This is a genomic window from Acinetobacter minutum (assembly GCF_035916735.1).
GTDB lineage: Bacteria > Pseudomonadota > Gammaproteobacteria > Pseudomonadales > Moraxellaceae > Acinetobacter.
This window is the reverse complement of the sequence record NZ_JAQIHG010000003.1, coordinates 115,343-168,300: the sequence shown is the minus strand read 5'-3', so window position 1 is coordinate 168,300 and position 52,958 is coordinate 115,343. Positions and strand designations below refer to the sequence as shown.

Below are 52,958 nucleotides of genomic sequence, written 5' to 3'. Positions count from 1 at the left end.
ACCACTTACCCAAGTTACGCCTTAAATTTGGCTCAATTAGGGGCGCTTTGCCTTTCAAATCTTTGTGCAACAAAGCCGTTAAACGTAGAAATAAAAAATATATTTTTAAAATAAATTTGAAAACGATTTGCTTTACCTCCGTAAAGGGCGTATAACGCTATCTCACCATTGCGGGGTGGAGCAGTCTGGTAGCTCGTCGGGCTCATAACCCGAAGGTCGTTGGTTCAAATCCAACCCCCGCATCCAAATTCCTGCTTACTGTGATTCCTCAATATTTCTTCATGATCTATGTATTTCATGAAAACAATACGCTTGATAATAATCCTAAGCTCAGTAAAAATATTATTTAAATTTATTGATTTTAATACCTTTGTTAAGTCACATAAGCTCATTGATTGAGTCTATATATTGAAAATTTTAAATGAATGGCATCTTGCTACGGCTCGTAATGGCAATCAAATTAATGTGAAAATCATACCCTTAAAAAGACAACAAAATTCTATGACCGGAACCTTATGGGTTGAGGTCGGAAAATTAATTGAACTTGAATCCGGTGAAACCATTCATTTTAATCTAGATGGTAAGAGCTTTTATGCTGAATTTAATCAGCTCTACCGGGTTAATTGAAAAATTTATATTGCTTATACAGAAGAAACCTGTATAGTGAATTCTAACTAAAAAAATAATACGCTTGTTATCGCCAATCTTTTCATTTCGTAGTTTTTTCAATCCTTCGTTTTATCAGATTCTTCGTTGCAAAAAGTATTGTTTTAGGTTCATGGTTGGAACAATCCAACGAAAAATTTTTTAAAAATAGGATAAATACTATGTCAAATACAGTAACCGGTACCGTTAAATGGTTTAATGAAACTAAAGGTTTTGGTTTTATTCAAGCTGACTCAGGCGAAGACGTTTTTGCACACTATAGCGAAATCGCCAGCAATGGTTTCAAAGTTCTTTATGAAGGTCAACGTGTCCAATTTGCCATTGTAAATGGTAAAAAAGGTGCGCAAGCTAGCGCAATTTCAGTACTTTAATCTGATATCAGCCAAGCGGCTCTAAACGTTTAAAATACGTTTGATAAAAAAACCCTCTTACAAGAGGGTTTTTTGTCGCTTGAGAATTGTGAATCTTTTGCAGCTTCTTGGCTGATCTTATGCATGCAATAGTAAAAGTGTAATCATCCATACATAGCATAATCCTGTGTTTTTATACAGAAATGAGATTAAATTTCAAATAAAATAAAAGGCTTAATACTCATGAGAATAGATTATAAAATGTGATTTTATTTGATAATATTATGTATTTTTGTTAAATTCATCACAAAATATTTTCAGCTATCAACAAGATAAGATTGAGGCTGGAAGCCATTCTCTCTTTTGCAATAAAGCTTGGGTAACAATGAATAAATCCACCAACCTTTTTTTGATCACTAGCTTATTTGGTATTGCCATTTTGGTCGGGGTAGGCGTGTATCTTTACCAGGTACGGCAAAGTTTTCAGGAATTTGAAAGCCACTTTCAGCATAGTGTGAGTTTATTCAAGAAGCAGGCAGTAAATCCCAGCACCATTATTGATTTGCAGATCAAAGAGGTGGAGTTAAGCGGCGATTATGAGCGTATCGAACACCTTATGACAAAATACTTTAAGCGTAGTCTCAGCTTTGAAAACCGTTATCGTGAGAAAAAGAACCAATTAAAGTTAAATGAATTGTTTACCGTGGCTTATCTCCAGCAAGATCCAACTTTGATACAAGCCGAAGTTACTTTGAATCAAGTTGATTTGCTATTTGTGGAAATGTATCGCGAAAAATCTGAAATGTTTGATCAGTTATTAATTGATGCGAACCAGATTGAATTATCCACGCATAACAAGACGAATCATTTTCATCAGAACTTTGATCAATTTTTTACCCAATATGTAAAAACTCAAGAACAGATTCTGAATCTGGAAAAGAAAAATCTTGCGGTAAGACGAGAGATGCTGCGTTTATTGAAAGAAAATGCTTGGACTATTGAAAATGGCCAACTGCAATTTGAAGATCCAGCAAAGTTAAGCCAATTCCAAGCAATGCAAAAAGGAATTCAACAGACCCACGCTCAAAAAATTACCATGCAGGAAAGAGCCTTAGCACTATTTTTGACGCTTTATTCATAATTATTTGAGTTGCTCAGCTGAATACATTCAACCATTTTGAAATTGCCTCCTTGGAGGCTTTTTTATTGCATTTTTCCAACTTGAATTAACCTAAAGTTAAAAACTCATAACAAAATAATCACACTGGTATAGTGATGTATAGGTATGGTTGCCGCTATTAAAATCAATATGTTGAATTGCATATAGAATTTTAAGTCATTTAAAATAATTGAAATTCATCATGAAAAAATTTAGTTTACCAAAAGATAAAATAATGTATTTAGATCTTTGCTATGGAAAGGGAGGAAAGACAATGAGAACAAAAATCTTATTGATCTTTTTTGTAGCCACATTGGTTTTAGTGGCTCATGTCGCTTGGCAAGAAGCACAGCATCGACAGCAACAAGAATTTATTCGTATGCTTGCAGAAGCTGAGCAGGTTCATGAAAATGAAAAGCTGCATAGAAATATTATACCGGCAGGTTTTAAACAGCAGCATTAGCACCTCGGCCTCAATAAAAAATGAATCCCCTTATTTTTTAATAAAATTTTGCAAATAAGGCTGGATCTATTTAGACAGAATAACAATACGCGAGTAAAACAATGCTATAACCATTGCAAAGAAGCGCTTTACTACGAGCTCAAATATGAACGATAGAAATAAACATATAAAAAAAATCCTATTACTTGCAGCTGTCGGTGGTGTATTGTTGATTGGGCATGCAACTTATTCAAAAATACAACGTGACAAACGACAAAGAATGATGCAGGTGATCCAAGAAGCGAAACAGTCTTTAAAGCGAGTGCAGACGAATCCTCATCATTTGCAAAAGCTAAATTCTGATTTAAACAAGCCGATTCTTGTGCAGGATAAACCCTTATAAAATTTACTTTATGTTATAAAAAATTACCTATTAATTTCAATTAAATATTTTTAATTTATTTAAAACAATTTCTTATTTTTAATTTTTAGTAAAAATCACCTTTTAAATTTTATGATTGCTCATGTTATACTATTGGCCTATTCATTCAGTTGACATTTGGCTGCCTGCAACACAACTGAACCTATAAGAAAAAAGCTGCATTATGGAATGCGGCTTTTTTGTTTATGAAGCTAAGGGCTTTGAGTGTAAATAGGATCATGCATGAGTCTAACGAGAATGATGAAATTCTCATCAATATGTCTAGCACACTGATGAGATGACCGCATCCAAATGAATGACATTTGGAAGATAATCCACAGCTCAAATTGCATAGACAGGGGCTATACAGATGACGACACCGAATCCTTCGGCCAGTGTTTTCGAACGTTTATTCAAGTTAAGTGAGAATAAAACCACTTTTAGAACCGAAGTTCTGGCCGGTGTAACGACATTCTTAACCATGTGTTACATCATTATTGTTAATCCAATTATCCTGTCAGAAACAGGGATGGATTATGGCGCTGTCTTTGTAGCGACTTGTCTTGCTGCGGCAATAGGCTGTTTTGTAATGGGGCTGGTGGCCAACTATCCGATCGCCCTTGCACCGGGTATGGGATTGAATGCTTATTTTACCTACTCTGTCTGTCTGGGAATGGGTATTCCTTGGCAAACAGCACTTGCAGCTGTGTTTATGTCGGGTTTGGTCTTTATTGCGATTAGTCTATTCAAAATTCGTGAAGCAATCGTCAATGCCATTCCAATGTCGCTGAAACTGGCGATTGGGGGGGGGATTGGGCTGTTTTTAGCCTTGGTTGCCCTCAGAAATGCAGGAATTATCGTAGATAACTCAGCAACCTTGGTTGGCTTGGGGCATATGCAGCAACCGACCGTATTGCTTTCTCTGCTCGGTTTTTTACTGATTATTATTCTGCATTATTACCGTATTCGTGGCGCCATTATTATCAGCATTCTGGTTATTACAGCTCTGGCTACGTTCCTGGGATTGAATGAGTTTAAAGGTGTGGTCGGACAGATTCCTTCCATCGCGCCCACCTTTCTGCAAATGAATTTTGAAGGACTCTTTACCGCCAGTCTGGTTGGCGTGATTTTTGTCTTCTTTCTGGTTGATCTGTTTGACTCAACCGGAACTTTGGTTGGGGTAGCACATCGTGCGGGATTGCTGCAAGATGGTAAATTGCCACGTTTGAAGAAAGCACTGTTTGCAGATTCAACGGCCATTGTCGCTGGTGCAGCTTTAGGAACTTCATCGACCACGCCTTATATTGAATCGGCTTCCGGTGTTGCCGCAGGTGGCCGTACCGGCTTAACAGCCGTTGTGGTCGCTCTGTTGTTCTTAACTTGTTTGTTTCTGGCACCACTTGCTCAATCTGTACCAAGTTTTGCGACAGCACCTGCTCTGCTTTTTGTCGGGGTACTCATGATTCAGGGTATCACTCATATTGATTGGGAAGATATTACTGAAGCAGTGCCAGCTTTTTTGACCATCGTGTTTATGCCATTTACCTATTCAATTGCCGACGGTATTGCAATGGGCTTTATTAGCTACGCCTTAGTGAAACTTTTCACTGGTCAGGCTAAACAGGTACCTTACATGGTATGGATTATTGCGCTATTGTGGACGGTTAAATTTGCTGTGTTTGGTGGTTAATTCCAAACAGAAATAAGAGGGTGCGAGTCGCCCTTCATGAAGATAAAGAGGATGCATCATGGACCATCATGCTTTAATCCGTGCCTTACCGAAGGCTGAACTGCATGTGCATATTGAGGGGACATTTGAACCTGAATTGATGTTTGCAATTGCACAACGTAATCAGATTGCGATTCCGTATAAGACGGTAGAGGAAGTGAAGCAGGCCTACAATTTTCATAATCTGCAATCTTTTCTCGATATTTATTATGCGGGGGCAAATGTCCTGATCCATGAACAGGATTTTTATGACTTGGCCTGGGCATATTTTGAAAAATGTCATGCAGATCATGTGGTTCATACGGAAATTTTCTTTGATCCACAGACACACACCGCGCGTGGTGTCGCATTCAGTACGGTATTGAGCGGACTGAAAAGAGCCTGTCAGGATGCCCAGCAAAAATTTGGTATCAGTAGTTTTCTGATCATGTGTTTCTTGCGGCATCTGAGCGAAGAAGAGGCGCTGCAAACATTAGAGCAGGCTTTGCCTTATCAGCAGGAGATTATTGCAGTTGGGCTGGATTCTAGTGAAGTCGGCCATCCGCCTTCTAAGTTTGAACGGGTTTTTACCAAGGCACGTGAAGCCGGATTTCTCACTGTTGCCCATGCCGGAGAAGAAGGGCCAGCGGATTACGTTTGGCAGGCACTTGATCTGCTTAAAGTGCAGCGGGTTGACCATGGCGTACGTTCAGAAGAAGATTCTGCTCTCATGCAACGCCTGATTGCTGAAAAGATGCCTTTAACGGTGTGTCCATTAAGCAACTTGAAACTCTGCGTGGTCAAAGACCTGCATGAGCATAATTTGCGCCGTATGCTTCAGCAAGGGGTATGTGTCACCATTAACTCGGATGATCCTGCTTATTTTGGGGGATATATGAATGACAATTTTATTGCTACTGCTGATGCTTTGGAGTTGAGTAACGCCGAGTTGAAACAGCTTGCGATTAATTCATTTAATGCTTCATTCTTGAGCGAGGCTGAAAAACAGCATTGGATTGCTCAGATTAGTCAGCTGTAAAGTTAAAAACCGCATCTCAGGATGCGGTTTTTTATCCTTTACTTAGCTTGATGTGTCATGCTGCGTAAGACGTTATCTTTATCAATAAAATGGTGTTTCAGAGCAGCAAGAACATGGCCAACAATTATCACAGCCGCAAACCAGGATAGATAGATATGTAAAGGCTTGATGATGGCTAACAGTTCCGGGTTCTTCTCGACCAAGCGTGGCAGTTCAAATAAATAAAGCACAGGCACAGGTTTTCCCACACTCCAGCTAAACAGACAGCCAGTGACAGGAATCGCAATCAGCATAAAATAAAGCCCCAGATGTCCTAAATGGGCGAACAGTTTCATTGTTGGAGACATTGTAGCGGGAAGTTTGGGAGCAGGGTGTGTATAACGCCAAAAGAGACGGATTACCAATAGGAACATAATCATCGTGGCAATATTTTTATGTAAGGTAATGACATCGCCTTTAAAGTGTCCATCAACGTCATAACTTAAGAAATTTCCACTGTAAAAACCAATGAGCCAAGCCACAATAAAAATCAGTGCCATAATCCAGTGCAAGAATTGTGCGGTGCGAGTGTAATAAGATGAATGTTGCGATGACATAGGTTTCTTGAGTGATGATGAATGTGTGGGAATAATAGAAGGCTGCAGTGAGGGAAAAAACGCAGTACCTATGACGATGCGTTGCGCAATTGGAACGCTCATCTGTTATCTAATGTCTCTAAGGGAAATTACAGATGATTTTCACAAATCATGCAATTTAGTTATTTCATCTGTAGAAGGCTTTAGGCAAAATACTGCCGAAGCATTTTTATCATGAATTAGGAATTCGCTTTGAAAAAATTAGTATTATTATTCGCCCCTTTAACATTTATATTGAGCGCATGTGTTGCACCGATGTCAGGTACAACTACGGGGACAACGACGACTACAAACTCTACCGCGCAGCAATTGGGAATTACGGCCATTAAAATTGCAGCAAATGCCAAATGTAATACGGAGCTGAATAAACTGCCTGCATGGCAAACCGCAACACGTTTGATGACTGCTCAGCAGAAACAGAGTGTACAAACCAATATTTGTGGCTGTGTGAGCGAAAAAGCACCGACGAGTGTGACTGCCGTAGACTTGGCTGCAGCTGCAATTGATCCGGCTGCTCGTACCATTATTGTGAATAATGCCGTGAACCGCACAATTAATGCATGTATCAATGAAGCATTGCAATAATTCTGGAATTGAATCGAACAGGCTGACGGTGTTCAGCCTGTTTTTTATGGGGAGATAGGAACCTAACATGCGAATAGCGGGTGTCGATGAAGCAGGGCGAGGACCCTTGGTGGGTGCCGTTGTCGCTGCTGCGGTGATTTTGGATCCGAACAATCCCATTGAGGGATTGAACGATTCAAAAAAACTCACTGAAAAAAAACGTGAGAAATTATTTGTTGAAATTCAGCAAAAAGCCATCGCCTGGAGTATTGCGGAAGCTTCAGCACAAGAAATTGACGAGTTGAATATCTTGCAAGCTTCATTACTTGCGATGCGCCGTGCTGTGGAAGGATTGGCCGTGCAACCTGAAAAGGTACTGGTGGATGGTAATAAAGAGCCACAGGGGCTCATGATGGCTTGTGAGGCGATTATCGGTGGAGATGCACTGCATGCGGAAATCTCCGCAGCCAGTATTTTGGCCAAAGTCACCCGTGATCGTCAGATGCTGGTGCTGGATCAGCAGTATCCGCATTATGGATTCGCCAAGCATAAAGGATATCCGACCAAAGCCCATTTTGCTGCGATTGCTGAGCATGGGGTGGTGGATCAGCATCGTCGAAGTTTTGGCCCGGTCAAAAAAGTGTTAGGCCTTTAACTGAGTATTTTTCTGCACATAAATTTAAAGCGGCCGGTTGGCCGCTTTAGAAGAAATTAAACCTTAACGGTTATAATCCTTGGGAGCAAATTGGTCTTCTTCATAAAAAGAAGGTTGGTAATCTTGATCTATATGTTGCAGGTGTTCATGCATAGCGCGCTCATGCTGAATACGTTGATAGATCTCTTCACGATGCACGGACACTTCTTTCGGAGCATTAACACCAATACGAACCTGGTTTCCTTTGACACCAAGTACAGTCACGCTGACTTGATCCCCAATCATTAATGTTTCTCCGACGCGTCGAGTCAGAATCAGCATGTTTATCTCCTTGCTAAAACGCTAAACCTGCGATAGTTCTTGCATAAATAAAAAAATGACAAGCAGGGTCATCAGAGAAAATTTGAACAGAATGCCAAAAATTGCTGATATAACAATCCTGTTGAAATTTTCCTACAGCCTCAGCCTAAATATAACAGAGCCGCGATAGAAAAGACTATAGCGGCTCTATATTTTTTATCACGCTTTAGTTGAATATTAATTCAAAAATCTACAGTTAAGCGCGTGCACTGCTTTCGCCGTGTTCACGGTCTAAGCCAAAAGCAGTATGTAATGTACGTACTGCAAGTTCGAGGTAATTTTCTTCAATAATCACTGAAATTTTAATTTCAGAAGTCGAGATCATGAGGATGTTGATACCTTCATCAGCCAAAGCTGTAAACATTTTGCTTGCTACGCCCGCGTGAGAACGCATACCGACGCCTACAATCGATACCTTCACGATATCGTCACGGGTAGCTACTTCACGTGCACCAATGTTTTTCGCGGTTGCTTCAAGGATGGCAGTTGCTTTGGCAAGTTCACCACGGTTCACTGTGAATGTGAAGTCAGTTGTACCATCTTCTTCAACATTTTGGATAATCATATCCACTTCGATGTTGGCAGCACCAATTGGCGACAAGATTTTGGAAGCAATACCTGGTTCATCAGGCACGCCCAGGATGGTTAATTTAGCTTCATCACGGTTAAACGCGATACCCGAAATAATTGGTTGTTCCATGTTGTCTTCCGCTTCTGTGGTGATTAGTGTACCGACGTTCTTTTTGAACTCTTCGTCGAATGCGCCATCATCGTCATTATCAAAGCTTGATAATACGCGTAAAGGCACTTGGTATTTACCCGCAAATTCAACTGAACGAATTTGTAGGACTTTAGAACCAAGAGATGCCATTTCCAGCATTTCTTCAAAAGAAATGCGATCAACTTTTTTCGCTTTTGGTGCAACGCGTGGGTCGGTGGTGTAGACACCATCCACGTCTGTATAAATCTGGCACTCATCAGCCTTTAATGCGGCAGCAAGTGCAACACCTGAGGTGTCTGAACCACCACGACCCAAGGTAGTCGTGTTGCCATCAGCATCGAAGCCTTGGAAACCTGCAACGACAATCACACGACCTGCATCCAGATTTTCAGTCAAGGCATCTGTATCGATCGATTCAATACGAGCTTTAGTGAAGGCGCTGTCTGTTTGAATGCCAACTTGGCGACCAGTCAAAGATTTAGCTGCTACGCCAATAGAATTGAGCGCCATAGCTAACATGGAAATCGTTACCTGTTCACCCGTTGAAACCATTTGGTCCAACTCACGTGGATCAGGACTGTCGGTAATGGCTTTCGCGAGAGCTAACAAGCGGTTTGTTTCACCACTCATTGCAGATACAACCACTACAACCTTGTGGCCGTGATCATGCCAGCGCTTCACACGACGAGCAACATTTAAAATGCGCTCGGGGGTACCCATAGAAGTACCGCCATATTTTTGAACGATTAATGCCATAGTTGTTCCATATAAGCCATGACCCTGAAGTTGCTTTTCAGGGTCAGTTACACAAAAAGTGAAGTTTTATTGTTGTTCCAGCCAAGCCGGTACAGCAGCCATGACTGCTGCAAACTTCTCGTTAAGTGGCGCGCCACCTTGTGCCAAGTCAGGTTTACCACCGCCTTTACCGCCAAGTTCGCCGGCAAGGTGTTTGATGATGTCGCCTGCTTTTACAGTCGCATTGTATTGTTTTGCAACAGAAGCGATGAGGCTGACTTTGTCTGCATCAACGCCAGCAAGAACAATCACTGCCTCTTCGAGTTTGGATTTTACGCTGTCGTGTAAGTTGCGTAATGCTTTTGCATCCATTCCGTGTACGGTCGTAATTAGAGTCGCACGTCCAGCAATGTTCTGAACCTGATTCAGCAATTCTGTCGCTTGGAAATTGGCCAGTTTCTGGTTTAATTGCTCGAGCTGTTTTTGCAGTGAAGCTGCATTTTCAACAGTCGCCTGTACGCGCTCAAAAGTTTGGTCTTTCTGTGCCTTAAGCAACGCATCGATATTGCGAATGGTTCGATCGGCTTTTTGTACAGTTTCGAGCGCCTTGCTACCAGTCACCGCTTCAATGCGGCGTACACCTGCGGCGATCCCGCCTTCAGATATGATCTTGAACAGACCAATGTCACCCGTGCGTTTTACATGGATGCCGCCACACAATTCAATCGAGAAGTTTTTCTCTTCAATGATTGAACCCATAGAAAGTACGCGGACTTCTTCACCATATTTTTCACCAAACAGCATCATCGCGCCTTTGGCTTTGGCAGATTCAATATCGAGCAATTCGGTAGAAACAACGGTATTGGCAATCACTTCACGGTTCACCAACTGTTCAACTTGTTGCAGTTGTTCAAAAGTCACTGCCTGGTCATTGGCAAAGTCAAAACGCAAGATGTCAGAGGCAACCAATGAGCCTTTTTGTTGTACGTGTTCGCCCAAAACTTGACGAAGCGCGGCGTGTAACAAGTGGGTTGCAGAGTGATTACGTGCAGTGGCTTCGCGGATGTCGGCTTTGACGATGGCCTCAACAGTTTGAGCTGCTTTTAAGCTGCCCATGGTCACGATACCTTGATGTACAAATGCGCCACCAGATTTTTTCGTGTCTTGCACTTCAAAAATACCGGTATCGTTTTTGAAGATCCCTGTATCGCCAATCTGACCGCCACTTTCTGCATAGAATGGGGTTTGGTTCAGTACGATCAGCGCTTCATCACCCTCAGTCACTTCATCAACTTGCTCGCCATCTTTGTAAATGGCAACGATTTGACCTTGACCTTGGGTTGCGTCATAGCCATCAAATTGGGTTTCGCCTTCTACTTTGACAATGCTGTTATAGTCGACGTTGAATTTGCCAGCATCACGCGCACGTTGGCGCTGTGCAGCCATCTCAACTTCAAAACCGGCTTCGTCAATGGTTAAGTCACGTTCACGAGCAATATCAGCGGTTAAGTCTGTCGGGAAGCCGTAAGTATCATACAGTTTGAATACGGTTTCGCCCGGGATGACGGTACCTTGAAGATTGGCCAATTCGCCTTCAAGCAGTTTCAAGCCTTGCTCAAGGGTTTTGGCAAACTGTTCTTCTTCACGCAATAAAGTGGCTTCAATACGTTCTTTGTTGGCTGCGAGTTCAGGATAAGCTTCACCCATCACTTCAATCAGCGGTTGCAACATTTTATGGAAGAAGCTACCGGTTGCTCCGAGTTTGTTACCGTGGCGCACTGCACGACGAATAATACGGCGTAACACGTAACCACGACCTTCATTCGACGGGTTTACGCCATCTGCAATCAAGAAGCAGCAAGAACGCGTGTGGTCCGCCAATACGCGTAAAGATGGTTGACCTTGGTCTTCAATGCCAATGATGTTGGCAGCAGCTTTCAATAAATGCTGGAACAGGTCGATTTCGTAGTTGGAATTGACGTGCTGCATGACTGCAGAAATACGTTCCAAGCCCATGCCTGTATCGACAGATGGCGCTGGAAGAGGGTGTAATACACCATCCGCAGTACGGTTAAACTGCATGAATACGTTGTTCCAGATCTCGATGAAACGGTCGCCATCTTCTTCTGGTGTGCCAGGTAAACCGCCCCAGATATGATCACCGTGATCATAGAAAATTTCTGAACATGGACCGCAAGGACCGGTATCACCCATAGCCCAGAAGTTGTCTGATGCGTACTGGCCACCTTTATTGTCACCAATGCGGATAATGCGGCTGGCATCTAGGCCAATTTCTTTGTTCCAGATGTCATACGCTTCGTCGTCAGTATGATAAACCGTGGCATACAAACGATCTTTTGGTAGTGCCAGCCATTCATCGCTGGTCAAGAATTCCCAGGCAAATTTGATCGCATCACGTTTGAAGTAATCACCAAACGAGAAGTTGCCCAGCATTTCAAAGAAAGTATGGTGACGTGCGGTATAACCGACGTTGTCTAAATCGTTATGTTTACCACCGGCACGGACACATTTTTGTGAACTGGTTGCACGCACATAATCGCGTTTTTCCAGACCCAAGAAACAGTCTTTAAACTGGTTCATCCCGGCATTGGTAAATAGCAGGGTTGGGTCGTTGGCCGGAACTAGAGAACTCGATGCGACACGTGTATGCCCTTGCGATTCAAAATAGCGCAAAAATGCTTCACGAATTTCAGCGGATGTCATAAAACGAGTACTCACAACCAAGTCACTCCATAAATTCCAAAAAGGGGCTAAAAGCACTCTTGCGATGATGATTTGATCATGAGGGATCGAAAGAGGCTGGCTAATAATTTTAAAAACGCCAAATTATAACGGAAAATCCGAACGCGACCAATGATTTTAGTGGGAATATCAGACAAATCTGTGTTTATTCGAAATAGCTGTGTCCATTCACTCGCAGCTTGTTTTAACATAGGACAGTAAAACGATTTTTTCGATAGAAAGGACAACTGATGCAACGAGTGGCCATAAACGGTTTTGGGCGAATCGGACGTAATGTTTTGCGCGCCTGGTTTGAAAATCCCAAGGACTTTCAATTTGAGATTGTGGCCATAAATGATATTGCGGATGTAGAAACACTAGTTCATCTGTTTAAGTATGACTCGACGCACGGCCGTTTTGCCGGAACGGTTCAGGTGATGGTGGAACATGAACAGATCTATTTACAGATTCATTCCGGTTCTGCCAGTTTAAAGGTTCAGGTGCTCTGTCAGGCACAACCGCAGCTGTTGCCATGGCAACAGTTAGACATTGATGTGGTGTTGGAGTGTACCGGGTTGTTCCGATCGCGTGCCGCGGCAACCCAGCATATTCAGGCGGGTGCCAGACGTGTGATTATTGGTGCGGCACCCTTTGATACAGTCGATGCTGCGATTGTTTATGGTGTTAATCATCACGAAGTCAAAGCCACTGACCAGATTATTTCCAGTGTGTCGTGTACCACTCAGGCGTTGGTGCCATTGGTTAAAATTATTGATGATGCCTTTGGTATAGATACCGCACTAATGACGGAAATTCATGCAGTAACGGCCGATCAGTCGGTACTGGATCAGGCCCATCGTGATTTACGTCGTGCACGCGCTGCAGGACAAAATATTATTCCAACAACGTCTTCGGCCTTGGGCGCATTAAAACGTGTAATGCCAAAAATGGCGGAACGTATAGATGGTTATTCCATTCGTGTGCCGACCATTAATGTGGCGGCAATTGATTTAACTTTTATTTCACAAACCCCCGTTACCGTACATCATATTAATGAAATTTTAATCAAGGCTGCACAATCAGATTATGCGTCGATTATGTCGGTCACCGATGAACCTTTAGTGTCGAGTGACTTTAATCACTCGCCTTATTCATTAATTGTGGATTTAACCCAAACTATGGTGGTGGGACATCAGGCCAAGGTCTTTGCCTGGTATGATAACGAATGGGGTTATGCAAATCGTTTGCTCGATTTGTGTGAGTCTTTTCAATAATATAAAGTCGAGGGTGGTTGGGATGATCACCCCATAATTTTACATTGGGGAGTAACATGATGTTGCTAATGTGGGGATTTATCCTGTTATTGGCTATCGCAGTCATTTTTTTAATTGCGCTTCATTTTAAGAATGAAGCCAAAATGGCTGATGAGACCGAGCAACAGCATTTAGAAGAAAAAATAGCACTGCTTGAAGGGAATCTGAAAAAGACGCTCGAAATCATGCAGGAACTCGTCAAGAGTGTGCATCATGAACGGGAAACACTGAGTCAGGCTGTGCAGAAGGTCAACCATTTGGAGACTCAACAGACCGAACTTATGGCTTTGTTGGCCAAGTATGTGGGTCATGCGGAAGACTTAAAGAAAACTCAGCCTCAGCAGGCGGGAGTTTCTGTACAGGGAGCACCAGAAAGCTGAGAAATCTTGATCTTTTGTTCAAAAAAGAAGATTTTCTACTAAGGCTAGAGCCTTATAGTAGAGAAAAAAACATCACAAGATCTTTTAAAAATTGCGAGATTAGTGAACTTTCTTTACATTTAATGCACAACAAAAGTTTGCGGCATGATTTCTTAAAATTGTCAGGTGCATGCTGCAAACTATCGTGCTAAAATACGAGAAATCGGGTGTGTTCCCGATTTTTTTATGCGGATAGATTCCGCGCTGACAAGAATTTAGGTTTGCAACATGCCCATTTCAGAGACATGGTTATTACCTGACGGTGTAGCTGACGTATTACCAGAACAAGCACAGGTGATTGAATCGCTTCGTTGCCGTGCACTCGACTATCTTGCAGTTCGCGGATATGAATTGGTTTATACGCCTTTTATTGAATATATTGAGTCACTTTCTTCTCTTTCTGAATCTAACCAAGATTTAGACCTTGCGACCTTTAAAATCATCGATCAAATTTCTGGCCGTTTGCTGGGTGTCCGTGCGGATATGACCCCTCAAGTGGCACGTATCGATGCGCATGTCCGTCCGATTGATGGCGTGGCACGTTACTGTTATGCCGGCACTATCTTACATACAAAACCACAAGGCTTTTCTGCATCACGTGCGCCGTTGCAATTGGGTGCAGAGTTGTATGGTCACCAAAGTATTGCTGCAGATGTAGAAATGATCGATGTAATGCTCGGTATTGTGACCCTGGCGGATCATCAACAGGGACTGCATCTGGATTTGGCGCATGTCGGGTTGTTCCGCAGTTTGGTGAAACTGGCCGGTTTAAGCAAAGTTCAAGAGCGTCATTTGTCTGATTTGTATCAGCGTAAGGCATTGCCAGAATTGGCTGAGTACAGCGCAAGTCTAAATTTAGGTCAGGATTTTTATAATCTGGGCCGCTATTCAAGTGATTTAACAGCCTTAAAAGCTAACTTAACTTCAACGGTATTGGCAGATAGTGCCTTCCAAAGTGCCTTGAATGATTTAATTTCAACCAAGCAGCAAATTGAAAGCCGTTGGTCGAATATTCATGTCGGTGTAGATGTCGTTGAATTGCGTAGTTATCATTACCATACCGGTTTGATGTTCGCAGTATATGCACCAAACCGTGCAGCGCCACTGGCACAAGGCGGACGTTACGATGGTATTGGTGAACATTTCGGTCGTAGCCGCCCAGCAACCGGTTTTAGCTGTGACTTATACGCGCTTACTGATGGTCAGTTTGAGCAGCTAGAAGTCGTTGTGGCACCAAATGGTCATCAAACAGATTTGCTTCAGGCGATTGCTGGGGCGCGTCAGCAAGGTCTGCGTGTCATTCAGTTGCTTGGCGAGGATGATTTAAGCTCGGTACCGTATGCGACCCATCAAATGGTGCAGGTTGCAGGTGAGTGGACAGTCGAAAAGATTTAATCGCGTGGTTGTGCAAAGTCTTGCACAGTCAGGTTTTCAATTTTAACAGCATGATGTAATGAGGCTATTATGGGCAAAAATGTTGTGGTACTCGGTACCCAATGGGGCGACGAAGGTAAAGGAAAAATCGTCGACCTGCTCACAGATCAAGCGGCTGCGGTAGTTCGTTATCAAGGTGGACACAACGCAGGTCACACTCTTGTGGTTGGTGGTAAGAAAACTGTATTACACCTCATTCCATCAGGCATTTTGCGTGAAAACGTACTGTGCTTAATCGGTAACGGTGTGGTGCTTTCACCAGAAGCGCTCATCAAAGAAATGACCATTCTTGAAGAGCAGGGCGTACCGGTTAAAGAGCGTTTGCGTATTTCTCCGAACTGTCCTTTGATTCTTCCAAACCATATTGCACTGGATCAGGCACGTGAGAAAAAGCGTGGCAATGCAAAAATTGGTACTACAGGTCGTGGTATTGGCCCTGCTTATGAAGACAAAGTGGCACGTCGTGCAGTTCGTGTGGCGGACTTGGTACGTGGCGGCGAAGCATTAAAAGCTCAGTTGGCTGAATTGCTCGACTACCATAACTTCCAGTTGACTCAATACTACGGGGTTGAAGCAGTAAAACTGGAAGATGTATTGGCACTCTGCGACCAATGGCGTGAAGTCGTTGCTCCACTCGTGGTTGATGTCACCACTGAATTACATAATTACCGTAAAAACGGTGACAATATTATGTTTGAAGGTGCACAAGGTTCATTGCTCGATGTGGATCACGGTACTTATCCGTATGTCACTTCTTCGAATACCACTGCTGGTGGCGTAAGTTCTGGTTCTGGTTTGGGTCCATTACACCTTGACTATGTATTAGGTATTACCAAAGCTTACACAACTCGTGTAGGTGCGGGTCCATTCCCAACAGAATTGCATTACGATGCAGCGACGGATACGGGCGATGCAATTGGTCGTCATTTGGGTACGGTAGGTCACGAGTTCGGCGCATCGACTGGCCGTCAGCGTCGTTGTGGCTGGTTTGATGCAGAAATCTTACGCCGTTCCGTAGATGTGAACTCGCTTTCAGGTATCTGCTTGACCAAACTGGACGTATTGGATGGTTTGGAAGAAGTGAAAATCTGTATCGGTTATGAAAACACCGATTCAGGTTGTGTAGGTTCGTCTGATGCTTTAGCGTATGAAAACTTAAAACCAATTTACGAAACCATGCCAGGTTGGTCTGAGTCGACGGTAGGTGCTACAAGCGTTGAACAGCTTCCACAAAATGCAATTAACTATATCAAGCGTATTGAGCAGTTAATCGAGTGTCCAATCGACATCATCTCGACCGGTCCGGACCGTGCAGAAACGATTGTACTTCGTCATCCATTTGACGCTTAATCCGCGAATGATGTGACAGAAAAGCCCCATATATGCTGGGGCTTTTCTATATCTTGATATTTATTTGATAAAAATGACAACGACTAAAGTCGAGCATCCAAAAAGGAGAGATGGCTTTAGGCTAGAGATGATTTTAACGCTGTATTTCAGGGAAGTAGATGCAAAGTAACGTTTCCAAAACCATGTTTTATTCACTGTTGTTTGCAATTGGTGGTGCACCGACCATTGCCATGTGGATTATACGAAGTCAGACTGCAGACGTCGGACGTTATTTTGATGTATTGGTGGGGCTGTCTTTTGTCTTGGCTGCGATTATTGCGCCGATTATCTTGTTGCAAAATATCTATCTGCTATGGAAACGTAAAAAGGTCAATCTAGAAGACAAGATCGAACCACTATGCCATTTCTATTTTGTGATTGACCTCGCTTGTTTGGCTTCTTGGGTATTCTTTAGCTTTTCGTAAATCACTCTAATATTTTAAGTAAAAGTAGATCGATTACATCATTGCAAAGTGAAGCTTTAAAGTACTGAGAGTTTATTGAGTACAGTGCATTGATATTGTGAATATTTTATGGATAAGTGATTACACAAATCCAAAGATTATGGCGAGCTCAAGCACTTAAAACGCTTTTGTGCTTTGTCTATAATACGCTAAAGTTCACTTTTCAATAAATATACTGCTTTTAGCAAATACAGTAGAGTCGAAGCCTATGCAAATGCAAAACAAATTGCTTCTTAGTCTATGTGCAGCAGGTATCATCACCTTGTCGGGCTGTACAACCATGGCCGATATGGCGGGTGCAGATAGTGCTACGCTCAATGCGACATCGACGCAAAGCTATAATAAGATGGTTCAAGAAGCACAGAGCAAAAACCAATTGGATACCAGCTCTGCAACTTACCGTCGTGTTTATTCAGTCTTTAACCGTTTAAGACCATATGCTGATCAACAAAACCAAACCGGTACAGCATTTGCATGGCAACTAGCTGTGTTGAAGTCGAGTGATGTCAATGCCTATGTCGCACCGGGCGGCAAAGTGGTGTTTTACACTGGTATTGTGGAAAAGCTAAACCTGACAGATGCCGAGATTGCAGCTGTCATGGGGCATGAAATGGTGCATGCCTTGGAAGAACATGCGAAAAGCAAAATCGGTGCACAGGCATTGACCAATCTCGCGATTGGAATTGGCAAAAGCTATGCAGGGAACAGTATTGGTCAATTGGGTTCAGCAGCGATTGATCTAGGGGCACAGGTAGGCGTAGGCTTACCCTATTCGCGTAGTTTGGAAACACGTGCCGATCAGGGCGGTTTGATGCTCATGGCGCGTGCGGGCTATAATCCGCAAGCTGCGATCACGCTCTGGGAAAAGATGAATAAACTGGAAGGAGCAGGCGGTGCCTCATTCTTGTCGACACACCCATCAAATGTACAACGCATAGAATTAATGCGTCAGAATTTGCCGGCAGCACAAGCAATTTATAACAACCGTCGCTAAGCATAGCCGGATGTAAAAAGGATGCCTTTGAGCATCCTTTTTCTGTTCTTAGGGAGCCGGATTGGGCTGCTGTATGTGAATAGCCTCAATCCCCTGTAAGACTTCTGGATTCAATTCGATTTCAAAGGCAGCGATGTTTTCTTTTAACTGATCCAGGCTGGTTGCACCAATGATCGTCGATGTTACGAAGAACTGTTGCTTGATAAAGGCTAAGGCCAGTTGGGTTAATGTTAATCCATGCTTTTCTGCTAATTGTGCATATTGTTCGGTAGCCCATTCACTTTGTGGGTTGCTGTAACGGCTGAAGCGTGAAAATAATGTTACCCGTGCATTGGCCGGTCGTGCACCATGACGGAATTTACCGGTTAAATAACCAAAAGCGAGGGGAGAATAAGCGAGTAAACCGACCCCTTCATAATGGGCAATCTCTGACATTCCGACTTCATAAGTACGGTTGAGCAGGTTATAAGGATTTTGTACACTGACAAATTTGCTTAAACCGAGTTTTTCGGCTAATTGTAAAAATTTCAGTGTTCCCCACGGTGTTTCATTAGACAGGCCAATGTAGCGTATACGGCCTTTTTTAATTTCCTGATGTAGGGCGGTGAGCGTTTCCTCTAAAGGTGTAACCTCTAGGTTGCTCGTGGCATGATGGTTTGTATAACCCAGTTGACCAAAGAAGTTAGTTGGGCGTTGCGGCCAGTGTAACTGATAGAGATCAATATAATCCGTGCGCAAACGTTGCAGTGAGCCGGTAATTGCACTGTCAATTTCGGTAGCGGTAAAGCGGGTGTGTCCATCACGGATATGGCTGCCACCTTGTGATGGGCCGGCAATTTTAGAGGCGATAAACAGCTGGTCACGTCCGCCATTTTGTGCAATCCAGTTGCCCAGAATTTCTTCGGTACGGCCTTGTGTTTCCGGTTTTGGTGGAACTGGATACATTTCTGCCGTGTCCCAGAAATACAGACCCTGATCGAGCGCATAACGAAGCTGTGCAAAGGCTTCTGCTTGCGTGTTTTGCTCACCAAAAGTCATGGTACCTAAACAGATTTCAGGTAGCTGGATGCCGGTATGGGCAAGTGGATTATATTTCATTCTGATCCCTTATTTTGTTGTTGCTCTAGGATAAAGTATTCACGGCGTATTGATAAATCATCAATATCGCAAAGCTTGTACAAAATTGTCAAAGTTACGGGGTGTTTTGGTTCATCGTGCTTGGGTTGGGTTTAGCCATAAAAAAAGCAAATCCGGAGATTTGCTTTTTTTTGAGTTTTGAAGATCTTATTCTTCAAACTCATATTCTTCTTCCGCTACGGCTTCATTTTCTTCAAGCGAACTATCGAAGATCAAAATGGCTTTACCATCCGTCTGAATCATACCCTGCTCTTCGAGGGTCTTCAGAACGCGGCCCACCATTTCACGTGAACAGCCAACAATACGGCCAATTTCTTGGCGGGTAATGCGAATCTGACGGCCATTTGGCAGAATCATCGCTTCTGGTTGTGAGGACAGCTCAATCAGGCAGCGTGCGATACGTCCAGAAACATCGATAAAGGCCAAGTCAGTGACTTTACGTGTCGTATTTTTTAAACGACGCACCAGCTGTGCAAACACCGCATAGCTCAAATCCGGATATTGTTTGCTGAGCTCATGGAAGTTGTCATAGCTGACTTCGGCAATCTCACACACATCACGTGTACGCACTTCAGCAGTACGTTGTGGATTGGCCTCAAATAATCCCATTTCCCCAAAAAAATCCCCAGGATTCAAATATGCCACTACGATTTCGCGGTCATCATCTTCCCGCAAAATGATGGAAACAGAACCTTTTAAAATTAGATATAAAGATTTTGACTCTGTTCCTGCATCAACAATAGTGGTACGTTTTGGATAGCGGTTAATATACGCGCGTTTTAATAATGCCTTGACTGATTCTGGTAATTGGCCGGGAGACAAAGCATCGGTACTAAGTTGTGAAAAGTTTGCAGTCATGCTTAAAAATTCCGAGTTGGATAAAAGTTAGATCGCACAAGACCTAAAGTGAACTTGACACACCGAAGAAGAGGTGAAATTCCTTATCAACTCATTTTATGTTAGTGTACAGGTACGCCCGTAAATTTATAGCTTTTTTTAGGTAGTTGCAATGCAAACAAGTGTTCATTGGCTAGAGAATGTTGCTTTTGAAGCAAAATCAGAAAGTGGTCATAGTGTGATCATGGATGGCTCTCCGGAGTATGGTGGTGAAAACCGTGGACCACGTCCTATGGAGTTGATCCTAATGGGACTTGGTGGGTGTGCTTCGTTTGATATTGTGACAATTTTAAAGAAATCTCGCCAAGATGTGACGAATGTGGTATGTCAGTTAAGTGCTGAGCGTGCGGATAGTATCCCAGCGGTGTTTACCAAGATTCATCTGCATTTCGTAGTGACTGGTAAAGGCGTGAAAGAGAAACAGGTAGCTAAAGCCGTTGAGCTTTCTGCTGAGAAATACTGTTCAGCAAGCAAAATGCTCTCTGATGGCGGTGTTGAAATTACCCATGATTTCGAAATTATCGAAGCTGAATAAATCAGCGCTGCGCTTGCAAAGAAGCTGATCTTGAGGATTGGCTTTTTTTATGGCGTGAAAATCTTAATTAATCGCGCTTGCTGGGCTTGAAAATTTTAAAGATAACCTACATATTATAACTAAAGAATACCTGAATTTTTATTCTAAGATTTTGAAAAATATTTAAAAATTTATTTGAAAAATAACAATACATTCCCATGTATTACACAAGTACAGAATCTCTTATGAGGAATAATAACAATGCGATTTGAAAAGTTCACAAACCGCCTGCAACAAGCTTTATCAGATGCTCAGTCACTCGCTGTAGGGAAAGATCACACTGTGATTGAAGGAATTCACATACTCAGCACGCTTCTTGAAGAGCCTTCAAACGTGAGTTTATTGCAGCAGGCGGGTGCCAACTTGCGTGAACTACAACAGAAACTTGAGCAGGCTTTAAACGATGCTGCGACATTGGCGAACCCAACCGGTGATGTCAATCTCAATCCTGAAGCGGTCAAAATCCTGAATCTTGCAGATCGTTATGCACAAAAAGCAGGAGATGAGTTTCTTTCGACTGATTGGGTGATTTTGGCGCTTGCTGAAACCGGAAAAACCCAAACTATTTTGAGCAGTGTCGGTGTTACACCGCAGAGTCTGCGTCAAGTTATTGAAAAAATCCGAGGCGATGAAAAAGTTATGAGCAATACCCATGAAGAACAACGCGACTCACTGAATAAATACACGATTGATTTAACCGAGCGTGCGTTGTCGGGCAAGCTCGATCCAGTGATCGGTCGTGATGATGAAATTCGTCGAACCATTCAGGTCTTGTCACGCCGTACCAAAAACAATCCGGTATTGATTGGTGAACCGGGCGTGGGTAAAACCGCGATTGTCGAAGGTCTAGCACAGCGCATCGTGGATGGAGAAGTACCTGAGAGTCTGAAGAACAAGCGTGTCTTGTCACTGGATTTGGGTTCTTTGCTTGCAGGTGCCAAATATCGTGGTGAGTTTGAAGAACGTCTGAAAGCTGTTCTAAAAGACTTGGCCAAGCATGAAGGTGAAATCATCCTGTTTATTGATGAGTTACATACTTTGGTGGGTGCAGGTAAGGCTGATGGTGCCATGGATGCCGGCAACATGCTGAAACCGGCTCTGGCACGTGGTGAGTTGCGTTGTGTCGGTGCAACCACACTCGATGAATATCGTCAGTATATTGAAAAAGATGCTGCGCTTGAGCGACGTTTCCAGAAAGTACTGGTGGATGAACCAAGTGTTGAAGACACCATTGCCATTTTGCGTGGTTTGAAAGAGCGCTATGAGGTGCATCACGGGGTGAAAATTCTGGACTCTGCCATCATTGCTGCTGCGAAAATGTCACATCGTTATATCACAGACCGTCAGTTGCCTGACAAGGCGATTGACCTGATTGATGAAGCCGCTTCTCGGATCAAGATGGAGTTAGATTCTAAGCCTGAAGCTTTGGATAAACTGGATCGTCGATTGATCCAGCTCAAGATGCAGCTTGCAGCAGTACAAAAAGATGAAGATGTCGGCAGCAAGGCAGAAGTTGCTCACCTCGAGAAACAGATCGTTGAAGTTCAGAAAGAATACAATGACTTGGAAGAGGTGTGGAAAGCTGAAAAAACGCTGGTAGAAGGTGATAAGCAGATTCAGGCTCAGTTGGATCAGGCTCGCGTGGCTTTGCAAAAAGCCCAGCGTGAGAATGATCTGGCGGAAATGGCACGATTGCAATATGGCGTGATTCCTGAGCTGGAAAAGCAGCTTGAGCTGGATGAAAATGCCGAAGAAGTGGAAGAATTCAAGCTATTGCGCCACAAAGTGACAGACAATGAAATTGCTGAAGTCGTCAGTGCTGCAACCGGTATTCCTGTGGCAAAAATGCTGCAAGGTGAACGCGAGAAGCTGTTGCATATGGAAGAGTTCTTGCACAACCGTGTGGTTGGTCAGGATGAAGCTGTGGTCGCGGTTGCGAATGCGGTACGCCGTTCACGTGCAGGCTTGTCGGATCCAAACCGTCCGAGCGGCTCATTCCTGTTCCTCGGCCCGACAGGTGTGGGTAAAACCGAGTTGACCAAAGCTTTGGCGAACTTCCTGTTTGACAGTGATGATGCCATGATCCGTATCGACATGAGTGAATTCATGGAGAAACATAGTGTCAGCCGTTTGGTCGGTGCTCCTCCAGGTTATGTGGGTTATGAAGAAGGCGGTGTCTTGACCGAAGCCGTCCGCCGCAAACCTTACAGTGTCGTGTTATTTGATGAAGTTGAGAAAGCCCATCCTGATGTGTTCAATATCTTGCTTCAAGTGCTGGATGATGGCCGACTTACTGATTCGCAAGGTCGTGTTGTGGATTTTAAAAACACGGTGATTGTCATGACTTCGAATCTAGGTTCACATGATGTACGTGAACTTGGTGATGGTGCGACTGAAGATGAAGTACGTACCGTGGTGATGAGTGCGGTGAGTCAGCATTTCCGTCCAGAATTTATCAACCGTATTGATGAGTTGGTGATCTTCCATTCGCTGAAAAAAGTGCAAATTCGTGGTATTGCCGATATTCAGTTGGGCCGTTTGCGTGCGCGTCTCAGTGAGCGTGATCTGAAACTTGAAGTGGATGATAGTGCATTTGATCTGTTGATTGATGCAGGTTTCGATCCTGTCTATGGTGCACGTCCATTGAAACGTGCCATCCAGCAACAGCTTGAAAACACGCTAGCGCAAAAAATCCTGGCTGGAGAGTTTGTGGCTGGAGATACCATCGTGGTGAAATCCGACGCGCATGGCTTGGTCTTTGACAAATTAAAAGTGCACTAAACTGCAGCAATAAAAAACCTGGCTCCTGCCAGGTTTTTTATTGTGGCTTTTAAAAATCGATCATTTAGTTAGGAAGACCATTTAAAAAGCAAGATAAGTTGTTTATTTATAAAACAATTGTGATTTGTACTTTTTAATTTATACTTACGCTGAACAATAAATAAACAATCAGAGTTCAATATGTCTAAATTAAAATGGGGTGTGGGGGCAATCATTGCACTAAGTGCAACAGCGGTTGGTGGACATTTATATACCGCCCAAAGTTTGAAATCCTTTTATCAGCAGGACGTCATTCCTCAATCGGAAAAATTTTCAGTACAGTATCAGAATTTTGAAATGGGACTTTTACGTGGGCAGGCGGATTGGCATGCACAATTACGCCTCGATCCCTGTAAGCCGAATGAAGTCATCCGATTTCAGGGGCAGGATCAGATTCACCGGAGCTGGGATGGTTATCGCATTCACTCCCAAATTAAGCTGATTCAGGCAGAGCCATCGGTACAAAAATTATTTGAAGTACCCCTACAGGCAGATACACGTATCACTTGGACCGGCCAGACCCAGACTACGCTCACCACGCCGGCTATCAGCCAGAAACTCAATAATCTTCAAATCACTCTGGATCCGATGCGGTTAACGATACAAGGTAAGCCAAAAGAGCAAGAGTTTAAATTGCTTAAACTGCAATTGGAAATGCCAAATTTGACTGTAACTGACCAGGCGTCTTATTTGCAATTGTCTGGACTTAAGTTTGCAACCGATCAAGGTTTAAACCAGCAGCTTTTAGAGGCTGGTAAGACGGAGATGCGTCTGGAACGCATGAAAGTCATGGGAACAGGACTACGGAAATCCAGACAGGCTGAATTGCGCAATCTGCATTTTGAAACACAAACTGAGCTGACTGAACGGGTCGTTAATACACAGATGACTTTCGGCTTAGAAGAAATGAGTTTCCCAGGCACATCGGGTCTACGTGATGTGAAATTTAATTTTGATCTGAATGAGGTGCATCAAGGAAAGTTGTTTGAGGTTCTGCAAGTGCTGAAAAATGCAGAACAAAACTGTGTGCCTGTGAATGCATTACTGAAACAACTTGAACCTGCTCTGGTTGGAATGATGAATGAAGGCTTTGCTTTTGCCTCGAAAGACAACCAGATGAAAGTTGAACAAGGCTTTGCGAAAGCAACGATCAATGGACGGGTCATGCCTAGTCATCAGGCGAATTTTGAGAACCTTTGGAAGATGATGCCGCGTTTGCTGGAGTATAACGCGGAACTACAATTTGATAAAAATCTGGTTGCGGCATTGATGAAAGGCGTGCTCGGCCAAGGCAAGGGGAGTTCGGATCAGGAAATTGAAAATATGCTGACAAAAATGCAGGAGTCTGGCCAGCTCAAACGTGAAGGTGATGTCATGAAAATGGCAGTTGAATACAAGTATGGCGAGAAGAAATTTTTAACTGAATAATAAAGAAAAAGGCCGCATCAGCGGCCTTTTTACCAGCATTTCTAAACGATGCATTACACTTGGTAATGACGAATTCTCCAGGCACGGTGAATTTTCTGGTTTCGTTTAAAATCAGGTCCGATGGTGTCTTGCGTGATTTCTTCCACATCAAACAAGGCTGGAATTTCCTCATCCATCTCAAAACCACGGTAGTTGTTAGAGAAGTACAGGGTACCGTCACTGGTTAAGCGGTTCATGGCACGCTTAAGCAATGATACATGATCGCGTTGTACATCAAACGTTCCATAGAACTTTTTCGAGTTGGAAAAGGTCGGCGGATCAATAAAGATCAGGTCATATTGCTCATGGCCGTCTTTGAGCCATTCAAAACAATCACTTGCGAAGAATTGATGCTGTTGATCGGCATGATCGACGGTTAAACCATTGAGAACGAAGTTCTCTTTTGACCAATTTAAATAGGTGTTCGACAAATCGACACTCGTCGTACTCGCAGCACCACCCAAAGCCGCATGTAAGCTCGCGGTTGAGGTGTAACTGTACAAGTTGAGGAAGTGTTTGCCACGAGCTTCATTGGCGATACGCAAACGGATCTGACGGTGATCCAAGAACAAACCGGTATCCAAATAATCGGTTAAGTTCACTAGAATCTTGGCTTTGCCTTCCTGCACAATAAAACGTTTAGAAGCGGTACTTTGTTTGGTGTACTGACTTTTACCTTCCTGACGTGCACGGGTTTTAATAAATACTGCATCACGTGGTAAACCGGTCACCGCACGAATGGCAGCCAAAGCCAGATTAAAGCGTTTTTTAGCTTTCTCTGGGTCGATCTTTTTGGGTGGTGCATATTCTTGCACATGCAGGCGATCACCATACAAGTCGACCGCTAAGTTAAAGTCTGGCAAATCTGCATCATAGAGACGTAAGCAGTAAATATTTTCTTTGACTGCCCATTTTTTCAGGGTTTGCATGTTCTTTTGCAAACGGTTACTGAAATCTTCAGCCCCTTCAATTGGTTCAAACTGCTGAGGTTGCCAGTTGGCCAAGAAAGGTTGAGTGACTGTTGCAGGTTTGATGGTGCCAAAACGGATATAGATCGGCAGTTTCCCGTTCATCAAACGTAAAGTTTGAGGCTCATAAAAAGCCAGCACATCAGCCTGTTCAATCTGGGCAGCAATAATCGCAGCATGCTGGTTCGGGAAATGCTGTTGTAACAACGCAGATAAGCCCAGATATAAGGCACGGTTAGAGGCTTTGTCACCGAGACGTTCGCCATAAGGCGGGTTAGTCACAATCAGCGCTTTTTTACCTTCAGCGTTGAAATCCGGCCAGTCTGCCAGCGTGCGTTCTTCAATCTGAATACGATCGAGCAGCTTTTCAAAACCTGCAGCCATGATGTTTTGGCGAGTGGCTTTAATCGCTTCCCAATCTGCATCAAAGGCATAAAATTGAGGTAAGGGCTGAGCCAATGCTTGTTCATGACGTTCAGCAGCTTCAGATTTGAGTTTTAACCACAATTCACGGTCATGTCCATGCCAGCCATTAAAACCAAAGCGGCGAACCAGACCCGGTGCACGGTCGGTCAGAATCAGTAAGGCTTCGATAATAAAAGTACCTGAACCACACATTGGATCCAGAATGATGTCAGGGTTGAGTTCTTTTAACTTGGCTTTTTGCAAAATGGCTGCAGCCAGGTTTTCTTTGATTGGCGCATCGGTCATATAACGGCGATAGCCACGTTTGTGCAACGAATCACCCGAAAGATCCAGGCAGTAGGTATGTTCAGTTTTACCCGCAAGGACATACAGTGTGATTTCAGGTTGTTTGGTGTCAATGCTCGGACGACGGCCAACCGCTTCCATAAAGGCATCAACAACACCATCTTTGACCCGTAAAGTCGCGAATTGGGAATTGACCTTGATTTCGCGTTCAACATGCAAACGGATGGCAAAGGTACTTTGTGGTGCAAAAATCAGTGACCAGTCAAAACTGATTGCACCTTCGTAGAGTTCTTCTGCGACATCACGGGCATCGTGGGTACGTTCTAACTCATAGGTATGGATAGGTAACAGCACACGCGATGCCAGACGTGACCACATACAAATGCGATAAGCTGTTTCTAGGGTTCCTTCAATGATTAAACGTCCGGCTTTACGTTCGGTCACTTTGCTCCCGAGTTGTTCGATTTCTTCCTCGAGCAGCTGTTCCAGACCATCGGCACAAGTAACCCAATAGGTGTTTAAACGTGAAGACGTATTCATAAATGAGGTAAACCAAAGCTTATAACTATTAACTTGGCAAAGTTTAACGTATTTCGCTGTGTAAAGCTTTGGAAATTATTGAGCTGCATATTTGTTTTGTCACTCATCTAAATGAATGAAATTACAGTGGAATTTGCTATTAATCTGAATATAATTGATTTCGCCAGTGGGGAACGTTGCATAAACTGGCACAGTTGAACGACTTTTTAATAATTTTAATTGTATAGGAACGAAAGAATCATGGAATCTAGCATGAGCAATGGAATGTTGGCACATACGGAATCTTTTTCAATTGCCACACAGATTTATGTGCGATTACGTCGTGTCAGTGGGCGTGTGATTGATGCCATGTACCTGGCTGAAAATACGGAATATGCGCGTTATGTGACGGATTTAGCCTTGGCTACGGGTGATCCTGAACTCGCGCAACAAGTGACGCGACTAGGTGTGGTGATGGGTTTAAACTCACAACCTACTGCTAAAACTGAAGTGAAAAACTCTCAATTGACTGAAGCAGAAGTAGTGAAAAGTTTTAGTATGTTTTAAAAACTGTTTATCGGACAGGATAATCTGCTGACAGGACATCCAGATCGTGATTCTGATCAAAAAATATTAAATTGGTATGTATTTTGCTAAATAAAAACTGACATCTAATGGGGATTCAAGCCCCCAATGATGGCCATTGTTTTTAACCATTTTGATTATTTTTATTTCATGGGGAACGGTCGAATGAAACAAGCAATCAGTCATGGATTTGTGGCAAACAGCGAATCTTTTTCAATTGCTACGCAGATTTATGTTCGGCTCAGACGTGTCACAGGCCGTGTGGTGGATGCCATCTATCTGGCTGAAAATCCAAGCTACGCCCGCCATGTGATACAACTGGCACTTGCCACACAAGATGAAGAATTGGCACGTTATGTCGATCGTTTAACGGCGGTGATGCAATCATCATCGGATCATGCATTTTCTGAGCAAACAGCTGCAGCACCAAGCGCTGCATATGATACTGAGCCTAGTCCAGAAGAAATCTATCAGGCACAGGTATCGCATCACTATATTGGTGCATTGCGCTAGCACCCAAGGCCTTAAATAACCTAGGTGGTTTAAGGCCTAATCAAATTCTTTGGTATTGCTCAGTTGCTACTTTTCCTGATGAATATCAACTATAAATCCTATCGGGCCTATTCAACGATTGTCTTATCGTTTGCTGTCAAAGCACGCAAAGTTCTTCTGCGAAAAAGATAGATTTGGGCTACACTATGCACGTTTTCGCGATTCGACCTATAGGAATCCATTATGCATATTGCGGCCTTGCATCAACCTAGCCAGATTCAGCTCAACCAGCATGGCAATCTCAAGCATTTCTTGACGATTGAGGGCTTGTCTAAAGAGAATCTCACAAAAATTCTAGATACGGCTCAAAGTTTTCTTGATGATAATAATAATCTGATCAATCGTCCGCTGCTTGAAGGCCGGACAGTGATGAACCTGTTTTTTGAAAACTCAACTCGTACCCGTACGACTTTTGAAGCTGCGGCCAAACGCCTGTCAGCCAATGTGTTGAATATTGATATTGCACGTTCAAGTACCTCAAAAGGGGAAACACTGCGCGATACGCTATGGAATCTTGAAGCCATGGCAGCTGATATATTTGTGGTGCGTCATTCTTCTTCTGGCGCTGCGCATTTTATTGCCAACACGGTTTGTCCGAATGTCGCGATCATTAACGCGGGTGATGGCCGCCATGCACACCCAACCCAAGCCATGTTGGATATGTTGACCATTCGCCGTGAAACGAAAAAGCCCTTTGAAGCCTTGAGTGTGGCCATTATTGGCGATATTAAACACTCACGTGTGGCGCGTTCGGATGTGGCCGCTTTACAGACTCTAGGGTGTAAAGATATTCGCGTGATTGCGCCAAATACCTTGTTGCCTGTTGGCTTTGATGAATATGGTGAACATGTTCGTTTATTCAACAACATGGATGAAGGTGTGCGTGATTGTGATGTGATTATTGCTTTACGCATCCAGAATGAGCGTATCGACTCACCCGCACTCGCGTCTCAATCCGAATTCTACAAAATGTATGGACTCAATAAAGAGCGTCTTGCCTTGGCGAAACCTGACTGTATCGTAATGCATCCGGGACCGATGAACCGTGGTGTTGAAATCGATTCAAGCATCGCAGATGGACCACAGTCGGTGATTCTAAAACAAGTGACCAATGGTATTGCGGTGCGTATGGCAGTGTTGGCTTTGTCGATGCAGGGCCAATTACAAGCACAAGGTTTAATTGAAGCAATTGCGGTTTGAGGATGTTCACATGAGTATTGTAAAAATTGAAAATGTCCGTGTGTTAGATCCGATCCAGAACACCGACACAGTACAAACCGTTTATTTGCAAAATGGTCAACAGGTTGCCGCTACTGCACAGGTTGATGAAACCATTGATGGTCAGGGCAAATGGTTGATGCCGACTATGGTGGATTTGTGTGCCCGTTTGCGTGAGCCAGGTCAACAGCAGCATGGTACGCTGAAATCTGAAGGTCGTGCTGCACGTGAGAATGGCATTCTGCATGTGATTGCACCACCTGATTCTAAGCCAATTGTGCAGGACAATGGCGCACTGATTCATGGCTTGCAGGAAAAAGCCATGCTCGATGGTGGTATTTATCTGGACATTATTGGTGCGCAAACTCAGGGCCTGAATGGTAAACAACCAGCCAATATGGCAGGATTGAAAAAAGGGGGTTGTAGTGCAGTTTCCAATGCCAATGCAGCATTTGCGGATGATGATGTGGTGATCCGTACCCTCGAATACGCAGCAGGTTTGGGCTTGACGGTCGTGTTTTACGCAGAAGAGCCTCAGATTGCCAAAGATGGCTGTGTACACGAGGGCTTTATCGCTTCACGTCAGGGCTTACCGATGATTCCAGCGATCGCTGAAACTATCGCGATTGCGAAATATTTGTTGATGATTGAAGCGACAGGTGTCCGTGCTCACTTTGGTTTGCTGTCTTGCGGTGCATCAGTTGAACTGATTAAGGCTGCCAAAGCAAAAGGCTTACTCGTGACAGCGGATGTCGCGATGCATCAACTGCATTTAACTGAACAATTAATTGATGGTTTTAATGCACTGGCGCATGTGCGTCCACCTTTACGCTCAGAGCAGGACAAAAACCTGTTGCGTCAAGCGCTTAAAGACGGTGTGATTGATGCAATCTGTACGCATCATGAGCCATTGTCAAGTTCAGCAAAAATGGCACCTTTTGCCGAGACTCAACCAGGCATCAGTGCTTTTGATACCTATGTAGCATTGGGTGTGCAACTGGTGCGTGAAGGCTTGTTCACGCCATTGGAATGGGTGGAAAAAGTGACTCTGGCACCAGCAAAAGTAGCCAATATGTTTGAGCGTTGGCAGCAGCAAGCAGGTTGGGTGCTGGTCGATCCAGAACTGCACTGGGTGGTGAATAAAGAGAGCATCTTGTCACAGGGTAAAAATACACCGCTGTTGCAGCAGACCTTGACAGGTAAAGTGTTACAGACTTTTATTCCAGCATAATTCGATATCTTCGCTTGAAAGGTCAGCTTCGGCTGGCTTTTTTTATGTGCAGTAGTTTTGTTGGGGTCTTAGCGAAGTTTTGTTACTACTGAACACTTTTATTGGTATTCGTTGCATTTTGTCAAATAGAATAAAAAACAATCAAATTCAGCATAATAAAAATAGACCAGTGCGAGGAGATACGCATGAGTTTGAACTTTATTGATTTTTTAAAACAACACGTGTCTGCCATGGTGTTGGAAGGTGACAGTCAGAATTTACTCGTCAAGAGTCAGGCCTTATCTGCGTTTTATCCCGTTTTTTTGAGTATTCTACACGCTTATCCTGAGCGGATTGAAACTTTACAGAACCATTTAAAACCGACACTTTCCGACGTGTTTCAGGGACATCCCGTCATTCAGCAACAGTTTTTACAACAGGTGAGTGCTACAGCACCTCAGGCAGAAATTGCAGCCGTATTAAATCAGTCTATCGCGCCCACGCTTACGCTTTTGGCTGAGCAAGCGGGTAATCGTGATGCAATCGCGATTGAACATTTCCTCCAGCAGCACGCTGCAGAGATTCAGCAAGCTTTACCGGAGTGGGCGACTATACTGCTCAGTGTGCTTGGAGCACAGACCGAAACCATTGAAACTGTTGATGGATTGCCTAGCCAAGCTATTGTTACTGAAACCCAGCAGGAAAAGGCACGTTCTGGATGGCTGTTTGCCGTGCTGGGATTACTGATTTTTGCATTTCTTCTGGCATTTTTGTTGCGTACATGTGACCAACGGCGGGAAGTTGAATCCACCACTGCAACCTCGGTGGTTGGTACGCAGCCTGCGATGTTCCAGATTTCTATGGGGCATCAGGGAGAATTGGTCACCTGCCGAATTTACTCGGGTGACTTAAACTATATCGAAATTTTACAGGGGCAGGTAAAACAGATTTTTAATCATGCCAATGGGTGTGGTGCAGATCATCAAAGTAAATACCATCAAACCTTTACCAATCAGGATGCCTTGCCGAGCGTATTGAAATTATTGAAAGATGTGCCCAATATTATGCTGACGTGGCAAGGAACAGAGATTCTGATTCAATCTTCAAACAATGCCCGCGCGCAGGCAATTGCTCGTGAAATTCAGAAACTGACCCCAAATATGCAGGTACGTGTAGTTCCACCCCAACTCGATGCTGCGGAAACGATGAAACAGGATCAGCAACAAAATGCTGCAATTTATAGTAGTGTGGAGCGTGCAGAACAGGCGTTGGCTCAGCTTGATGTCAATCAGCTCAGCCCCTTGGATATTGCCACAGCACTGAATATGCAGATTATCAATTTTGATAGTGGGTCGGCCAAGATTCCTGAACTGAACAAATCTGTATTAACCCAGGCCGCGGTGCTGATCCAGCGTGTACCGAATGTTCATGTCACTATTATGGGCCATACTGATGCTGAAGGTGATGCCCAACAGAATAAAGTACTCTCTCAGCAACGTGCACGTGCCGTAGCGGAATATTTTGTCCATCAGGGTGTAGAGGCCAATAAAATCAGTGTGCTGGGTTATGGTGAAGAACAACCTGTGGCTGACAATGCAACGGATGAAGGGCGATTTAAAAATCGTCGTATTGAATTCAAGGTCGAGAATACCGAAACCGGCAAGGTCAGTGAAGTAACAGAGGCCGCGGTGAAACCCATCAAAGTATCATAAAATGAACGCCCTGTTGGTACAGGGCTTTTTTTTTGAGCCAGACCTGCTAAGTTATTTGAAACTGGAGAATAACCATGAAAATTTCCATTATTGGAACAGGTCGGGTTGCACATCATTTGGCGCAAAAATTAAACCTTGTGGGACAGACGATCGTTCAAATTTATGGCCGTGATCTGGTTAAAGCACAGGCCCTAGCCGATAGAGTTGCTGCGCAAGGGATCACGGACTATGCGTCTTTACAGTCTGTGGATTTGGTAGTTATTGCCGTGAGTGATTCAGCGATTGCGGATGTGATCGATAAGGTGCATCGCTATATATCAGACAGTTTGATTGTGCATACGTCAGGGAGTACCGAGCTTCAGGTGTTAAGCCAGAAACATCAGCGCTCAGGTGTATTTTATCCCTTGCAGACATTTAGTTTGCAACGGGAAATTGATTGGTTAAATACGCCAATTTTTGTGGAGGCTGTTGTTGAAGCGGATCAGCAGGCCTTAAATGATTTGGCTCAGCAACTGAGCGATCGCGTTTATATCTATAGTTCGCAACAGCGCTTAAGCTTGCATCTGGCAGCTGTGTTTGCCTGCAATTTTAGTAATTATTGTTATGATCTAGCCAAGCAGATTGTAGATCAGCAACAGGTGGATTTTAGCTTGTTATATCCATTGATGCTGGAAACTGCATATAAAGCCACGCAGCACGAACCGCAACAGATGCAGACAGGGCCTGCGATGCGGGGCGATAAAAAAATCCTGAACTTACATCAGGCGATGCTCAGTCAGCAGCCCGAGTTACAACGTATATATCAATTGATGAGTGATGGCATCATGCAACGCCACCACTCGGAGCAGTCTAGTGAATCTTTTTGAAGATAAAGTCATTAATCTTATGGCCTGCTTCAATCCCGCGACGTTCAAACTTGGTTTGAGGACGCCAATCTGGGCGAGGGTGGCTATTGCCTTTGCCTGCAAGGTTTTCCAGATTCGGGCGGTTGTCTAACACATCGAGCATCCATTCTGCATACGGTTCCCAGTCGGTTGCAGCGTGGAAAGTACCGCCAAGCTCTAGTTTTTGTTCGACTAACGCCATACGTTCATGGGCCACAAAGCGACGTTTGAAATGACGTTTTTTCTGCCAAGGATCGGGGAAATACAGCTGCACGCAGTTGATGCTGTTATCCGGCATTTCACGCAAGACCTGGATGGCATCTGCATCAAGTAGACGCAAGTTTTTCAAACCCGCCATTCCCGCTTCATACACACATTGCGCAATACCAGGTACATGCACTTCAATACCGACAAAATTGCGTTCAGGATTCGCTTTTGCCATCAAAACTAGGGAACGCCCCATTCCAAAACCAATTTCCACGGTTAAGGGACGCTCTGGATGTTCAAAATGCTGGCGCAGGTCACCTACAGGGTATTCCAAAATCAGTTCACGATACTGTTCAAGCGCAGTCCGTTGTGAGGTATTTAGCGGCGAGGAACGACGCATAAAAGTCACAATTTCACGGTGCTCATGCAAATTGTCTAGCTCTACAATTTGCGGGTCTAATTGATCGTTCGACATAATCTTGGAAATTCAAAAAATGAAAAGCGGTATTTTAAGTCTTAGGCAGGGCAAGTCAAACCTTTTCAAGCAATCAGACGTTCCGAAAAATGAGAGGCTTTGGGTAGCCAAAAACGGAGTAATAGATATTTGTGTTCTTGGTCTGAAAATAATGTTCATAAAATAGTCGTATTCGGTTGCGACAATAAAACATGGGTTCGACAATACAGCAATCGCCGGCTTGTGTAGTGGTGGGTTTAGTGCTGAGTTATCTGAGAGTCTGTATCCAAATGGCTATAGTGAACGATTTGTTGAGCAAAACAGTAAAACTTAACTTGAAAAAATGCTTGGCTTACTAGATATTGCTTAAATAAAAGATTTTTATCATTTACGCTTTTTTGTAATTGAATGAAGTTCTTAGCTTGTAAATCATAAAAAAGCGTTTTAAAACATTAAGAGTGTAATAACAAGGAACATTTATGAAACTTTATTATTCGCCGGGTGCAAGCTCATTGGCTGCCCATATTATTTTAAATGAAATTAATGTTGATTTTGACTTAGAGCGTGTGGACCTAAAAACGCATACCACTGAAAAAGGCATCAATTATTACGAGATTAACCCAAAAGGGTATGTGCCTGCATTAGAAATTAATCCGGGCCTGATTTTGACAGAAGCAGTGGCAATTTTACCGTTCCTGGCACAGCATGATCCAAAGCAAGATCTGATCCCACCATCAGGTTTGGGACGTGCCAAGGTATTAGAGTGGTTGGGTTATTTGAACTCAGAACTGCATGATGCCTATGCGGTATTTTTCACTGGTCCACTGACTGAGCCAGAAAAAGAAAAAGCCTATAAAGAAATCGACCGCCTGCTGAGCTATATCGATAAAACCATTGGTGAGTCAGACACTGATTATCTAGTGGATGATAACTTTGGCCCAGCGGATGCGTATTTATTTGTGATTACCAATTGGTCAAACTATATCAAGCATGACTTAACGCCGTATAGCCATATTAATGCTCTGCGTGACAAAGTGGCTGCGCGTCAATCCGTGCAGATCGCGATGCGCGATGAAGGTCTGATTGCTTAGGTGTAGGCAATAAAAAAGAGCCGAAATATGGCTCTTTTTTATGGAAACAATTTTTATTTAAAGAAATAACCTGTTTCAGGTGATGAGGCATTTGCCATACGTTTACGTAGCATGCGACCCGCCAAGAATGCTTCACGGCCAGCTTCCACGGCTTTTTTCATCGCAGAAGCCATCAAAATTGGATTTTGTGCTGCTGCAATTGCAGTATTCATTAATACGCCGTCACAGCCTAGTTCCATGGCAATGGCAGCATCACTGGCTGTACCTACACCGGCATCAACGAGCACGGGCACTTTGGCATTTTCTTTAATGATCGAAATGGTATGTGGATTCAGGATTCCTAAACCAGAACCAATCAGGCTACCTAGTGGCATAATCGCTACACAACCCATGCTTTCGAGTTCTTGTGCAACAATCGGGTCATCCGAAGTGTAGACCATAATCTCAAAGCCATCATCGATCAGGGTGCGTGCTGCTTTGAGGGTTTCAGTAATATTGGGATAAAGCGTTTTTTCATCACCCAAGACTTCGAGTTTAACCAGGTTGTGGCCATCTAATAATTCACGCGCGAGCATACAGGTACGTACGGCACTATTGGCATCAAAACAGCCCGCAGTGTTTGGCAGGATGGTATATTTCTCAGGAGGGATAACAGAAAGCAAGTTCGGCTGATCAGGGTGCTGCCCAATGTTTACCCGGCGAATCGCAACCGTAACAATTTCTGCACCACTGGCCTGAATGGCTAAATCGGTTTCAGTGAGATCTTTATATTTACCTGTACCTACCAGCAGACGTGATTGAAAGGTACGTGAACCGATAATAAGAGGGGTGTCTTGCATGGGAGAGCTCCGAATTAACCGCCACCGACAGCGTGAATAACTTCTATACGATCCTGATTACAAATCGGCGTTTGTTCCAGTTTGCTTTTAGAAATGATCATTTCATTTTTTTCTACAGCAAAGCGTTTGCCTTCAAGTGCCAGTTGCTGCACCAGCTGTAACAGGTTTTGACACTGAGTTTCAGTCAATTCGCCATTAAGATAAATGTGCATGATTCAAGACTCCATCTTCATTTTGCGTATTTATAAGCATTCCAGGCGAGAGTCAGCCAGCCTAGAATCATGAGAAGACCACCAAGCGGGGTGATCATTCCCAGTCCGCGTGGTAAGCCCAAGGTCATGATGTATAAGGAACCACAGAACAACAGGATACCGAATTGGATCAACCAGAAACTTGCTTTAATGGGCAATTGAGGGATCACTTTGGCCAAGATAGCAAGTGCGAGCAATCCCAACGCATGGTAGAAAAAATAATCTGTCGCTGTTTGCCACCACGCCAGTTGCACTTCATTTGCCCGTGCTTTTAGGCCGTGTGCTCCAAAAGCGCCTAACATGACTGCGCAAGCCAGATTCAAGGCTGCAATGACAATCCACATAAGCCAAATTTGATCAAGAAAATTTGTGGCTTACCTTAGCATAAAAGCAAGAGCAGGATAAGAGTTAAAGCAGGTTGTGTTGTTCAGCCCCATAAAAAAAAGCCGAGATGACTCGGCCTTTTTTATCATGATCTGATTAGTTGGAGGACATGGCAATTTTGATTTTTTCCATCGCATTTTTTTCCAGCTGACGGATACGTTCTGCAGACACGTTATATTCAGCTGCCAGTTCATGTAGTGTGGACTTATCATCATCAAGCCAACGGCGTTGCAGAATATTACGTGAACGGTCATCCAGCTGATCCATGGCTTCATGGAGGGCAGAGGTGCTTTGTTCTTCCCAATCTTCATTTTCTACCAGACGTGCAGGGTCGTAGCGGTTGTCTTCCAAATACAAGACGGGTGCGACATGGCTGGAACCTTCATCGTCATCATCGCCAGAAGCTTCAAAAGCGGCATCATAGGCAGTGAGTCTGCCTTCCATTTCTAGCACCTGCTCAGGTGTCACATTTAGATCATTCGCAATCGATTGCGCTTCTTCGAGTGTCAGTTTTTTGCTGGATTTTTTCAGACTGCGTAAATTAAAGAACAGTTTGCGCTGTGCCTTTGTGGTGGCAATTTTAACAATACGCCAATTACGGATCACGTATTCATGAATTTCAGCTTTAATCCAGTGTACGGCAAAAGAAACTAGACGCACGCCCATATTCGGGTCGAAGCGTTTGACCGCTTTCATCAAGCCTAGATTGCCTTCCTGAATCAGATCACCTTGAGGTAACCCATATCCCGCATAGCTACGTGCAATATGCACGACAAAACGTAAATGAGACATCACGAGCATTTTGGCTGCATCGAGATCCTGATCATAATAATAACGTTCAGCAAGCTCTTTTTCTTGCTCGGCAGTTAAGATTGGAATCTGGTTGACAGTGCTGATATACGCACCGAGATTTACGCCTGGCGCAGATAATGACAGGGGCATCAACTGATTGTTGCTGCTGTCACTCATGAGTTCTCCTTATAGGAAGCAGGTGAGGTTACCAATACAATCATCTTAATTCGAACGGGGTTCATCATTAAGGAAAATTCGGTAGAGAAATGTAAATGTTTATATGGATTTGCCAATCTGGTTAGTCTAATCGAAAACAATTAAGATTCAATTAAATAGTGGTATTCCGTTTCAGAAATTTTTTCTGCTTGGCACTTTAACTGATGCATCTGACAATAGCGCTGTACATCAATCTCACTATGCGGGTCAGAAGATTTCAGTAGAAAAATTTGCCCCTGAGCACTGGTTTTTAACGCCCGCTTTAACATGAGCAAAGGCATCGGGCAGGGTTTGCCTAAGGCATTAATTTCCAGTGGGGAAGCAGCTAAGGTCTCAGACATCACGGCTCATCGAATGAATTAAACAAAAGCAGTATGTTAGCAAACAAGCCTAGGATGCCCAACCAAGAAAAATAAAATTCTATAAAATTAGGCTTTTGTAGAAAAACAACAGGCATCACAGAAAAGAGACTAAACATTCTAGAAATAAGCAAAAAAACTTCTATTAATTGTTATAAACCCGTGTTAAGCTCGATGCCGTATTTAGGTTTAATACCAATAAACATTGTTTTTAAAACCTTTTACAAATGGATGTAACCGGGATTTTGTTAATAGTTTTACAGAATGATTACAAGCTTAGAAATAATAAATATTTTTAAACCTTGTTTGCTCTGCTGTTTGCAACACCGGGTGGTCCTTTTATCTCACTTACAGAGGATTAACTTATGACAGCTCGTGAACAAGGCGTAGTAAAGTGGTTTAACGACACTAAAGGTTTTGGTTTTATTCAACGCAATGGCGGTGACGATGTATTCGTTCACTTCCGTGCAATTCAAGGCGAAGGCCACCGTTCTTTACGTGACGGCCAACGTGTTGAATTCAGCGTAGTTAAAGGCCAAAAAGGCTTCCAAGCTGAAGAAGTTCAGCCGTTAGACTAATTTAATTTAGTCAATGGTCAGACGCTCCAATTTTTGAATTGGGGCGTTTTTGTTTATAATGGGTCACAATTTCTGTGATTGATAGTTTGAGCACAAGTTTTATGGTAGCTGGTTTTGAAACCTTGAATTTACATCCGCAACTGAAACAAGCGATTGATGCTTTAGGGTTTAAGCAGATGACCCCCATCCAGCAGAAGGTTTTGCACTTCACTTTGGCTGGGCATGATGCGATTGGTCGAGCACAGACCGGTACGGGTAAAACAGCAGCTTTCTTGATCAGTATCATTAATGATTTACTGAATAATCCGATTACAGAACCTCGCTTTCGTGGCGAACCACGGGCCTTGATTCTTGCACCTACACGTGAATTGGCTTTGCAGATTGAAAGTGATGCCAAAGAGTTGACCAAATTTACCAACCTGCATTTGGTGACCTTGCTAGGTGGTGTTGATTTTGACAAGCAGAAAAAACAGCTGGATCAGAATTTTGTCGATATCATGGTGGCGACACCGGGACGCCTGATCGATTTTGTTGAGCAAAAAGAAGTCTGGTTGGATCAGATTGAATTCTTAGTCATCGATGAAGCAGACCGTTTGCTTGATATGGGATTCATTCCTTCCGTTAAACGTATCGTACGTTTTTCACCGCGCAAAGAACAGCGTCAGACCCTCATGTTCTCGGCCACCTTTAGTTATGATGTGTTGAATTTGGCACAGCAATGGTTGTTTGAGCCGGTTACGGTTGAAATTGAGCCGGAAAAGAAAACCAATGCGGATGTCGAGCAGCGTGTTTATATGGTGGCACGTCAAGACAAATATCGTTTATTACAAGATATCCTGCGGGATGAACCCATTGAAAAAGTCATGATCTTTGCGAACCGCCGTGATCAGGTGCGCCGCTTGTATGATCATTTGAAGCGAGATGGCTATAAGGTAGTCATGCTTTCAGGCGAAATTGCCCAAGATAAGCGTCTAAAAATGCTGGATCAGTTCAAAAATGGCAAACATAATATTATGATTGCGACTGATGTTGCAGGTCGTGGTATTCATGTGGATGGAGTTTCACATGTGATTAACTTTACCCTGCCAGAACAGTCAGATGATTATGTGCACCGGATTGGCCGTACTGGTCGTGCAGGTGCTCAAGGCGTGAGTATTAGTTTCTTGTCGGAAGACGATGCCTTCTACTTGCCTGAAATTGAAAAAGCGATTGGGCAAAAATTGCCATTAACCCGTTTAGACGGGTATTGCTAGATCTGCACTATGATTAAAATGATGAAAACCCAATTCCTGTGAATTGGGTTTTTTTGTTACTGGGCTTTGCAATAGAACGTCAAGGTAGTTTGGTAGTCATCATCGCGAGAAAGATCCGTGCTTTTTCCGGTAAAGATGCCAATGACACCACTCGCAGCCTGCACCATTTTTCCGGTTTCTTCATCTACAAGATCTTTAAGTACGCCCTGATACGTGGTTTTTTCATCGACGACAACAGGCGCAGCTTTGCTACCACAAGTCTGGTTGGCTGCATTAATGGCGTTATTTTTTGCGATCAGGTTGGTTTTACCGATACCAGTGACTTCATATTGGTTATTGGGCTTTTGAACGGCAAGTGTATGTTTCGGTGTTGATGCACAGGCGCCCAGCACTAGACCGAGCAAGATTGTACTTGTAACTCGTAAATAATTTTTCATGGTGAAGAACCCGTAAAAACTTGGACTTGGTTATTTCAGCACAGTTTCTAGTGCTGTGTTTGTATGACTTGTATGAACATTGCAGTTTTATTTTCTATGCAATGTATTGCATGCAGTTTAGGCTGAAAAATGTTGAGGGCATAGAGTAAAGCACTTTGAATATGCTAATCTAAATTCAGTAATGATTATAGATTTTAATATTAATGACGGATTCAGTAGTCGATACAGTTCACCACAATATTCATCAACGCCAGTCGATTGGCCAGTTGGTTGAGCCAGCACCAGATGCTGCTCAACTCGAACGAGCTTTTCAGGCGGCATTGACCGCACCTGATCATCACCGTTTAAAGCCGACGCGCTTTATTGTTGTTGAAGCGGCTCAGCGAGCAGCATTTGGCCAGCTTTTGGCAGGTGCTTTGCAAGACTTGGGTGAAACCGATGCTGTGCAGCTGGATCGTGTGCAACAACATCCGTTTCGCGCCCCGCTGTTGGTTTTGGCACTGACCCAGATACATGACCATGCCAAGGTTCCGGCATTTGAGCAATTGCTCAGCAGTGGCGCCGCGATTCAGAACTTTTTATTGTCTTTACAGGCGCAGGGGTTTGCCAGTATGTGGCGCACCGGCGCGGTGGTTGAATCACAGTGGTTGAAGCAACAGCTTGGCTTGCAGTCTCATGACTTTATTTCGGGCATTATTTATATTGGCACGGCAGCTAAAGCAATCCCTGCCCGGGCTGATATTCAAACTCAAGATTTTGTCCAATTTTGGACAGTATAAAAATCCAGCACTATAGACTTCTTTAGGGATAACAAGAATGACGGAATTAAAATTTACTGATTTGGTTGAACCGGTAAATGTTGATCAGAAAACCGCCTTGAGAATTACGGTGTTGGGTGGGGGTAGTTTTGGAACGGCTATGGCGAACATTGCAGTGCGCAATGGTTGCGATACCATGATCTGGATTCGTGATCCTGCCACTGCAGCTGAGATTAATAGCACCCATGTCAATAAACGCTATCTGCCAGATTATGTTTTAGAGCCTGGCTTGCGAGCAGAGTCTGATCTGGAAACCGCTGTCCGAGACCGCGATATTATCTTGGTGGCAATTCCGAGCCATTCTTTTCGTGATGTGTTGCGACAAATCAAACCATATATTAGTGCACAAGCGGTCATTTCACTAACCAAAGGCATTGAAGCCAATACCTTTAGTTTTATGAGCGATATTATTCGGGAGGAATTACCCGAGGTACCTTATGGTGTATTGTCAGGGCCTAATTTGGCGAAAGAAATTATGCAAGGCATGCCGGCAGGTACTGTGATTGCCAGTGAATCTGAATTGGTACGCTATGCCGTTCAGCAGGCCTTGCATAGTGCACTTTTCCGTGTGTTTGGGAGTGATGATGTGCATGGGGTTGAGTTGGGTGGTGCACTGAAAAATATTTATGCTGTGGCGATGGGGATTGGTGCTGCTTATAACATTGGTGAAAATACCAAAAGTATGATCATCACGCGTGCTTTGGCTGAAATGAGCCGCTTTGCCGTTAAGCTTGGAGCCAACCCACTGACGTTCTTGGGGCTGTCAGGCGTAGGGGATTTATTTGCAACCTGTAATAGTCCGTTAAGCCGTAATTTCCAAGTGGGTTATGCGTTGGGTAAAGGGAAAACTCTAGAGCAGGCGACACAGGAATTGGGACAAACGGCAGAAGGTATTAATACCATCGTGCAGGTGCGCAAACGCGCCGAGGAATTGGATGTTTATATGCCGATTACCAATGCCTTATACGAAGTGATTTTTGAACATGCGCCGCCACTGAATATCGCTTTGTCATTGATGAAGAATGGCCATCGTAGTGATGTTGAATTTGTACTGCCCCATCATGAAGTGTGATCATTAATTTTTAGTTGGCTCGACAAAAAACGAAGTTGAGCCATGTACAGGGAGTGAAAATATGCAACTGACATTGGTGCGTCATGGTGAAGCGATACCGGAAGGTCGAGGTCAAGAGCAAGATGCAAAACGCCCTTTAACTCCACGTGGCCATCAACAAGCCCAACAAACCGCAGCATATTTAAAAGATCAGATTCAGCCGGATGTTTTTGTCGTCAGCACTTTATTGCGAGCGCAAGAAACACTGGAGCATCTTCAGCAGTATTTTCCAGATGTACCGGTCTTTATATGTGACAAGATTAAACCAGATGATAACGCCAAAGACGCGATTGAATGGTTATCACAGTTACCTTATGAATCCATCGTGGTGGTTTGTCATATGAATGTGGTCGCTCATATTGCAGAGCAGCTTACCCAGCAGCCTTATCATCCATTTGCTTTGGCCGAAGCACGCATTTATGAACAAGCCGTCATTGCCAATGGTTTATCCACTCAGCAAAAAGCTTTTATTCCAACGGCTTGATCGATCAATTGGGCTAGATTCACGGGTTGATTGTGGTTTTAACATGAATGGTTCAGGTCAGTAGACTCGAGCCGTTTTTTAGAGCGGGTTACATTTTGGGTATGTTTCACCTTGAAGAGCAACCGGATGATCATTTTGATGGGATGGTCAGGCTTGTAAACGAATTGAGCTTAGAAACAAAATAGCTTTCGATCTTTTAAATTTGTAAACCCTTTTAGAGTAGGCTTAGCAATTGATTCTTAATGCTTATTGGTTCGCAAAATTAGCTTAAATTAGCACCGTTTTGGCTTGAACGGGTAAAAATAAAGGCAGATCAAGCATGGTGTTTTAAGCCACCTGTGCCTATAATATGGCGACTTAAAAGCAGTAGACTTTCGTAGATATGTTGTATTCACTGGCTCGCCCTTTGTTGTTTTCTTTAGCACCAGAGCGTGCGCATGATTTGACATTATCCTTACTGAAATCCGCCCATCAGATGGGCGTGATCCGCGCGAATAGTATTGCAAAACCGGTTACCTGTATGGGGATTCAGTTTCCTAACCCAGTGGGTTTAGCAGCCGGTCTAGATAAAAACGGTGCTTATATTGATGCGTTGGCGGCACTCGGTTTCGGCTTTATTGAAATTGGAACGATTACACCGCGTCCTCAACCAGGCAATCCTCAGCCACGTTTATTCCGTATCCCTGAAGCCAAAGCGATTATTAACCGTATGGGTTTTAATAACGCCGGTGTGGATCAGCTGATTGAAAATGTAAAAGCAGCAAAATTCAAAGGTGTATTGGGTATTAATATTGGTAAAAATGCCGATACACCAGTTGAAAAAGCAGTCGATGATTATCTGATTTGCTTGGAAAAAGTCTATAACTACGCCTCTTATATTACGGTTAATATTTCTTCACCGAATACCAAAAACTTGCGTAGCTTGCAAAGTGGCGATGCATTAACAGAATTATTGGAAACCTTAAAAAATCGTCAGCTGCAATTGGCTGAAGAGTATCAGCATTATGTACCACTGGTATTGAAGGTTGCGCCTGACCTGAATCCTGAGGAAATTGAATTTATTGCAGCTAAATTACTGCAATTCAAGATCGATGGTTTGATTGTAACCAATACTACTTTGTCACGCGAAGGGGTGGAAAACCTGCCATTTGGTGATGAAGCAGGTGGTTTATCCGGTGCGCCAGTCTTCGAGAAAAGCACAGCATGTTTAAGTCGTTTTGCTGAATTGTTGCAAAATAAAATCCCATTAATTGGTGTTGGTGGTATTGTGTCAGGAGAGCAAGCACTTGCAAAACAGCAAGCCGGTGCAACGCTCGTGCAAGTGTACAGTGGTTTAATCTATACGGGACCGAGTCTGATCAAAGACTGCGTCGATGCTATGACCTGATTATGAACACCCTTGATCTCATCATCCTGATAATTTTGCTCATTGGGGGGCTAAACGGTTTGCGACAAGGATTGCTAAAAGCCTTTGCGAACTTGGTTGGATGGATTTTTGCCCTAATTGTGGGTGCAAAATATGCCAATCTGCTCGCACCCTCTATGCAGGCACTGAGTCAGGATCCGGTGGTGCAAAAGATTGCGGCCTTTGCGTTTCTTGTGCTGTTTATCATTGTTTGTACCTGGCTGGTAACTGCGATCTTAAATGGTGTATTGAAATCCCTCAAACTTGGTCCCATAAATCGTTTGGCCGGTGGTGCTTTTGGAACCTTAAAAGGTCTGCTGATTGTACTGATCACAATGCAGGGACTGGGTCCTTGGGTAGAAAGCTCCCCACACTGGAAACAGTCCAAATTTATTCAGAATTTATTACCTTATGCGCCGATGGCCAGTGAAGTGTCGAAAGACGTGGCGAGTGAAGCGTGGAAACAAATGAAGTCCGAAGAAGGTTCTCATCAACCTTCCGTTTCTGATCCTGTGAAGTCACGGTCAGAACATTCAACAAATAATCCTTTTAATTAATCCCTAGCTGGTCTGCGAGGTTGCTATGTGTGGAGTAGTTGGTATAGCTGGTAAATCACCTGTTAACCAAATGTTGTTTGATGCATTGACGATGTTACAACATCGGGGACAAGATGCAGCAGGGATTGTGACTTGCCAAGATGGCCGTTTATTCTTGCGTAAAGATAATGGCATGGTGCGTGATGTGTTTCATACTCGTCACATGCGTGCATTGTTGGGTAATTACGGTATTGGCCATGTGCGCTATCCAACTGCAGGTTCATCAAGCAGTGCTGAAGCACAGCCTTTCTATGTGAACTCTCCGTATGGCATTACCTTGGCCCACAACGGTAACTTGACCAATGCAGAAGAAATTCATGAAGATCTGTTCAAGACAGACTTGCGTCACATGAATACCGATTCTGATTCGGAAGTTTTGCTGAATGTGTTTGCACATGAATTGCAAAAATGTAATAAGTTTTCACCAACTGCGGAAGACATCTTCCATACGGTTAGCCGCGTACATGAACGTTGCAAAGGTGCATATGGTGTTGTGGCGATGATTACTGGCCATGGCTTGGTCGGTTTCCGTGATCCGCATGGTATCCGTCCATTGATTTATGGTTCGCGTGAAACAGAGCAGGGCACTGAATATATCATTGCATCTGAATCTGTTGCGATTACAGCGCTTGGCTTTAAGATCGAGCGTGATATTGCCCCAGGTGAAGCAATTTTCATCAATGCAGAGGGTGAGTTATTCACACAGCAATGTGCGACTAATCCGCAATACCATCCATGTATTTTTGAATATGTGTATTTCGCGCGTCCAGATGCAACCATTGATGGCATTTCGGTTTATAAAGCGCGTTTGCGTATGGGTGAAACCCTGGCCAATAAAATCCTGCGCGAGTGGGGTGAAGACCATGAGATTGATGTAGTGATTCCAATTCCGGACACCAGTCGTACTGCAGCTCTGGAACTCGGCAATAAACTTGGTGTGACCTTCCGTGAAGGGTTTATGAAAAACCGTTATATCGGTCGTACCTTTATCATGCCAGGTCAGCAACAGCGTAAAAAGTCAGTGCGTCAAAAGTTGAATCCAGTAGAGCTTGAATTTAAAGACAAAAATGTCTTGCTTGTGGATGACTCGATTGTACGTGGTACAACCTGTAACGAAATCATTCAGATGGCTCGTGATGCCGGTGCCAAGAAAGTATTCTTTGCTTCGGCTGCACCCATGGTGAAATATCCAAACGTCTATGGTATCGATATGCCAGCCAAATCAGAGTTGATTGCTGCGCATCGTTCAGTTGAAGAAATCCGTCAAGAAATTGGAGCAGACCGTCTGATTTTCCAGGATCTGGAAGATTTGAAAGATGCAGTACGAACCAAAAAAGTGCCTCATCTCACTGAATTTGACTGTTCCGTATTTGATGGAGTGTATGTGACGGGCGGTATTGATGAACAGTATTTGGATGATTTACAGCAAAAGCGCAGTGACTCAGCCAAAAAGAAAAAAGATGGCTATATTGATGTAAATATTGATGCTGCATCCGTTGATCTATCTGGTGTAATGGAAGGCTAAGTATCACGAGCAAAAAAAGCGGGTTTTTCCCGCTTTTTTTCTTTATGATGTGGCTCAACAATGTAATAGGGAAGTTTTACATTGAAAGATGTAAGTCGCTATTTAATCAAAAATAAGAACATGAGGTGGTCTGCCAGTATGTGTATATTGGCGGTCATCCTCACAATTTTTATCTTGAATGCTTGTTTTGGCTTGATTGTGCATTATTTTGAGCCAGATCAGCCCATCCTCTGGCATCGTTTTAGTCCTTATTTTGTTTTAGTCATTCTCTCAATTATGCTTGGATCGGTGGCACACGAATTCTATGTTTTTCGTGAAGGTGGCCATTGGTTGGCCAAACAGATCAAAGCACGACGCTTGAATGCCTTGGAAAGTACCCCGGAAGAAATGACAGTCTTGCGACTGACGGAACAGTTGGCGCAGAATTTTAGTATTGAACCCCCAGGGATCTATGTACTGTCTGACGAGGTTGGCGTCAATGCATTTACTGCAGGCTTTTCGCCACAGGACACGGTAATTATCCTGACCTGGGGGGCACTACAAAATCTGGATGAGCTGGAACTCTATGGCTTGCTCAGTCATGAATTTAGCCAAATTCTATCAGGGGAGACGGCTGAAAATACCCGTTTAAAGGTGTTGTACAGTGGTTTGACGACATTTAGCCGATGGGGTAGTCATATTGCAAAACGAGGTTTTGATTCACCTGGATCAAAACGAGGCAATAAGTTTGAAACGATTCTGGTGGCTGCTGGCGGGCTGATCTGGCTAGTGGGTAGCCTAGGGGTAATGATTTCTCGTTTTATTAAATATTTAACTTTGGGTGGACGCACTTTCCGAAACGATCAGGAAACCAAGTTGTTGATACGTAATGATGCGAATATCCAGACCTTATTAAGAATTTATGTGCATCATGCCGGATCACAGATTCACAGTGAATACTCTGAATCGATAGCCCATATGTGTTTCGCCAACTCGTTAAGCCCACAAAGCTGGTTGAATATTCATCCGAGTATTCAGGATCGTCTCTATAAGTTAAATCCGCATCTGTTACAAGATTTACGTCTGGAAAATTTGAAACTGGGTCCACATCCAAAATTTAGCATGTCGCAAATGATGGACGAAATGGATCAGGAAACTTATCATCCATGGACCTCGCCTCAGCCTTTGCCCCTGCTGCGCTTATCTCCGATCAGTTTTGCAATTAAAGATGCCATCAAACCCTTAAAACGTCAGATTCGACAAAACATGTCGCGTCCTGAGCTGTTGCAGCGAGCATTGCAGACTTCTACCGGAGCACGTGAAGTCATGGTGGCGATTCTGATGATCCGTCAGTACCGTGAATTTATTCCACAAGATGCCGAGGTCAGCCGTGCGATCATTGATGCTTTATTGCATTTGGATGGGCGGGTGCATATTCAGATCTTTCATGATGCGTGTCAGACGATTGGAAAAATGCCTGCGACCGTGGGACGACAATTTCTGACCAAGTTGGCACGGATCATTCAGGAGGATGGAGAGATTGGCCTATTAGATGCCTTACTGTTAGAGCGTGTCAAATATCGGCTGGGTCTCATGCCGTTGCATACGCCCACTTCACTGGAAGATGTGAAGCCTCAAGTTGTGCGTTTGATCGATGCGTTGTTGCATGTTCAGCAAATCAATACCTTAAATCAGTTTGATGTGCGTTATCAAATTTTGCAGCGTGTGTTGAATACAGATGAATTGCCGCTCTACGAAGAAATTTCGGATGAGCCGATTGATTTGGCAGAAATTCTGAACGATATTGCCGGCTTATTATTGCGTGATCGACTGATGATTTTGGCAGTTGCCGAGTTATGTTTGTGGCAGGATCGGATTATCACGCAGGATGAGTTGGACGTGCTCGAATTGCTATATTGGCGTTTGGGTTTTGAAACCGATGAAATTGTCGATCAAATGCAGAAAAAGAGCAGTATTGTGATTGTTTGATCTGGACGTGAATTGTCCAAGCTCAGTAAAGAAAGCACAGCGTGACACGCTTAAACCGGCTAAAATAGTGCAAATTTGCGAGACGACGAAAATAGTATGATGATGGGGCATCAGCACAGTAGACTGGCGGCCTTGGGAATCGACCTATGGGTTCCCAAAGATGCACTACGCCAGGAGAAAAGTTGTCCTTCCCTCTGGCGAGATCAGTCACCAGAGCACCCTGCTACACACGTTGATCTCATCACGACCAGTGACCCAGTTAAAAAACAAGAAAAAAGGCCGCCTGCAGTAGAAGTACCTGTGCCTGCTCGGGTTGAAGCGGCGGTCGTTGTTGAACAGCGCATAATAATGCCTGAGACGACCCATAGTGAGCAGATTGCTCCTTTTACGCTGCAAGCCTGTAGTTTGCCTCATTGTGTGATTTTGCTTGATGCGACTGTATTGTCCGAGCAGCAGCAGCGTTTGTGGTTCAATATTCAGACAGCGCTACCAAGTCAGTTTCATGAGTTGAAATGGCCATTTCCATTGCCGCATTTGCAAGATAGTCGCGGCGTTCAGAGTTATATCCAAGGATTCATTGATGCCATGAGTTTGGATAAAAACTTGATCATGCTGGGCGATATTCCGTATCTTCAACACTCCATACGAGTCGCTTTACCGAGTTTGGAGCAGATGTTACAACAGCCGCAATTCAAACAGCAGTTGTGGCACTATATGCAAAATAAACCTAATTCAATGGATGACTAATGCGTAAAAAAGTGGTGGTGTTTAGCCAGATCGATACTGAAATTCTGAGCCGTTTACAGCAAGTGTATGAGGTTGTGCAAATCGACCCGAAGCAGGGTGATGTGAATGAACAGTTGCGTGCGCACGTTGTGGATGCTGATGGTTTGATTGGTGCGGGGCGTTTATTAAATGAAAAAAATCTGGCCACCGCCCAGCAGCTTAAAGTCATTTCCAGTGTTACGGTGGGCTACGACAATTACGATGTAGATTATCTGAACCAGCGCAAGATCTGGTTGACCAATACGCCGCATGTGCTCACAGAAACTACAGCAGATCTGGCTTTTACCTTGTTGATGAGTGCTGCACGCAAAGTCACAGAACTCGATGTATGGACTAAACAGGGACAATGGAAGAGAACAGCCGGCCCAGCACAATTTGGCCAGGATGTTTTTGGCAAAACTTTGGGAATCGTCGGTTTAGGTCATATTGGTGCAGCGATTGCCCGCCGTGGCTTTTATGGTTTCAATATGAATATCTTGTACCATAACCGCCGTGAAAAGATTGAAATGGCGCAACCCCTAAATGCGCAATACTGTGGTCTTCCAGAATTACTCCAGCGTTCGGACTTTGTGGTGATTGCTGTTGATTTGAATGCTGATTCTCAGGCCTTGATGGGTGCCAAAGAATTTGCTCAAATGCAGTCACATGCAGTATTTGTCAATATTGCCCGCGGATCTGTCGTTGATGAAGCCGCTTTAATCGAGGTCTTGCAGCAAGGGAAAATCTTTGCAGCGGGTCTTGATGTTTATGAAAAAGAGCCATTACAAGAATCGCCGTTGTTCAGTTTGCCGAATGTTGTGACTTTGCCGCATATTGGTTCTGCGACGGCCGAAACCCGAAAAAAAATGGTTGAGCTGGCCTATCGTAACTTGGTCGATGCTTTAGAAGGGCGTACGCCTCGTTATATAGTGAACCCTGATTTTCGTTAAAATTTGATAACACTTCCTTGCGAATCTTTCCTATTTTCAATGCTATAGTCTAAATCTGACAGTATAAATTTGGGTGTGGCATTGAAACGGGTATTCTTGACTGTTGGACTAAGTTGGGCTTCGATGATGGGGCTTGCACAGCCGTTTTATCCTGCTCCTCAAGCTAGTCAGTTTGATGTGCCCGAAATTGCCACGGGCATCGGGTTGATTGACCAGCAAAATGAACGCCTGATTGGCGAAAAAGTTTATCGTCAGGTGCAGCAGCAAATGCCTGTATTGCAGGATCCATGGCTGGAAGACCAGTTTATGGAGGTGTTTGCGCGTGTGCAAAGTCAAGCGCAATTGGGCCAACCGATTGGTCTGCTATTAATTAATGATCCGCAAATCAATGCCTTTGCTGTGCCTGGCGGTTTGTTTGCTCTTAATACAGGGCTAATCACCACTGCACGTAATATGGATGAAGTTGCAGGCGTGATCGCACATGAGGTCGCTCATGTCAGCCAGCGCCATTACAGTCGTTCACAAGAAGCTTTTAAAGGGCAAGGCTTACTCGCACTAGCGGGTGTGTTGGTTGGTGCTGCGATTGCTTCGCAGGCAAATGGTGATGCCGGTGCAGCCGTGATGATGGGTTCACAAGCAGCGTTGATGGATCAGCAGTTAACCTATAGCCGTAATCAGGAGCGTGAAGCAGACCGGATCGGCATGCAATATATGTATACGGCGGGCTATAATCCTGAAAGTATGGCTGATTTTTTCGAAATCATGCATCGCTCGACCAGCCGGGTGAGTTTTCTGCCGGATTTCTGGTTGACACATCCGCTCACGACGGAGCGTATGAGTGAAGCACGATTACGAGCGCATCAACTGCCAAAAAAATCTCTGCAGACGAGTGATTTGGATTTTGAAATCCTCAAGTGGTATACAGCTGTTTTGACCAATCAGACCTCTGAGTCTCAGCTAAAGAGCTTGGCACAAAACAGCGCTGCTGGGCAGCTTGCATTAGCAAGCTTTTATCTGAAACGTGGAGAATATGCCGAAGCACAGCAGGTATTGAATCAGGTTAAAGTTCAGATGACACAGCATCATCTGCTGACTTTGTTGCAAACTGATATTTATTTGGGACAAAACCAGTTAGCCCAAGCCTATCAGACGGTTGCTGCACAGCAACGGATTATGCCTGAAAACCGAGCATTGGCCTTGAAGTTAGCAGAAGTGTTGATTCGTCAGCAGCAAGCGGGACAAGCGCAGACCTTATTACAGAGTTGGATTGACAAAAATCCAAGAGATTTGCAGGTTTGGCGTCTAATGCAGCAAACAGCAGCTTTACAGCGGCAGTCACCTTTATATACCGTCAATGTTTTACGCTATCGTGCTGAAGTCGAGTATTGGTCAGGGCAAGAAGAAACGGCAATTCGTTCATTGTTACATGCGCAGCGACTTGCTAAAGAGAACAGTGCAATTTCTGCAACCATTGACCGGCGTTTAAAGCAAATGCAATTTGAGCGACAAATGAAAATCTAATTGCGTCCTGAAATGTACGAAAATACGAAGAATTCTGAAAGGAGAAAATGTTTGTTTCAGATGGTTTGATCGATGAATGACTTATACAGTAATGATTAAAACATGAGCATATCTATGCTATTTCTAGCGAAATAGATCAATCAGATATAGCTGAAACGTGTTTAAGAAAGACTAAAATTAGCCAAGTTTGGCTTTAATTTTACTAGAAACTAGCGCAGGATCGGCGCGCCCGGCTATGAGCGGACGCAGAGAATTCATCACCTTACCCATATCTTTCATGCTAGTAGCACCTTGAGCAACAATGGTTTGCTCAATGAGAGAATCAAGCTCTTCCTCAGTCATAGCTTCTGGTAGAAACTGAGATAACACCTCAATTTCGGCTTGTTCTTTACTAGCTAAATCTTCTCGGCCAGCACCTTCAAAGGCTTTAACCGATTCTTTACGTTGTTTAATTTGCTTTTCAATGACCGCAAGAACCTGAGCATCGTCAAGCTCTTTGCGCTCATCGACTTCGATTTGCTTAATTGCTGCCTGCAGACTACGGATCACGGTTACCTGTGCCATATCACGGGCACGCATTGAGGTTTTCAACACTTCGGTAATTTGATCTTTTAAAGTAGTCATTAAAGTATCCAAGCAGTCAATCACAAATTAATTAGTAAAGGCGAGTAGTGCGAACTGATTCGCGAGCCAATTTCTTTTGGTAACGCTTAACAGCAGCCGCTTTTTTGCGTTTACGTTCTTGAGTTGGTTTTTCGTAGAATTCACGCTTACGTACGTCAGCCAAAACACCTGCTTTTTCGCAAGAACGTTTGAAACGACGGATAGCTACGTCTACTGGTTCGCCTTCTTTCAATTTAACTTGTGGCATGAAGAATCCTCATAGTTTATGGATAAGATCAAGGCAGGATTGCCTTAGATCACAAGTGAAGTGCCGTATTTTACTCATTTACATCTCATATCACAAGTCTATAATAGCTTTCGCGTGATTTTTGAAATTCTTTATAGGCAGTTGAATGATCGTTTTAGGCTTAGAAACTTCTTGTGATGAAACCGGTTTAGCCTTGTATGACAGTACCTCGGGCTTACGCGGACAAGTGCTGTATAGCCAGATCAAACTGCATGCCGAATACGGTGGGGTTGTGCCTGAACTGGCGTCACGTGACCATGTACGCAAATTAATTCCTTTACTAAATCAACTGCTGCAGGATAGTGGTGTCGCAAAAAATGAAATCGATGCAGTGGCCTATACCCGTGGTCCGGGTTTAATGGGTGCATTGATGACGGGTGCACTGTTTGGCCGTACGCTGGCATTTGCTTTAAATAAGCCTGCGATTGGTGTGCATCATATGGAAGGTCATATGTTGGCACCCTTATTGTCTAAAACACCGCCAGAATTTCCGTTTGTCGCTTTACTGGTTTCCGGTGGACATAGTCAATTGATGGCAGCGTATGGTATTGGTCAGTATGAGTTGCTTGGTGAATCGATT

54 protein-coding genes and 1 tRNA gene (1 of these 55 cut by a window edge) are annotated in these 52,958 nt (G+C 43.7%); 39 read left to right on the top strand and 16 right to left on the bottom strand.

The features are described from left to right. Nucleotides 1-169 precede the first annotated feature (169 nt). The 8 genes from PAE54_RS02745 to PAE54_RS02710 all read left to right on the top strand — a co-directional run bounded on the left by PAE54_RS02745 (nucleotide 170) and on the right by PAE54_RS02710 (nucleotide 5,785). Nucleotides 170-246 (top strand) — tRNA-Met (locus PAE54_RS02745). A gap of 162 nt (nucleotides 247-408) precedes the next feature. Then, complete coding sequence (locus PAE54_RS02740; RefSeq protein ID WP_442784372.1) at nucleotides 409-627, top strand: transposase; 219 nt, start codon at nucleotides 409-411, stop codon at nucleotides 625-627. Nucleotides 628-827: 200 nt separating this feature from the next. Continuing rightward, nucleotides 828-1,037, top strand: a complete 210-nt coding sequence (locus PAE54_RS02735) for a cold-shock protein (RefSeq protein WP_273776892.1) — start codon at nucleotides 828-830, stop codon at nucleotides 1,035-1,037. 271 nt (nucleotides 1,038-1,308) lie between these two features. Beyond that, nucleotides 1,309-2,157 carry a hypothetical protein gene (locus PAE54_RS02730; protein WP_273776890.1) on the top strand — a complete coding sequence of 283 codons (849 nt, stop codon included), beginning with the start codon at nucleotides 1,309-1,311 and terminating at the stop codon, nucleotides 2,155-2,157. A 220-nt stretch (nucleotides 2,158-2,377) separates the two neighbouring features. After that, complete coding sequence (locus PAE54_RS02725; RefSeq protein ID WP_273776889.1) at nucleotides 2,378-2,638, top strand: hypothetical protein; 261 nt, start codon at nucleotides 2,378-2,380, stop codon at nucleotides 2,636-2,638. A gap of 145 nt (nucleotides 2,639-2,783) precedes the next feature. After that, on the top strand, nucleotides 2,784-3,020 hold the full coding sequence (locus PAE54_RS02720; protein WP_326518329.1) for a hypothetical protein: 237 nt from the start codon (nucleotides 2,784-2,786) through the stop codon (nucleotides 3,018-3,020). A gap of 388 nt (nucleotides 3,021-3,408) precedes the next feature. After that, nucleotides 3,409-4,728 (top strand): NCS2 family permease, encoded by a 1,320-nt coding sequence (locus tag PAE54_RS02715; RefSeq protein ID WP_273776885.1) that lies wholly within the window; start codon nucleotides 3,409-3,411, stop codon nucleotides 4,726-4,728. Between the two features lie 58 nt (nucleotides 4,729-4,786). After that, on the top strand, nucleotides 4,787-5,785 hold the full coding sequence (locus PAE54_RS02710) for an adenosine deaminase (protein ID WP_326518328.1): 999 nt from the start codon (nucleotides 4,787-4,789) through the stop codon (nucleotides 5,783-5,785). Nucleotides 5,786-5,823: 38 nt separating this feature from the next. On the opposite strand, the gene PAE54_RS02705 is transcribed toward PAE54_RS02710, so the two are convergent. Beyond that, entirely contained in the window at nucleotides 5,824-6,381 is a 558-nt protein-coding gene (locus PAE54_RS02705; protein ID WP_326518338.1) for a cytochrome b, read from the bottom strand. Between the two features lie 231 nt (nucleotides 6,382-6,612). On the opposite strand from PAE54_RS02705, the gene PAE54_RS02700 reads away from it, so the two are divergent. Further along, nucleotides 6,613-7,005: a hypothetical protein gene (locus tag PAE54_RS02700; RefSeq protein ID WP_326518327.1), complete on the top strand. Its 393-nt coding sequence runs from the start codon at nucleotides 6,613-6,615 to the stop codon at nucleotides 7,003-7,005. A 67-nt stretch (nucleotides 7,006-7,072) separates the two neighbouring features. Continuing rightward, nucleotides 7,073-7,639 (top strand): ribonuclease HII, encoded by a 567-nt coding sequence (rnhB, locus tag PAE54_RS02695; protein WP_326518326.1) that lies wholly within the window; start codon nucleotides 7,073-7,075, stop codon nucleotides 7,637-7,639. 63 nt (nucleotides 7,640-7,702) lie between these two features. On the opposite strand, the gene csrA is transcribed toward rnhB, so the two are convergent. From csrA to alaS, 3 genes are all read right to left on the bottom strand, one after another. Continuing rightward, nucleotides 7,703-7,960 carry a carbon storage regulator CsrA gene (gene csrA, locus PAE54_RS02690; RefSeq protein WP_273776877.1) on the bottom strand — a complete coding sequence of 86 codons (258 nt, stop codon included), beginning with the start codon at nucleotides 7,958-7,960 and terminating at the stop codon, nucleotides 7,703-7,705. A gap of 235 nt (nucleotides 7,961-8,195) precedes the next feature. Continuing rightward, a complete protein-coding gene (locus PAE54_RS02685; protein WP_326518325.1) occupies nucleotides 8,196-9,476 on the bottom strand; it encodes an aspartate kinase in 1,281 nt (426 codons plus the stop codon). A gap of 66 nt (nucleotides 9,477-9,542) precedes the next feature. Beyond that, nucleotides 9,543-12,194: an alanine--tRNA ligase gene (alaS, locus tag PAE54_RS02680; protein ID WP_326518324.1), complete on the bottom strand. Its 2,652-nt coding sequence runs from the start codon at nucleotides 12,192-12,194 to the stop codon at nucleotides 9,543-9,545. 254 nt (nucleotides 12,195-12,448) lie between these two features. Here alaS and PAE54_RS02675 point away from each other — a divergent pair, with 254 nt between their 5' ends. From PAE54_RS02675 to PAE54_RS02650, 6 genes are all read left to right on the top strand, one after another. After that, complete coding sequence (locus PAE54_RS02675; RefSeq protein WP_273776873.1) at nucleotides 12,449-13,471, top strand: type I glyceraldehyde-3-phosphate dehydrogenase; 1,023 nt, start codon at nucleotides 12,449-12,451, stop codon at nucleotides 13,469-13,471. Nucleotides 13,472-13,527: 56 nt separating this feature from the next. After that, complete coding sequence (locus PAE54_RS02670) at nucleotides 13,528-13,890, top strand: hypothetical protein (RefSeq protein ID WP_273776872.1); 363 nt, start codon at nucleotides 13,528-13,530, stop codon at nucleotides 13,888-13,890. A 267-nt stretch (nucleotides 13,891-14,157) separates the two neighbouring features. Beyond that, entirely contained in the window at nucleotides 14,158-15,324 is a 1,167-nt protein-coding gene (locus PAE54_RS02665) for an ATP phosphoribosyltransferase regulatory subunit (RefSeq protein WP_326518323.1), read from the top strand. Between the two features lie 69 nt (nucleotides 15,325-15,393). Beyond that, complete coding sequence (locus tag PAE54_RS02660) at nucleotides 15,394-16,713, top strand: adenylosuccinate synthase (RefSeq protein WP_326518322.1); 1,320 nt, start codon at nucleotides 15,394-15,396, stop codon at nucleotides 16,711-16,713. Between the two features lie 158 nt (nucleotides 16,714-16,871). Further along, complete coding sequence (locus PAE54_RS02655) at nucleotides 16,872-17,177, top strand: hypothetical protein (RefSeq protein WP_273776867.1); 306 nt, start codon at nucleotides 16,872-16,874, stop codon at nucleotides 17,175-17,177. A gap of 253 nt (nucleotides 17,178-17,430) precedes the next feature. Then, entirely contained in the window at nucleotides 17,431-18,210 is a 780-nt protein-coding gene (locus PAE54_RS02650) for a M48 family metallopeptidase (RefSeq protein ID WP_326518337.1), read from the top strand. Between the two features lie 48 nt (nucleotides 18,211-18,258). Here the strand turns inward: PAE54_RS02650 and PAE54_RS02645 are convergent, their stop codons facing one another. Continuing rightward, the gene (locus PAE54_RS02645; protein ID WP_326518321.1) at nucleotides 18,259-19,308 is read right to left on the bottom strand and encodes an NADP(H)-dependent aldo-keto reductase; all 1,050 of its coding nucleotides are present in this window, start codon (nucleotides 19,306-19,308) and stop codon (nucleotides 18,259-18,261) included. Between the two features lie 186 nt (nucleotides 19,309-19,494). Beyond that, nucleotides 19,495-20,205 (bottom strand): cAMP-activated global transcriptional regulator CRP, encoded by a 711-nt coding sequence (crp, locus tag PAE54_RS02640; protein ID WP_273776865.1) that lies wholly within the window; start codon nucleotides 20,203-20,205, stop codon nucleotides 19,495-19,497. A 151-nt stretch (nucleotides 20,206-20,356) separates the two neighbouring features. On the opposite strand from crp, the gene PAE54_RS02635 reads away from it, so the two are divergent. From PAE54_RS02635 to PAE54_RS02625, 3 genes are all read left to right on the top strand, one after another. Beyond that, a complete protein-coding gene (locus tag PAE54_RS02635) occupies nucleotides 20,357-20,779 on the top strand; it encodes an OsmC family protein (protein ID WP_326518320.1) in 423 nt (140 codons plus the stop codon). Nucleotides 20,780-21,019: 240 nt separating this feature from the next. After that, nucleotides 21,020-23,599: an ATP-dependent chaperone ClpB gene (gene clpB / locus PAE54_RS02630; protein WP_326518319.1), complete on the top strand. Its 2,580-nt coding sequence runs from the start codon at nucleotides 21,020-21,022 to the stop codon at nucleotides 23,597-23,599. Between the two features lie 180 nt (nucleotides 23,600-23,779). Next, the gene (locus PAE54_RS02625; RefSeq protein WP_326518318.1) at nucleotides 23,780-25,066 is read left to right on the top strand and encodes a DUF945 family protein; all 1,287 of its coding nucleotides are present in this window, start codon (nucleotides 23,780-23,782) and stop codon (nucleotides 25,064-25,066) included. Between the two features lie 53 nt (nucleotides 25,067-25,119). On the opposite strand, the gene rlmKL is transcribed toward PAE54_RS02625, so the two are convergent. Beyond that, the gene (gene rlmKL / locus PAE54_RS02620) at nucleotides 25,120-27,324 is read right to left on the bottom strand and encodes a bifunctional 23S rRNA (guanine(2069)-N(7))-methyltransferase RlmK/23S rRNA (guanine(2445)-N(2))-methyltransferase RlmL (RefSeq protein ID WP_326518317.1); all 2,205 of its coding nucleotides are present in this window, start codon (nucleotides 27,322-27,324) and stop codon (nucleotides 25,120-25,122) included. Nucleotides 27,325-27,576: 252 nt separating this feature from the next. Between rlmKL and PAE54_RS02615 the strand changes: the two genes are divergently transcribed. From PAE54_RS02615 to PAE54_RS02590, 6 genes are all read left to right on the top strand, one after another. After that, nucleotides 27,577-27,870, top strand: a complete 294-nt coding sequence (locus tag PAE54_RS02615) for a hypothetical protein (protein WP_273776860.1) — start codon at nucleotides 27,577-27,579, stop codon at nucleotides 27,868-27,870. 183 nt (nucleotides 27,871-28,053) lie between these two features. Next, nucleotides 28,054-28,401 carry a hypothetical protein gene (locus PAE54_RS02610; protein ID WP_326518316.1) on the top strand — a complete coding sequence of 116 codons (348 nt, stop codon included), beginning with the start codon at nucleotides 28,054-28,056 and terminating at the stop codon, nucleotides 28,399-28,401. 222 nt (nucleotides 28,402-28,623) lie between these two features. After that, complete coding sequence (locus tag PAE54_RS02605) at nucleotides 28,624-29,640, top strand: aspartate carbamoyltransferase catalytic subunit (protein ID WP_273776858.1); 1,017 nt, start codon at nucleotides 28,624-28,626, stop codon at nucleotides 29,638-29,640. A gap of 10 nt (nucleotides 29,641-29,650) precedes the next feature. Next, nucleotides 29,651-30,889 carry a dihydroorotase gene (locus PAE54_RS02600; RefSeq protein WP_326518315.1) on the top strand — a complete coding sequence of 413 codons (1,239 nt, stop codon included), beginning with the start codon at nucleotides 29,651-29,653 and terminating at the stop codon, nucleotides 30,887-30,889. 185 nt (nucleotides 30,890-31,074) lie between these two features. Beyond that, nucleotides 31,075-32,580: an OmpA family protein gene (locus PAE54_RS02595; RefSeq protein WP_326518314.1), complete on the top strand. Its 1,506-nt coding sequence runs from the start codon at nucleotides 31,075-31,077 to the stop codon at nucleotides 32,578-32,580. A 74-nt stretch (nucleotides 32,581-32,654) separates the two neighbouring features. Next, the gene (locus PAE54_RS02590; protein WP_326518313.1) at nucleotides 32,655-33,446 is read left to right on the top strand and encodes a Rossmann-like and DUF2520 domain-containing protein; all 792 of its coding nucleotides are present in this window, start codon (nucleotides 32,655-32,657) and stop codon (nucleotides 33,444-33,446) included. Here the strand turns inward: PAE54_RS02590 and trmB are convergent. Next, nucleotides 33,430-34,146, bottom strand: a complete 717-nt coding sequence (gene trmB, locus PAE54_RS02585) for a tRNA (guanosine(46)-N7)-methyltransferase TrmB (protein ID WP_326518312.1) — start codon at nucleotides 34,144-34,146, stop codon at nucleotides 33,430-33,432. The two genes, PAE54_RS02590 and trmB, sit on opposite strands and share 17 nt — an antisense overlap. 458 nt (nucleotides 34,147-34,604) lie before the next feature. Here trmB and PAE54_RS02580 point away from each other — a divergent pair, with 458 nt between their 5' ends. Further along, nucleotides 34,605-35,216, top strand: coding sequence for a glutathione binding-like protein (locus PAE54_RS02580; protein ID WP_326518311.1), 612 nt, complete (start codon nucleotides 34,605-34,607; stop codon nucleotides 35,214-35,216). A 53-nt stretch (nucleotides 35,217-35,269) separates the two neighbouring features. On the opposite strand, the gene PAE54_RS02575 is transcribed toward PAE54_RS02580, so the two are convergent. From PAE54_RS02575 to PAE54_RS02555, 5 genes are all read right to left on the bottom strand, one after another. Beyond that, on the bottom strand, nucleotides 35,270-36,055 hold the full coding sequence (locus PAE54_RS02575) for a thiazole synthase (protein ID WP_326518310.1): 786 nt from the start codon (nucleotides 36,053-36,055) through the stop codon (nucleotides 35,270-35,272). Nucleotides 36,056-36,069: 14 nt separating this feature from the next. Then, nucleotides 36,070-36,267, bottom strand: coding sequence for a sulfur carrier protein ThiS (gene thiS / locus PAE54_RS02570; RefSeq protein WP_326518309.1), 198 nt, complete (start codon nucleotides 36,265-36,267; stop codon nucleotides 36,070-36,072). Nucleotides 36,268-36,284: 17 nt separating this feature from the next. Then, nucleotides 36,285-36,650 (bottom strand): DUF423 domain-containing protein, encoded by a 366-nt coding sequence (locus PAE54_RS02565; protein WP_326518308.1) that lies wholly within the window; start codon nucleotides 36,648-36,650, stop codon nucleotides 36,285-36,287. A gap of 136 nt (nucleotides 36,651-36,786) precedes the next feature. Then, entirely contained in the window at nucleotides 36,787-37,659 is an 873-nt protein-coding gene (gene rpoH / locus PAE54_RS02560; RefSeq protein ID WP_326518307.1) for an RNA polymerase sigma factor RpoH, read from the bottom strand. A 140-nt stretch (nucleotides 37,660-37,799) separates the two neighbouring features. Then, nucleotides 37,800-38,039 carry a sulfurtransferase TusA family protein gene (locus PAE54_RS02555; protein ID WP_326518306.1) on the bottom strand — a complete coding sequence of 80 codons (240 nt, stop codon included), beginning with the start codon at nucleotides 38,037-38,039 and terminating at the stop codon, nucleotides 37,800-37,802. Nucleotides 38,040-38,422: 383 nt separating this feature from the next. Here PAE54_RS02555 and PAE54_RS02550 point away from each other — a divergent pair, with 383 nt between their 5' ends. Next, complete coding sequence (locus PAE54_RS02550; RefSeq protein ID WP_005177104.1) at nucleotides 38,423-38,635, top strand: cold-shock protein; 213 nt, start codon at nucleotides 38,423-38,425, stop codon at nucleotides 38,633-38,635. Nucleotides 38,636-38,736: 101 nt separating this feature from the next. Then, nucleotides 38,737-39,888 (top strand): ATP-dependent RNA helicase RhlB, encoded by a 1,152-nt coding sequence (gene rhlB / locus PAE54_RS02545; protein ID WP_273776847.1) that lies wholly within the window; start codon nucleotides 38,737-38,739, stop codon nucleotides 39,886-39,888. Nucleotides 39,889-39,944: 56 nt separating this feature from the next. On the opposite strand, the gene PAE54_RS02540 is transcribed toward rhlB, so the two are convergent. Then, nucleotides 39,945-40,325, bottom strand: a complete 381-nt coding sequence (locus PAE54_RS02540) for a hypothetical protein (RefSeq protein WP_326518305.1) — start codon at nucleotides 40,323-40,325, stop codon at nucleotides 39,945-39,947. 203 nt (nucleotides 40,326-40,528) lie between these two features. On the opposite strand from PAE54_RS02540, the gene PAE54_RS02535 reads away from it, so the two are divergent. The 10 genes from PAE54_RS02535 (at nucleotide 40,529) to PAE54_RS02490 (ending at nucleotide 51,468) form a co-directional block, all read left to right on the top strand. Further along, on the top strand, nucleotides 40,529-41,104 hold the full coding sequence (locus PAE54_RS02535) for a nitroreductase family protein (RefSeq protein WP_326518304.1): 576 nt from the start codon (nucleotides 40,529-40,531) through the stop codon (nucleotides 41,102-41,104). Nucleotides 41,105-41,141: 37 nt separating this feature from the next. Continuing rightward, complete coding sequence (locus tag PAE54_RS02530) at nucleotides 41,142-42,215, top strand: NAD(P)H-dependent glycerol-3-phosphate dehydrogenase (protein ID WP_326518303.1); 1,074 nt, start codon at nucleotides 41,142-41,144, stop codon at nucleotides 42,213-42,215. Between the two features lie 61 nt (nucleotides 42,216-42,276). Continuing rightward, on the top strand, nucleotides 42,277-42,738 hold the full coding sequence (locus PAE54_RS02525; RefSeq protein WP_326518302.1) for a SixA phosphatase family protein: 462 nt from the start codon (nucleotides 42,277-42,279) through the stop codon (nucleotides 42,736-42,738). Between the two features lie 382 nt (nucleotides 42,739-43,120). Beyond that, a complete protein-coding gene (locus PAE54_RS02520; RefSeq protein ID WP_326518301.1) occupies nucleotides 43,121-44,125 on the top strand; it encodes a quinone-dependent dihydroorotate dehydrogenase in 1,005 nt (334 codons plus the stop codon). A gap of 2 nt (nucleotides 44,126-44,127) precedes the next feature. Further along, nucleotides 44,128-44,700: a CvpA family protein gene (locus tag PAE54_RS02515; RefSeq protein WP_326518300.1), complete on the top strand. Its 573-nt coding sequence runs from the start codon at nucleotides 44,128-44,130 to the stop codon at nucleotides 44,698-44,700. 25 nt (nucleotides 44,701-44,725) lie between these two features. Continuing rightward, the gene (gene purF / locus PAE54_RS02510) at nucleotides 44,726-46,264 is read left to right on the top strand and encodes an amidophosphoribosyltransferase (protein ID WP_273776840.1); all 1,539 of its coding nucleotides are present in this window, start codon (nucleotides 44,726-44,728) and stop codon (nucleotides 46,262-46,264) included. A gap of 81 nt (nucleotides 46,265-46,345) precedes the next feature. Next, nucleotides 46,346-48,232 (top strand): M48 family metalloprotease, encoded by a 1,887-nt coding sequence (locus tag PAE54_RS02505; protein ID WP_326518299.1) that lies wholly within the window; start codon nucleotides 46,346-46,348, stop codon nucleotides 48,230-48,232. Nucleotides 48,233-48,328: 96 nt separating this feature from the next. Further along, nucleotides 48,329-48,979, top strand: coding sequence for a hypothetical protein (locus tag PAE54_RS02500; RefSeq protein ID WP_326518298.1), 651 nt, complete (start codon nucleotides 48,329-48,331; stop codon nucleotides 48,977-48,979). Beyond that, nucleotides 48,979-49,947 carry a 2-hydroxyacid dehydrogenase gene (locus tag PAE54_RS02495; protein ID WP_273776837.1) on the top strand — a complete coding sequence of 323 codons (969 nt, stop codon included), beginning with the start codon at nucleotides 48,979-48,981 and terminating at the stop codon, nucleotides 49,945-49,947. The genes PAE54_RS02500 and PAE54_RS02495 overlap by 1 nt, the downstream gene beginning before the upstream one ends. A gap of 81 nt (nucleotides 49,948-50,028) precedes the next feature. Continuing rightward, complete coding sequence (locus PAE54_RS02490; RefSeq protein WP_442784371.1) at nucleotides 50,029-51,468, top strand: M48 family metalloprotease; 1,440 nt, start codon at nucleotides 50,029-50,031, stop codon at nucleotides 51,466-51,468. A 177-nt stretch (nucleotides 51,469-51,645) separates the two neighbouring features. Here PAE54_RS02490 and PAE54_RS02485 read toward each other — a convergent pair whose 3' ends face one another. After that, entirely contained in the window at nucleotides 51,646-52,092 is a 447-nt protein-coding gene (locus PAE54_RS02485) for a GatB/YqeY domain-containing protein (RefSeq protein WP_326518297.1), read from the bottom strand. 31 nt (nucleotides 52,093-52,123) lie between these two features. Continuing rightward, nucleotides 52,124-52,339: a 30S ribosomal protein S21 gene (gene rpsU / locus PAE54_RS02480; protein WP_001136722.1), complete on the bottom strand. Its 216-nt coding sequence runs from the start codon at nucleotides 52,337-52,339 to the stop codon at nucleotides 52,124-52,126. 145 nt (nucleotides 52,340-52,484) lie between these two features. On the opposite strand from rpsU, the gene tsaD reads away from it, so the two are divergent. After that, a protein-coding gene (gene tsaD / locus PAE54_RS02475) for a tRNA (adenosine(37)-N6)-threonylcarbamoyltransferase complex transferase subunit TsaD (RefSeq protein WP_326518296.1) crosses the window boundary here: on the top strand, nucleotides 52,485-52,958 show its 5' end (the start). 543 nt of this gene lie beyond the right edge of the window; the window shows 474 of its 1,017 coding nt (coding positions 1-474); its start codon is at nucleotides 52,485-52,487; its stop codon lies beyond the right edge, outside the window.

Excerpts from the sequence above, each read along its gene's own strand:
- PAE54_RS02735 (WP_273776892.1), top strand. The coding sequence starts at position 828 with ATGTCAAATACAGTAACCGGTACCGTTAAATGGTTTAATGAAACTAAA.
- PAE54_RS02725 (WP_273776889.1), top strand. The coding sequence starts at position 2,378 with ATGAAAAAATTTAGTTTACCAAAAGATAAAATAATGTATTTAGATCTT.
- PAE54_RS02720 (WP_326518329.1), top strand. The coding sequence starts at position 2,784 with ATGAACGATAGAAATAAACATATAAAAAAAATCCTATTACTTGCAGCT.
- PAE54_RS02715 (WP_273776885.1), top strand. The coding sequence starts at position 3,409 with ATGACGACACCGAATCCTTCGGCCAGTGTTTTCGAACGTTTATTCAAG.
- PAE54_RS02710 (WP_326518328.1), top strand. The coding sequence starts at position 4,787 with ATGGACCATCATGCTTTAATCCGTGCCTTACCGAAGGCTGAACTGCAT.
- PAE54_RS02705 (WP_326518338.1), bottom strand. The coding sequence starts at position 6,381 with ATGTCATCGCAACATTCATCTTATTACACTCGCACCGCACAATTCTTG.
- rnhB (WP_326518326.1), top strand. The coding sequence starts at position 7,073 with ATGCGAATAGCGGGTGTCGATGAAGCAGGGCGAGGACCCTTGGTGGGT.
- csrA (WP_273776877.1), bottom strand. The coding sequence starts at position 7,960 with ATGCTGATTCTGACTCGACGCGTCGGAGAAACATTAATGATTGGGGAT.
- PAE54_RS02685 (WP_326518325.1), bottom strand. The coding sequence starts at position 9,476 with ATGGCATTAATCGTTCAAAAATATGGCGGTACTTCTATGGGTACCCCC.
- PAE54_RS02675 (WP_273776873.1), top strand. The coding sequence starts at position 12,449 with ATGCAACGAGTGGCCATAAACGGTTTTGGGCGAATCGGACGTAATGTT.
- PAE54_RS02670 (WP_273776872.1), top strand. The coding sequence starts at position 13,528 with ATGATGTTGCTAATGTGGGGATTTATCCTGTTATTGGCTATCGCAGTC.
- PAE54_RS02665 (WP_326518323.1), top strand. The coding sequence starts at position 14,158 with ATGCCCATTTCAGAGACATGGTTATTACCTGACGGTGTAGCTGACGTA.
- PAE54_RS02660 (WP_326518322.1), top strand. The coding sequence starts at position 15,394 with ATGGGCAAAAATGTTGTGGTACTCGGTACCCAATGGGGCGACGAAGGT.
- PAE54_RS02655 (WP_273776867.1), top strand. The coding sequence starts at position 16,872 with ATGCAAAGTAACGTTTCCAAAACCATGTTTTATTCACTGTTGTTTGCA.
- PAE54_RS02650 (WP_326518337.1), top strand. The coding sequence starts at position 17,431 with ATGCAAAACAAATTGCTTCTTAGTCTATGTGCAGCAGGTATCATCACC.
- PAE54_RS02645 (WP_326518321.1), bottom strand. The coding sequence starts at position 19,308 with ATGAAATATAATCCACTTGCCCATACCGGCATCCAGCTACCTGAAATC.
- crp (WP_273776865.1), bottom strand. The coding sequence starts at position 20,205 with ATGACTGCAAACTTTTCACAACTTAGTACCGATGCTTTGTCTCCCGGC.
- PAE54_RS02635 (WP_326518320.1), top strand. The coding sequence starts at position 20,357 with ATGCAAACAAGTGTTCATTGGCTAGAGAATGTTGCTTTTGAAGCAAAA.
- clpB (WP_326518319.1), top strand. The coding sequence starts at position 21,020 with ATGCGATTTGAAAAGTTCACAAACCGCCTGCAACAAGCTTTATCAGAT.
- PAE54_RS02625 (WP_326518318.1), top strand. The coding sequence starts at position 23,780 with ATGTCTAAATTAAAATGGGGTGTGGGGGCAATCATTGCACTAAGTGCA.
- rlmKL (WP_326518317.1), bottom strand. The coding sequence starts at position 27,324 with ATGAATACGTCTTCACGTTTAAACACCTATTGGGTTACTTGTGCCGAT.
- PAE54_RS02615 (WP_273776860.1), top strand. The coding sequence starts at position 27,577 with ATGAGCAATGGAATGTTGGCACATACGGAATCTTTTTCAATTGCCACA.
- PAE54_RS02610 (WP_326518316.1), top strand. The coding sequence starts at position 28,054 with ATGAAACAAGCAATCAGTCATGGATTTGTGGCAAACAGCGAATCTTTT.
- PAE54_RS02605 (WP_273776858.1), top strand. The coding sequence starts at position 28,624 with ATGCATATTGCGGCCTTGCATCAACCTAGCCAGATTCAGCTCAACCAG.
- PAE54_RS02600 (WP_326518315.1), top strand. The coding sequence starts at position 29,651 with ATGAGTATTGTAAAAATTGAAAATGTCCGTGTGTTAGATCCGATCCAG.
- PAE54_RS02595 (WP_326518314.1), top strand. The coding sequence starts at position 31,075 with ATGAGTTTGAACTTTATTGATTTTTTAAAACAACACGTGTCTGCCATG.
- PAE54_RS02590 (WP_326518313.1), top strand. The coding sequence starts at position 32,655 with ATGAAAATTTCCATTATTGGAACAGGTCGGGTTGCACATCATTTGGCG.
- trmB (WP_326518312.1), bottom strand. The coding sequence starts at position 34,146 with ATGTCGAACGATCAATTAGACCCGCAAATTGTAGAGCTAGACAATTTG.
- PAE54_RS02580 (WP_326518311.1), top strand. The coding sequence starts at position 34,605 with ATGAAACTTTATTATTCGCCGGGTGCAAGCTCATTGGCTGCCCATATT.
- PAE54_RS02575 (WP_326518310.1), bottom strand. The coding sequence starts at position 36,055 with ATGCAAGACACCCCTCTTATTATCGGTTCACGTACCTTTCAATCACGT.
- thiS (WP_326518309.1), bottom strand. The coding sequence starts at position 36,267 with ATGCACATTTATCTTAATGGCGAATTGACTGAAACTCAGTGTCAAAAC.
- PAE54_RS02565 (WP_326518308.1), bottom strand. The coding sequence starts at position 36,650 with ATGTGGATTGTCATTGCAGCCTTGAATCTGGCTTGCGCAGTCATGTTA.
- rpoH (WP_326518307.1), bottom strand. The coding sequence starts at position 37,659 with ATGAGTGACAGCAGCAACAATCAGTTGATGCCCCTGTCATTATCTGCG.
- PAE54_RS02555 (WP_326518306.1), bottom strand. The coding sequence starts at position 38,039 with ATGTCTGAGACCTTAGCTGCTTCCCCACTGGAAATTAATGCCTTAGGC.
- PAE54_RS02550 (WP_005177104.1), top strand. The coding sequence starts at position 38,423 with ATGACAGCTCGTGAACAAGGCGTAGTAAAGTGGTTTAACGACACTAAA.
- rhlB (WP_273776847.1), top strand. The coding sequence starts at position 38,737 with ATGGTAGCTGGTTTTGAAACCTTGAATTTACATCCGCAACTGAAACAA.
- PAE54_RS02540 (WP_326518305.1), bottom strand. The coding sequence starts at position 40,325 with ATGAAAAATTATTTACGAGTTACAAGTACAATCTTGCTCGGTCTAGTG.
- PAE54_RS02535 (WP_326518304.1), top strand. The coding sequence starts at position 40,529 with ATGACGGATTCAGTAGTCGATACAGTTCACCACAATATTCATCAACGC.
- PAE54_RS02530 (WP_326518303.1), top strand. The coding sequence starts at position 41,142 with ATGACGGAATTAAAATTTACTGATTTGGTTGAACCGGTAAATGTTGAT.
- PAE54_RS02525 (WP_326518302.1), top strand. The coding sequence starts at position 42,277 with ATGCAACTGACATTGGTGCGTCATGGTGAAGCGATACCGGAAGGTCGA.
- PAE54_RS02520 (WP_326518301.1), top strand. The coding sequence starts at position 43,121 with ATGTTGTATTCACTGGCTCGCCCTTTGTTGTTTTCTTTAGCACCAGAG.
- PAE54_RS02515 (WP_326518300.1), top strand. The coding sequence starts at position 44,128 with ATGAACACCCTTGATCTCATCATCCTGATAATTTTGCTCATTGGGGGG.
- purF (WP_273776840.1), top strand. The coding sequence starts at position 44,726 with ATGTGTGGAGTAGTTGGTATAGCTGGTAAATCACCTGTTAACCAAATG.
- PAE54_RS02500 (WP_326518298.1), top strand. The coding sequence starts at position 48,329 with ATGATGATGGGGCATCAGCACAGTAGACTGGCGGCCTTGGGAATCGAC.
- PAE54_RS02495 (WP_273776837.1), top strand. The coding sequence starts at position 48,979 with ATGCGTAAAAAAGTGGTGGTGTTTAGCCAGATCGATACTGAAATTCTG.
- PAE54_RS02485 (WP_326518297.1), bottom strand. The coding sequence starts at position 52,092 with ATGACTACTTTAAAAGATCAAATTACCGAAGTGTTGAAAACCTCAATG.
- rpsU (WP_001136722.1), bottom strand. The coding sequence starts at position 52,339 with ATGCCACAAGTTAAATTGAAAGAAGGCGAACCAGTAGACGTAGCTATC.